The organism is Exiguobacterium sp. S22-S28, assembly GCF_043359615.1.
Taxonomy (GTDB): Bacteria; Bacillota; Bacilli; order Exiguobacteriales; family Exiguobacteriaceae; genus Exiguobacterium_A.
In genome coordinates this window covers 1-57,671 of record NZ_JBHFFC010000029.1, presented here as the reverse complement: position 1 = coordinate 57,671, position 57,671 = coordinate 1, and the positions used below count along the sequence as shown (strand labels likewise).

The following is a 57,671-nucleotide window of genomic DNA, read 5'->3' as shown; positions in this document are numbered from 1 at the left end:
GTTCATCCGTGCTTTCTCGATCGCTGCATCCATGAACAACTTAATTTGTGGGAACAGCTCAAAATAACGATCAATAAAGTCTTGTGCTTCTTTTCGCGAAATATTTAAGTTCTGAGACAGACCGTAATCACTGATTCCGTAAATGATGCCGAAGTTGACGGCCTTCGCTTGACGCCGCATGTTTCCCGTCACGTCGTTCGGTGCGACACCAAAGACACTACTGGCTGTCTGCGTATGAATATCCGCATCATCCAAAAAGGCTTGCACGAGCGTCTTATCTTCTGACATATGAGCCATGACCCGCAACTCAATCTGTGAATAGTCGGCAGCGTACAGTGACCAGCCTTCTTCACTCGGAACAAAAGCTTTTCTTATTTTCCGTCCTTCTTCGATCCGGACCGGAATGTTTTGCAGATTGGGATTGACTGAACTGAGTCGTCCCGTTTGAGCGATCGTTTGAGCAAAACGGGTATGAATCTTTCCGTCTTCTTTGATGACCTTCTGCAACCCTTCAACATATGTCGATTGGAGTTTTTGCAATTCACGGTACAACATGATGTGGTCGATGACCGGGTGCAGCGGTCGCAGTTTTTCCAGTACGTCAGCCGCCGTTGAGTAACCGGTCTTCGTCTTTTTGAAGGCCGGCAGTTCCAACTTTTCAAACAAAATGACACCTAATTGTTTTGGGGAGTTGATGTTAAACGACTCGCCGACTTCACCATAAATCAATTGCTCCAAGTCATGTAATCGCCCTGCCAGATCGGTCTGCATCTCTTGTAAAGTTGCGACGTCCACCCGAATACCTGTCCATTCCATTTCAGCCAGCACACCTGATAATGGACGTTCCAGTGTTTCGTATAACTCAAATTGTTGATTCGCTTTCAGTTCTTCTTCGACTTTCGGGAATAACAGTTCAATCATCCGGGCTTTTTCTGCCAGATACGGGTGCAATACCTCATCTGCCGGTGCGAGACGTTTCGCTCCTTTTCCTAAGACAGCTTCTTCATTAGGAGCCATCAGCATGTAGTGTCCGGCAATCGAGGCGAGGGTCGTCCCGCCGCTTAAGTTCAGCAAATAACCAGCGAGCAGCAAATCGTCAAAAGCGGTTAGTTTTAGATCATGTTTCCGTAAGGCAAAAGCAACTTGTTTCGCATCGAGACAGATCTTTTGATGATCCGACTCGATCCAGGCACGAAATGCCGGATCATTGACAAGTTCCGCTGAAGCGACATAAATCTGATCGGGTGTCGCGATGCCGAATCCAATGATGTCTTCTTCCATATAATCTTCCCGTAACTGTTCGACGACGAGAACTGCGTCGGTTACATCCGCCGGAAGCGAAGTAATCGTTTGAACGTTCAACTGTTCTTTATCCGCTTCCTCGACGACCGGAGCAAATCGATTCGTCAAGGATTTAAAGCCAAGCGACTGGAATAACGAATACGGTACTTGCGTATCCACATCACTAATCTGTAAATCATCAAGCGTGACATCAAGCGGGACGTCGAGCTTAATCGTCGCGAGTTCCTTCGACAAACGGGCCAATTCTTCATTGGCAATGACTTTTTCTTTTTGTTTTCCTTTTAAATCCTCGACATGTTCATACAGTCCTTCGACCGAACCGTAGGCAGAAATCAATTTGATGGCCGTTTTTTCACCGATTCCCGGAACACCTGGAATGTTATCGGATTTATCGCCCATCAATCCTTTCAGATCAATCATCTGCATCGGTTTCAATCCGCCATATGTCTCGGCAAATAATTCTTCCGTCATGCAGAGAACGTCCGTGATCCCACGTTTTGTGATCAGCACTTCAACTTGATCCGTCACGAGTTGAAGTAAATCCTTATCCCCCGTCACGATCCGGATCCGATCCGCCGGCATCGTCTGCGCCAGTGTACCGATCAAATCGTCGGCTTCATACCGGTGAAGTTCCATCATCTGAATCCCGAGCGCCTCACAGATGTCGCGAACGATCGGAAACTGTTCCCGAAGTTCAGACGGTGTTTTTTCCCGGCTGCCTTTGTATTCCTGATAGACGTCATGCCGGAACGTTTCGCTTGAAGCATCAAACGCGACGAGCATGTGAGTTGGCTGTTCCTCTTCGAGCAGTTTCAGCAACATCATCGTAAATCCGTATGCCGCATTCGTATTCCGTCCTTGTGCATCCGTCATTGGCGGTAAAGCAAAAAAAGCACGATACGTAAGCGAGTTTCCATCAATCAATAAAAGTTTATTTTCCATCATCGACGCCCCTTTGAAAGATATTCTGTTCCTATTGTATCACTCTGCACACATTTGTTCGCTAAAAAGACGCCAAAAAAGACGACCGGCCGTAGAGCCAATCGTCTCGGTGTCTCCCGACATGGGAGCTGAACCAGTCGGGACACAGATGATGAAGAAGGTATCTTTACTATACGATTCCTCTGTAAAGCGAGTGTGAACCCTTATCCCTTTTTTGGTAAACGTATCGTAAAGGTCGTCCCTTGATTTTCTTCAGAATCCACCTCAATCGTTCCATGGTGGAGATCGATAATATGTTTGACGATGGCGAGGCCAAGACCTGTTCCACCTGAATTACGACTCCGAGCTTTATCGATCCGGTAAAACCGTTCGAAAATCCGTTGCATTTCTTTTGGATGGATCCCGATTCCATCATCTTTGATACGGAGCATCACAGCTTCTTCTCCATCCTCGAGACTGATCCAGACGTTCCCGCCACTCGGTGTGTAATTTAAAGCATTAGCGACCAAATTGACGACGACTTGCTTTAATCGGTTCAAATCTGCACGGATGAATACTTCTTCCTCTGTCTCCAGATGAATCTGCATCTGTTTTTCTTCTGCTTTTCGTTGTAATAATGTCGCTGTTTCCCGAAGCAAACTCGTGACATCAACAATCGTTGTCTCGAGTTGATAGTTATCTTGTTCAAGACGGGATAATTCAAGTAAGTCTTCGACGAGCGTCTGCATCCGCTCTGATTCATCGTGGATGATATTCAAAAACTGCTCCCGGATTTCCGGTACGTCCTGCGCCCCGTCAAGAAGAGTCTCAGCGAACCCTTTGATGGAGGTCAACGGCGTCTTCAGCTCATGACTCACATTCGCCACAAAGTCTTTGCGCATCTGTTCGAGTTTCTTGATTTCCGTAATATCGTTAAAGACGACAGTCGTCCCTTGAACCCGACCATCTTTACTGAAAATCGGCGCCGCACTGACCATAAAGGTCCGACTGTTTAGTCCGAACCGGACACTCGACTGTTTTCGATTCGGTTTTTCTGTCAAATAGACGTCTTCGATGACTTGGCTCATCTTCTCATTTGGTAAGACACGGTAATACAGCTTCCCGTTTGACTTCTCTTGGATATTAAACATTTCTCGGTACGTTCGATTGACAAGCAACACATATCCTTTTTCGTCAATCAGCATCAGACCGGCACCCATGTATTCAATCAATGACTCAAGCCTCGCCCGTTGCATCGCCTCTCCGGAAGAAGCATTTTCTAAGTTTCGGGCCAGTAGATTGATTGATTTTCCAAGGTCACGCGATTCGTCTGGAGATGTCAATTCATACACGCGAGATTTATAATTCCCGTGAGAGAGTTCATACAACACTTCAGTCGCTTCCGAAATCGGACGGAGAAAACGTTTGGTCGCCCGGTAGACGGAAAAGAAGATGACCGATAAAGACGCGAGTAACGATAAGATGATGACCGTCCAAATTCGTGAATAAATTAAATTCAAATCCTTTGTATACCGGATAAAACTGATATAGACTTCTCCACCATCTGCTGTCGGAACCGGCTTTGTGTACTGAAGACTCGTCTCACCAACTTTTGATTCAAACGTCCCTTCTTTCGGAATCGCTGAAAAGTTGATTGTACGGACATTCAGCTTCGTCACATCAACCGGTGTTCCGGCAATGATTTCACCACGTCCATTAAATAAAATCATGTCGAAACTCGATTCTGCATACAACTTGTCTACATACGCGGCCATTTCCGGAACCGTCCGGTCACGTAAAATCGTCTCAACAAGAACCGTCTCGTCTGTCAGCTTTTCTTTTTCATTATTGACATAAAATTCTTTAAAAGACTGACCCAGCAAAAATCCTAAGGCGACCAAGACCAAACTGATAAAGGACAGCATTTTTAAAATAAATCGTTTGCGGTATCTACTCATTCCGCTTTCGGCTCCTCCATCTTATACCCAAGCCCGCGGATTGTTTTAATGTAAATCGGTTTTTTTGTATTCGGCTCAATCTTTTCGCGGACATGACTGATATGGACATCGACGATACGTGTATCCCCGACAAAGTCATAATTCCAGATGGCAGACAACAATTGATCCCGTGTCAGCACACGTCCCTTATTTTTTGCGAGATACACCAACAATTCAAATTCCTTTGGTGTCAACTCCAGTCGTTCGTCCGCTTTAAACGCCTCATAGTTATCCGGTACGATTTTGACATCTCCGATGAGAATCGTCCCATCCGTCACCTCTTCCGTGACGGTCTGCTGATTCATCCGGCGTAAAATCGCTTTGACACGTGCCACGACTTCACGGGGACTGAACGGCTTTGTCAAATAATCATCCGCACCGAGCTCCAGTCCGAGCACTTTGTCAAACTCATCGTCTTTTGCGGTCAGCATCAAAATCGGTGTATTGATTTTTTGTTGGCGCAATCGTTTACAGACCTCTAGTCCATCAAGTTCCGGCAACATGAGATCCAGTACGATCAATGCTGCATCTTGTTTCTCGGCTAACTTCAAACCTGTCAAACCGTCATGAGCAGTCTCGACGATAAAACCAGCTTGCTCTAAATTAAATTTTAAAAGGGTAGCAATTGAGAGTTCATCATCAACAACGATTATTTTATCTTTCAAGACAGTTGGCCTCCTCAGCGCATTTCATCTTTGAATGAGGAATTCCGTGGAATCCACTTCTTCTGTCTTCATCTTAACGACTTTCACTACTAAACCACAAATCTTTCTGTCGTTTCTTTACATAATCTTTAAGGTCGTACACGTTCTTCCAGTAGTTTCCCGTGTTGAAACAACAAAATTGGGGAAACAGTTACATATCGTCATCATGTGGAGGAATGAATATGGAATGGAACAACCCGCTTTTTGCAGCAATCACCGCTTGGTTCATCGCCCAAGCCGCAAAACTCGTCACCGGTTTAATTAAGACAAAGAAATTTGATCTTGAAATTATGTTTGCCTCAGGCGGCATGCCTAGTTCACATAGTTCGACTGTCGTCGCACTGGCTGTCGTGATTGGTTTTCAAGAAGGCTTCGGCTCATCGCTGTTTGCGCTCGCTACGATTTTCGCCGTCATCATCATGTATGATGCGACCGGAGTCCGTCAGGCCGTTGGTCTTCAAGCCAAACTGCTGAATGATTACTTCAAAGGAATCCGTCATGAAACGCCGTTGCTCAACGAATTGGTGGGACATACCGAGTTCCAGGTCTTTGTTGGTCTGTTACTTGGTCTAGCCGTAGGTTTCCTCTGGCCCGTCTTGTTCTTTTAATCTGTGACGCGTACCGGATAAATCAAATGAGATGTCTTCATACAAAAGACCGCTTCGAATCGGAAGCGGTCTTTTGTGATTTTCATTATGGTTTTAAGATGACTTTGATACATCCATCGGCATGATCGTTAAACGTTTGGTAAGCATGAGCAGCCTGCTCCAAATCAATTTTGTGGGTGATGATATCGGTTGGATCAAATTCCTGATTGATGATTTTCTGGAACAATTCCGGCATCAAATGAACAACCGGTGCTTGCCCCATCTTCAACGTGATGTTTCGGGTGAAGAAATCACCGAGCGGGAATTGATTGTATTTTTTGGCATAGACCCCTGTAAGTTGGACCGTTCCGAATTTCCGGACAGCGTCTTTGGCGATATTGATTGCACTCAATGTTCCGCCTTGTAATCCGATCTTTTGTTCCACTTTTTCAAGCGCCGACATCTTCCCATCAAATCCGACACAATCAATGACGACGTCCGCCCCGCCTTGTGTCAGCTCTTTCAAGTATTGTCCGGTTTCCTGGTGATCTTGTAAGTTAACGGTCTCAACCCGGTTCGTCATCTTCGCATGATTCAGACGATACACTTGTTCATCGACTGCAATGACCCGTTTTGCTCCTTGCATCCAGGCGAATTTCTGTGTCATCAATCCGACAGGTCCTGACCCCAAGACGACGACGGTATCTCCTTTTTTGACCCCTGAATTGATGACGCTCCAGTACGCTGTCGGAATAACATCCGACAAAAACAACAACGCTTCGTCTTCCAGTTCACATGATTCAGGAACGACGAGCGGCATGAAGTTTCCAAACGGGACTTTTAAGTACTCTGCTTGTCCTCCGGGATGCCCGCCGAACTCTTCCGTAAATCCAAAATATCCGCCTGTATCGACATGCGGGTTCCCATTGGAATTGTCACACTGACTCTCCATATCATGATCACAGTAGAAACAATGACCACACGCGACGTTGAATGGTAAGACAACTCGGTCGCCCGGCTTGACCTTCGTCACGTCAGGACCCACTTCTTCGACGATCCCCATCGGTTCATGTCCAATGACATAATCCTTTTTCGCCGGCATGTTTCCTTGATAGATGTGCAAATCTGACCCGCAGATGGCAGTAGACGTAATCTTGACGATGATATCATCATTCTTCTCAATTGACGGATCCTGTACATCCTTCACTTCGACATGTTTTGTACCTTGATAAGTGACAGCGCGCATGGTGATTCCCCCTTTTATTTTTCAAAAATAGCGTACTTTATTCGTTTACCCCAAATAAGCAGCATTTATGTTACATGTTTTTTACAAAAAGAGGAATGTTCATTTGAAACTTTCACTGAATAATCAACGTAAAAATAAAAGGATAGAAGGGGTTGATTGGAAAACACATCATTTAGTAAATAATGAAAAATCAATGTGTTGGATACCGGACTTCTCCGATAAGGAAGTGTCTTCATCACATGCACCGATATGATTTAGATTAGAAAGGAGATCGACATATGGCCCGCTGTACATACTGTAAGCAATCATGGACGGCTCGTAATATTTATAAGTTGTTGCGTTCTCGTCAAGGATCAGGGATCCCGTGTTCGTCTTGCCATCAGATGCAATACATGCATCTCGAACATCAAGGATATCTACTCAGCATCGGTTATCTCAATCGTTTTTTAACCGGTATTCTCCTCTTCATGATTCCGTGGTATACGAAACTATCACATTATGAGACATTTAAAAAATTGTAAATTAAAACTCCAGAAGAACATCTCTTAATAAGCTCTTTTCGTATAAAAACATCGCAGGCACCAAGCACGACTTTTTTTCCGATTTCCTTCACGAGATTTGAATGAATGATTTAACTGAATGAGAACAGGGGTCGGATTTAGAATCCGACCCCTGTTCCGTATAAAAAGCGACTATTCAGTCAATCTTTTTTTATTTTAAATTGTGTCACGTTACATTGTTCAAAGAAGCTCAAGAACAGAACGGACCGTCGAAACGGATTGATCGAGTGCCTGCTTCTCTTCCGGGCTGAGTTCTAGTTCCAATACTTGTTCGATCCCATTCCCACCTAAAATAGTCGGAACACCCAAGTACAAGTCCTCGTACCCATATTCGCCCTCGAGATAGGCAATCGCCGGTAAAATCCGCCGTTGATCCTTCAGGATCGCTTCCACCATCTCGACGATAGCCGCCGCCGGTGCGTAATACGCAGAACCATTTCCGAGCAACTGAACGATTTCACCGCCGCCTTTTCGTGTCCGTTCGACGATGGCAGACAACCGTTCCGGTGTCAACAGTTTCTCCAGCGGAATCCCACCCGCGTAGGAATAACGTAACAACGGAACCATATCGTCCCCATGCCCACCGAGCACGAATCCGGAAATATCCTTGACGGATACATTCAGCTCCATCGCAACAAACGCTCTGAAGCGGGCCGTATCGAGCACACCAGATTGTCCGATGACCCGTTCTTTCGGAAAACCGGACGCTTGAAAGACGGTATACGTCATCGCATCGACAGGGTTTGTCAAAACGATGATGATTGATTCCGGAGCATAGGTCACGATTTCTTTCGTGACCGCTCTCATGACGTTTGCATTCGTACTGACAAGATCTTCACGACTCATACCGGGTTTTCTGGCAATGCCCGCCGTAATGACGACGATGTCAGAACCTTCGATGTCTTGATAATCTGATGTCCCGTTAATCCACGCATCAAATCCTTGGATCGGGGCCGTTTCCTGCATGTCGAGCGCTTTGCCTTTCGTAGCGTTTTCCTGTTGCGGCATATCGACGAGCACGATATCCCCCAGCTCTTTTTGAGCCAGATAAAGTGCTGTCGTGGCTCCAGTAAATCCGCTGCCGATGACCGAAATCTTTTTCCGTCGATTCATTGTCCCGTCCCCCTAGTCAAGATTGAATTACATATTCTTGATGAGTTCATCTGCGAATTCAGAACATTTCACTTCTGTCGCACCATCCATGAGACGTGCGAAGTCATACGTGACGACTTTTTCTTCGATTGATTTTTCCATCGATTGGATGATCAAGTCTGCTGCTTCATTCCAGCCAAGGTGACGGAACATCATTTCTCCTGAAAGAATAACAGAAGATGGGTTTACTTTATCGAGTCCAGCATACTTCGGTGCCGTACCGTGAGTGGCTTCGAAGATGGCATGACCTGTCATGTAGTTGATGTTCGCACCTGGTGCGATTCCGATACCACCGACTTGCGCCGCAAGTGCATCCGAGATGTAATCCCCGTTCAAGTTCATCGTTGCGACGACATCAAATTCTTTTGGACGTGTCAAGATTTGTTGTAAGAAGATATCAGCAATCGAGTCTTTAACAATCAACTTGCCGGCTGCTTCTGCTTCTGATTGTGCTTTGTTCGCTGCTTCAGCACCTTCTTCATCTTTGATGCGGTCGTACTGGTTCCATGTGAAGACGTGTTCTGCATATTCGCGCTCTGCGAGTTCATAACCCCAGTTTTTGAAAGCACCTTCTGTGAACTTCATGATGTTTCCTTTGTGTACAAGCGTCAATGAAGCACGTTTGTTTTCGAGTGCATATTCAATCGCTGCACGGACAAGACGTTCTGTTCCTTCTTTTGAGATCGGTTTGATTCCGAGACCAGACGTTTCAGGGAAGCGGATTTTGTTGACACCCATCTCTGTTTGCAGGAAGTTAAGTAATTTTTGTGCTTCTTCGCTGCCTGACGCATACTCGATCCCAGCGTAGATATCTTCTGTGTTTTCACGGAAGATGACCATGTCTGTATCTTCTGGACGTTTGACTGGTGAAGGAACACCTGTGAAGTAACGGACCGGGCGAAGACATGTATACAAATCAAGTTCTTGACGAAGTGCAACGTTAAGTGAACGGATTCCGCCGCCGACTGGTGTCGTGAGTGGTCCTTTGATGGCGATGATGTGTTCACGAATCAGATCAAGTGTTTCTTCCGGAAGCCAGTTGCCTGTTTTGTTGAAGGCTTTTTCTCCAGCGTAGACTTCTTTCCACTCAATTTTCTTCTCGCCGTTGTATGCTTTTTCGACAGCAGCGTCGAAGACACGGACTGCAGCATTCCAGATATCAGGTCCAGTGCCATCACCGATGATGAAAGGAATGATCGGAGCATTTGGTACGTTAAGTGTTCCGTTTGTTACCGTGATGTTTTCACCTTGAATTGTAGCCATTTGTAAAATCCCCCTTGAATATGATTGATGTCATCAAAAAGCAGGAGAGGATTTCTCCTCTCCGCCTTTTTAACGTTCGTTCATGGACACGTATGTCCGGTGTGTTTCACCAATATAATCGGCGCGTGGACGAATGAGGCGGTTGTCGCTATACTGCTCTAAAATGTGCGCTAACCAACCTGACATACGACTGACGGCAAAGATTGGTGTAAACAATTCCGTATCAAGTCCAAGTGCATGGTACGTCGAAGCCGAATAGAAATCAACGTTCGGTTTCAATCCTTTTTCCGATTGGACGATTTGGTCAATCTTCACTGACATCTCATACCATTTCGGTTCTCCGATTTGCGCCGTCAACTGACGGCTCATCTCTTGGAGATGCTTCGCACGCGGGTCGCCGTCTTTATAGACACGGTGACCGAAGCCCATGATTTTTTCCTTGTTCTTAAGTTTATTATGAACATACTCGTCAACCTTTTCAACTGAATCAATTTCAACCAACATCTTCATGACGGCTTCGTTCGCTCCACCGTGAAGCGGACCTTTCAAAGCACCCATTGCAGCAGTAACGCCGGAATAGACGTCTGATAACGTTGCGACACAGACACGTGCCGTGAACGTTGAAGCGTTCAGCTCATGATCCGCATGCAGGACAAGTGCTTGGTTAAAGGCTTTTTCTGCTACTTCTGTCGGCTCTTCGCCCGTCAGCATGTAGAGGAAGTTTGCCGCATAAGAAAGACCTGTTTTCGGTGCAATCGGTTCTTGTCCTTTTTTAATCCGCGCATATGCTGTGACAAGTGTTGCAATTTGCGCTTGGAGTTTGATGGCTTTAGCGTAATTCGCCTCCGTCGACATATCTTCTGCTGATTCGTCATATAATGCAAGTTGTGACAACGCCGTTCGAATAGCAGACATTGCGTTAGCGGTTTTTGGCGCTACTTTCAATGTCTCAAGGACTGCTGGCGCAACCGTTGCTTCAGAAATCAAAGCTTCTGACAACTGCTTCAGTTCGTCTTCTTTTGGTAAGCGGTCATTCCAAAGTAAAAAGACCACTTCTTCGAATGAGGCGTGCTCCGCCAAATCATCAATTGTATAGCCACCATACGTCAACTGACCATCAATGATCGAACTGATCTTCGATGCTGTCGCGACGATTCCTTCTAAACCTTTTGTTTGTGTCATACAAAAATCCCCCTTTTTTTCCCCCAGAAATTTAAAACGCTTTCATTTCCGTATTGAAAAAAAGACGTCTACGCAAGAGTCGTTCCCCACATTGAACCATTTGCTCTTGGATAGACCATCTTGTTTCTGTTCTTAGTATAAACAAAATTAACAAAAAAGTGAACGAACTTGCATACTATTATCAAAAAATTAATTCACTTCCCCATTGTTACACCACTTAACCGCTGATTAACTTGACGATGACGTCCCACATTCCGATGACAAGCGCCGCAATCCCTGCTCCGATCAATGGTCCAACAGGAACCCCTTGGAACACGCCAACCGCAAGAATCGTCCCGGCAAGCAAGGCCGTCGTGACGAGTGGATCCTCTTTCATCAATCCGACACCGTGTGCGGCGATGATGGCGACGAAAATTCCCGACAAGAAAGAGATGATGCCGATATGTCCCCGAATGCTGTTCAGCAGTTCTTTAAACCCGATATCACCGGTTGCAATCGGAACGAGAATGGCCGCGGTAATTAACGTGACCCCCCACGTGATTCCTTTCGCCTGTAAAGAAGGAAATAATCGACCGTCAAGACCAATCGCTTTTATGATGAGCAAAAAAGCGGCTGCGATGATCAATGACTTGTTTTGTGCGATCACACCTATCAACACAAGACCAATCAAAAAAAGATACGCTTCCATGTAAATCCCCCGATTTGAAAAAACGGACATGGCTTTCGCCACATCCGTTTCATTGATTATGCGTTGTACAATTTACCAGTTAACGGATCAATTGAAATTTTTTGACCATCCGTGAAGATTGTCAAGGCGTTTTCAACACCGACGATGACTGGCTTACCAAGTGAAGGACCAACGATTCCAGCATGGCTTGTCAATCCGCCGTCTACAGTGATCATCGCTGCAGCAAGTTCGATTGCAGGCATCATGTCACGGTCTGTTGAGTTCGTAACAAGAATCATTCCTGGTTTCGCTTTTGCGTTTGCTTCTTCTGCGTTGTGTGCGATGACGACTTCACCGACGACACCACGTTCGCCGATTCCACGACCGTTAGCGATTTCTTTACCGACGATGTGAATTTTCAACATGTTTGTTGTACCTGCTGTAAGAGCCGGAATTCCTGCAGAGATGACGACGAGGTCACCATCTGTGACGAATCCTGCTTCTTTTGCTGTATCAGCTGCAAGTGTCAACATGTCATCCGTATTGTCTGACAGGTGATCGACGACGATTGGATAGACACCCCATACGATGTTCAGCTGACGTGCGACACGCGCGCTTGGTGTGACAGCCACGATGTTTGGTTCTGGACGGTATTTTGAAATCCGTGCCGCTGTATAACCAGACTGTGTTGGTGTCAAGATGGCTTTTGCATCCAAGTTGATTGCCGTATGCGTAACCGCTTGAGCGATTGCATCCGTCACTGTATGCTCGCTGCGTGTTTGACGATCTTTTAAGAGCATCTTGTAATCGAGCATTTTTTCTGTCCGTTTTGCAATCGTATGCATCATTTGAACAGACTCAATCGGGTAATCCCCCGCTGCTGTTTCGCCTGAAAGCATGATCGCATCCGTTCCATCAAGAATCGCATTGGCAACGTCTGATGCTTCTGCGCGTGTTGGACGTGGGAAACGTTGCATCGAGTCCAGCATCTGCGTTGCTGTGATGACAGGTTTACCATAGTCATTACAAATTTTGATGAGGTCTTTTTGTGTTGGTGTAACTTCTTCTGTTGGAATCTCGATTCCAAGATCACCACGTGCGACCATTAAACCATCAGAAATCGCGATGATTTCTTCGATGTTGTCGACACCTTCTTGGTTTTCGATTTTCGGGAAGATTTTAATGTGGCTTGCATTGTGTTTTTCGAGCAATTGACGGATCGCAACGACGTCAGACGCACGACGTACGAATGAAGCCGCAATCAAATCGATGTCGCTTTTGATTCCGAATTCGATATCCGCGATATCTTTATCTGTCAAAGCAGGCAAGTTAACTTTTACGTTCGGTAAGTTAACGCCTTTTTTCGTTTTAATGATTCCTTCGTTTTCAATGTCACAAAGAAGTTCACGGTTCGCAAGTTTTTCTGCGACACGGAGTCCGATCAATCCATCATCTAACATAATCATTGAACCAACTTCGACGTCATCATATAAACCGTCATATGTCACAGAGAATTTATCTGCTGTTCCGACGATTTCATTTGCGTCGCCGCTGACGACGATGACTTGTTTACCGCGTACGAGAAGCGCTTTGCCTTCTTCAAACGTATGCGTCCGGATTTCAGGACCTTTTGTGTCTAAAAGAATCGTGACTAATTTGTTCGCTTCTTCTGCTGCGCGACGGATATCTGTAATCCGAGCACCATGCTCTTCGTAGTCACCGTGTGAGAAGTTCAGACGAGCGACGTTCATACCTGCTTCGATCATTTCTGGAAGACGTTTTTCTGACGCCGGTCCAATCGTACATACAATTTTAGTTCTGCGCATATTCCATAAACCTCCTACAATGTTTGGCTGTTTAATAACCTGCCAACAAGCCGACCCCAATCAACTGAGTACACGAACATCTTAAATTGAAAGTTGTTTTGACAATTCTAAGATATCAAGATCCAGTTCATGTTTGTTTTCATCCAATGCTTCATCGATATCGAGATCGATCATTTTTCCACCGCGGACACCGACGACGCGACCTTGCTTACCTTCCAGTAAGATGTCGATCGCATGTGCGCCCATCCGGCTGGCGAGCACACGGTCGGCAGCTGTCGGTGCACCACCACGCTGAACGTGACCTAGTACGGTAACCCGTGTATCAAGACCTGTTTCTTTGGCGATTTCATCGCCGACGTCTTGAGCACGACCCGCACCTTCCGCTACGATGACGATCGAGTGTTTCTTGCCACGATTGACACCACTTTGGATACGTTCCAATACTTCTTTTAAATCTTCCGGACGTTCTGGAACCAAAATTGATTCCGCACCACCTGCTAGACCTGCGTAGAGTGCGATATCACCCGCGTCGCGTCCCATGACTTCGATGACGTACGTCCGCTCATGCGAAGACGCCGTGTCTCGAATCTTGTCGATCGCTTCGAGCGCTGTATTGAGTGCTGTATCAAAACCGATTGTAAAATCTGTTCCGGGTATATCGTTATCGATTGTTCCCGGGAGACCAATCGTCGGGAAACCAAGCCCCGTCAATTTTTGGGCACCACGATACGACCCGTCACCACCAACGACAACAAGCGCATCAATTTCGAACTTCTTCAAGTTTACGACGGCTTTCGCACGTCCTTCTTCCGTCCGGAATTCCGGACAACGTGCCGAACGTAAAAACGTTCCGCCGCGCTGAATGATATCTCCGACCGAACCTAAGTTCAATTGAACGAGATCTCCATTGATTAAACCTTGATATCCGTTATAGACACCAAATACTTCCAGTCCATGAAAAATCGCCTTTCGTGTAACAGCACGCACTGCGGCATTCATGCCGGGTGCATCACCACCACTTGTTAAAACAGCAATCCGTTTTAAACTCACGTTAATCACCTCTCCATTAATCTTAGTCTAAAATAGCACGTAGTTTTGTTGTTTTACAACAGGGCAGACTGCATAAACTTTCAACAGCAGTTTGTTCATCCACTCACGAAATAAGGACTGCCAATCATGATAGCGATTACATGCAGGTTATGTGCCAATTTGGTGATATTTTTCTGTGCGCTTCTCGATTAATTGTTTTGGTGTCAAACGGGTTAATTGGGCAAGTTTTTGTTCTAGTACAGTTTTCACTTTATCCGCCTGTAATGAAACATCTAAATGCGCCCCCCCAATGACTTCCGAGATGATTCCATCCGCAATTCCAAGGCGCAATAAATCCGGTGCCGTGATTTGCATCGATTCTGCTGCCTTTTCAGCAAGACTGGCATCTTTCCAAAGAAGAGCAGCAGCGCCTTCCGGTGAGATGACCGAATAGGTCGAGTTTTCAAGCATCAGCAATTGGTCACAGACACCGATGCCGAGCGCACCGCCTGAACCTCCTTCGCCGATAACAATCGAGATGATCGGAACCGGCATCCCTGCCATTTCGAACAAGTTTTTTGCGATGGCTTCGCTTTGTCCCCGCTCTTCAGCCGCCCGTCCGGGATAAGCACCTTTCGTATCGATGAACGTGATAATTGGACGATTGAATTTAACGGCTTGTTCCATTAAACGCAAGGCTTTTCGGTATCCTTCCGGATGTGGCATTCCGAAATTCCGGCGGATATTTTCTTTGGTGTCTTTTCCGCGTTGATGACCAATGATCGTCACGGCTTGACCGTTCAGCATGGCAATCCCACCGACGATCGCGGCGTCATCATACCCGTGCCGGTCTCCGTGTAATTCAATGAAGTCGTCGCACATCAGTCGCACATAATCGAGTGTCGTCGGACGTTCTGGATGACGCGCTAACTGGACACGATTCCACGCTTTCATATTCCCATAAATATCAAATTCTAACCGACGAAGCCGTTCTTCCAATAAATTTAATTCTTCTTTGAAATCGAGACCTTGTGTTTCCGCCATATCGTGAAGTTCTAATATTTTTTCGCGTAATGCGATTACTGGTTGATCAAATGGTTGCATGATTGGTTCCCTCCGAATGCATCGTCAGAATACGTGTGTAGTAGGTTTTCAATTCGTGTCGCGATACGACATCATCGAGTTGACCTGCCTGCAATAAGAACTCTGATGTTTGGAAATCTTCCGGTAGTTTTTCCCGAATCGTTTGTTCGATGATCCGGCGACCGGCAAAACCAATCAGGGCTCCTGGTTCTGCGATATTAAAGTCACCGAGCATCGCAAAACTGGCAGATACTCCGCCTGTCGTCGGATGAGTCATGCACGAAATGTACAACAGTCCGGCATCTGAATGTTGTTTTAAGAACAGACTTGATTTGGCCATCTGCATCAAGCTGACCATTCCCTCTTGCATCCGTGCTCCGCCGGATGCCGAAAAAATAGTGACTGGCAATCGTTCTTTTGTCGCGTAGCGAATCGCTTCCGCAATCGCCGCGCCGACTGCTGCACCCATGGATCCCATTCGAAAACGGGCATCCATGACGCAAGCGACCAGCGGATGACCGTTTACTTGTCCGACACCACAAACAATCGCTTCTTCCAATCCTGTCCGCTGTTGATCACCTTGTAACTTTTCCGGATAATCTTGAAAATTGAGCGGATCTGCCTTTACAGCCGGCAGATCAAAATAGGTAATCGTTCCAGTATCAAACAGCTGTTCAAACCGTTCGTTTGCTGTCAACGGATGATGGTAGCCGCACGTACAGACTTTCAGATTGGCTTCAAGTTGTTTCGTATATTGGATGAGTTTGCACTTCGGACATTTTGTCATTAATCCAACCGGTACATCAACCCGTTGTTCTTTTGATGTCAAAGTAACAAATTTTTTAGGTTTTCGAAAAAATGCTTGCACGTTAGTTCCCCCTTGTGGTCCTACGAGCGTGTCAGAAATTCTTCCCGTTCCGCTCGCGTATAGAGCTCCCCTTGACCAAAACTTTGATAAAAAGCGTTCACTTGCCGCCAGATCCGTTCAAACAAATCGTTGTCCACTGTACTGATCAATGCTTCACGAAAAGCAGGGTCAGAATCGATGTGTACTTCAAGAACAGAACGATCCTTCAACTGAACAAAGGCTGATTGTTCAAGCAGCCGGAGTGTCGCGGCCAAGTCCTCAAATTTTGAATCGCCGGTCACTAAAAATTGTGCGATGATTTGAATGTAGGTATGGTCATCCCGGTTCAACAGAAAACTGCCGCCACCGTGCCGCGTCTCGATAATTCCGAGATATGCGAGCGTTCGCAAAGCTTCCCGAACAGACGGACGGCTGATTGACAACCGTTCCGCCAATTCACGCTCTGACGGGATCCGGTCTCCCGGAACAAAACCATCCTGTTCAATCATCGTTTTGATTGCTGAAATATTCATTTCAAAAGCATTCCGCTTCTTTTCCATGTGTACAGCACCACCTTCCTGACGCATGCGTCACTTCCTGATTCCGGCGGTCATTGGTCAGACCAATTACCCCTTATTATAACAAATCTTATTACCTACTACTAGTTCGAACGCGGCACATTTTTGAGAATGATATTCCTCTCACCGAAGCGAATCCGGAGTTGCGCCAACAATTCTTCTTCTTGTTGAATGGCGTATATACCCGGAAGTGATTTTGTTTCGTTCGTGTCCGCATAACGAACGACAACCGGAATGTCTCCTGGCACCGTTTCAAGCATTCGTTCGAGATCAGCTAAATCATTCTTAGAGGGCAATTTGACGAACAGCACATCCTGTCCCAAAGGACGCAACCGTTCCAAAACAAATTGACGTTCATTTTCACGTTCCTGTACCTTCACTTCAATCAACAGTACGTTTCCGACATACAATGATCTTTTAAACGCCGCATACTGTTGGGGGAAGATCACTACCTCTTCTGTCGAATAACCGTCGACAGCTTGAATGACTGCCATTGTCTGTGCACGTTTTGTCTTAAATTCACGAATCTGTTCGATATAACAGACCAAATAATGAGTTTGTTTTCCGTCTACAGAAATCGCTTGAAAATAAGTCGTCTCAACAGAAGGCTTCATCGCTGTCATCAGTGGTGAATACGTCAACCAAAAACCGAGCGACTCCCGCTCGAGACGTGCCCAATCCGTCGCTGTCCGGTTTGTCTTGGCAACCGTCTTTCTCCGCCCAAGGCTCGCCAGCTCGTCAGGCAGCAACGTATTCGACGCCAGTGTGAAATAATCAAGGACTTCCTGTTCCGCAAGCGCCCGGTCTCCATGCGTCGAACGGTCAAAAGCGCCGCTGTACAGTAAAAGTTCGATTTTCGTCCGCTCTTTTTTCCCCCAACCGACCGCTGACAGGACCTGCGTGATCGACTGCGCGGATTTGGCTACTTCTCGTAATCTTTGAAAATCTTTTTCCGTAATGCCGCGGAGTGTATGAATCCCTAAACGGATTCCCTTCCCTTCCAACGTCGAACGGTAATCCGACAGCCAGATATCCGGCGGGAAAACCGGTAATCGTTTTTCCCGCATCGTCCGGACGAGACGCTCCGGCTGATCAATCGATACCAACGAAAAAATCTGTGGATAATGAGCTTTCATGTATCCTAAGGCATAACTGATTTTGGTATAGGCAACGGCATGACTCCGGTTAAATCCATATCCGGCGAACCGTTCAATTTGATCATATAACGTCTCGGCAACCGTCAGATCCAAACCATTTCGCAGTGCCCCTTCAATAAAACGTTTCTTTTCGGCTTCGACGGATTGACTGCTCTTTTTCGAAATCGCCCGCCGCAATAAATCCGCCTGCGCTAACGTGAATCCTGCCACCCGTCTTGTGATTTCCATGATTTGTTCCTGATAAACGATGACGCCGTACGTCGTCTTCAGGATATCTTCTAACATCGGATGAACCATTTGATACGGTTGACCGGCTTTTCGTTTCGCATACAGATCGATGAATTTCATCGGTCCGGGACGAAACAGTGACATGGTTGCGACCAAGTCTTCAAATCGATTCGGTTTGACTTCTCGTAACGTCTGCTTCATGCCCGGTGATTCAAATTGGAAAATCTGATCCGTGTCGCCTTTCGTAAACAGTCGTAACGTCGCTTTGTCTTCTTCCGGAATTTGTTCGACCGAAAAATCAGGATACGTATGTTGAATCAACTGCTCCATCTGCCGAAGACGTGTTAAATTGCGTAATCCCAACAAATCAATCTTCAACAAACCTTGTTGTTCGATTGCCTTCATTAAATATTGCGTAACGAAACGTCCGCTCGCGTTCAGATCAACGGGTGTCGTCTCGATTAATTCATCTGATCCGATAATGACTCCGGCCGCATGAATCGAACGTTGTCTTGGTAATCCCTCAATCGCTTGGGCCAGCTGTAACAGTTGCCGCCGCTTTTCACTACCAGAAAACCAACGATAGATCGATGCCTGTTTTTCAAGTCCTTGTAACGTCGTCACTTTCCCCAGCTGTTTTGCCGCGGCATCCGTTTCATCTTTAGAAAACTCCAATACCCGTGCGACATCACGAAGAGCTGCTTTAGCTCCAAGTGTCGAAAGCGTTCCAATCTGACCGACGTGTTGTTTCCCGTACCGTTCCACCAAATACTCAAGGACTTCTTCCCGTCGTTCGTCTTCGATGTCGATATCAATATCCGGCATTGAAATCCGTTCGGGATTTAAAAAACGTTCAAATAACAGACCATATTTCATCGGATCTACAGTCGTGATTCCGAGTGCATAACTGACCAAAGAACCGGCAGCCGATCCCCGACCGGGACCGACGCGGATCCCTTTCACTTTTGCTTGGCGGACTAGATCCTCGACAATCAGAAAGTAGTCGGCAAATCCTGTTTTTTCAATAATCTCAAGCTCATACTTTAATCGTTCGGTTGCCTGCACATCACTGTGCCCCTGCGCGAGTAAACCGTCATGTGCCATCGTCTGTAACGTACGGTTTGAATCTGTCGTCACTTGCGGCAAAGCCCGTGATTGAAAAGGTAAGTTCAGTTCTTGCTGAGATTCCACCCATTTTTGAGTCACATGAAGCTCACGCTCCGTGAATTGTTCGCGTAATTCTTCGGCCGACTTTAAATAGGCTGTCCGACTGACCCGTTGTTCCGAAAAGGTTGTTCCTTCCTCAATGGCCCGCAAGGCTTGAAAAGCGTCTGCTTCCTCGCGAAGCAGATAACGGACAGGATCCACCGGGATCGTTTCAATGCCTAAAGCCTGCGCTGCTTGCCGGTATTGTTCGCGACTGTCCCGTTCGACAGTCGACCGGACTGCTTTAACCCCGAGAAAAATGGAGGCTTGTTCCGCCAATCCCATCCACTGCGCTACGAGACGGCGAAGTCTTGCCTCATCTTCCGGAGCTTGTCTTTTCGGTTCCAAGACAGCAATCAAATCCGAGTAATCCTCGACAGGCATTTGACTGGCTATCCGGTAAAGTGCCTTTAATCCCCGGCTTGTTTTGGCATACCACAATACCGCCAGTTCCTCTGTTTCGAAATTTTGTTCTAATCCGACGATGGGAATCAGTCCGCGTTGCCTGCACCCTGAAACAAATGCCGGAACACCCGTCAAAGACGTTTCGCAAATCGCGGCTGCTGAAAGACCACGCCGTTTCACCTCATCCAAATAACGATCCATCCGAATCGTGCTTTGCAAAGGACTGTAAGCCGTACGGACATTTAATTGGATCATGTCTCTTCCTCCATCCTTACTTTGTCATCTATCTATCCGAAAAAATCAGAACGTTTTCAGAAGTTTCATAACTACCTGCTTCTGAGTCTCGCCAACCTTCTTCTTTTTCGCTACAATAAAAAGAGAACATCATGACTTGCACGGAAGGAGAGTTTGCCATGATTTTAAATCGTAGCCAAATCGCTCGTGAAAAAGTGGAACAACTAAAACTAGGTGTTACCGCCTTTACCGAGACTGAAGAAATCGCTGAAAAAATTCGTAAGTCCGTCAAAGAACTTGAATTGAACGTCATTGAAGATCATACAGAACGGGGAACTTGGTTCATCCCGCAAGAAGAGGCATCTACTCATTGATGCTGAAAAGGCTGTCCGCCACGTGTCCAAAACCGGATCATGGCGAGCAGCCTTTTTTTATTGGAAGGTAAAGGCTTCTGCCACTTCATTTAGACGTGAGATGACAGCATCCACCTCTGTCAAGTTCTTAATCGTTGCACCAGATGCCATCGGATGTCCACCACCATTAAATTCTTTGGCGACTTCATTGATGATTGGTCCTTTCGAACGCAAGCGGACACGGACTTCCTTGTCTGTCTCAAGGAATAACGCCCAAGCTTTTAAGCCTTTCAAACCGGCAAAACTGTTGACGAGAAGAGATGCTTGCTCCACGGTCGCATCGAATGAGGCCAATGTATCTTGTGTCAATACGACATAACCGACGCCCGCTTTCGTAAACTGAATATGTTGCAACACGTATCCTTGTAACTGTAAAGCGACCAGCTCTGTCTGGTACATGTTTCGATAGAGCCAATCTGTATCAATTCCTGTATCAAGCAGTTGCGCTGCAACAGAAAACGTCCGGCTGGTTGTTCCTCTGAACTGAAAACGGCCTGTATCACCTACAATGCCGGCATAGAACTGAATTGCCGCCGCTTCCGGAATCACGTATCCCCATTCATTTAACAGATGGACCAGCAACTCCGACGTCGAACTGACGGTTGTATCCACAAGCTGAACGTCTGCATATGGATCTTCGTCCGGATGGTGGTCGATTTTAATCGTCTGCCGGCCGCCTAGTGCATCTCCCCCATCGATTCGTGCCTCGTTCGCTGTATCTAAAATGATGACCAATGCGTCCTGATACTCATGTGCTTCGACCGCATCAAGCGTTCCCATGAACGCGAGCGACGTCGCCATCTCACCGACTGCCTTGATATTTTTTTCCGGAAAACGTTGTTGTAAAACGATTTGTAGGCCAAACTGGCTGCCAAGCGCATCTGGATCCGGACGTTCATGCCGATGAATGATAATCGTCTTGGCTTGTTCAATCAATTGTCTGATTTGTTCTTTCACAGTGCACAGCTCCTCTAAAAATTGATATGATACAAACAGATACAGAAAGAAAAGGAGGTCATCCGTATGCAGTTTGTTCTTATTCTGTTAATCGTCGTCTCGCTCGGCGGCTATTTGCTCGCTAAGCGGCGCTCGTTCCATACGAAAAGTACGAACCGGAAATTTTTATTTAATACACAAGCGAGTATTTGGCTCAGCTTGTTCGTCATTCTGTTTGCCGTAAACCAATTCGTGTCTGGTGACGGATTGACGACGACCATCGGAAAAGTGGTGTGTTCGATTCTCATCATCATCGGTGTTGCATCATTCATCGCCGGTTTCATCCGTTACAAAAAAATCTATCCGTATGTCGTCCGGGAAATGGAACAAACGGAACAGTCGTAAAAAAGACGGTCATGACCGTCTTTTTTTATACTCTGAAAACAACTTATCGATCGATTAGTTGTGAAGTCACGAGCGCCTTCGCAACGATTTGTGTGCCTTGGTACATCTCGACATCGACTTTCCCAAATTTCCGACCGACATCAAACACGTTTGCCCGAATCGTAATCGTACTTTCGATTTGAACGGGTTTAATGAAATAGATACTGACATTTTCGATGACCAAGTCACCTTTCTTCATGTGACGCAACATCCGTGTTGCTCCTTCAACAAGTAAAGTTGTCAACACTCCGCTCGAAGCTGTCCCCATAAAATTCGTCATCTGCGGTGATACTTCAAGTGACAAATAAGGCCCTCTCGCATCTTCTCCCGCTTTGATTTGCCCTGTAATCAAATCATCAAACGTTTCACCGACTTGTGGTTGGCGGTTGGCAAGCTGAAGAGCTTTCAACACATCTTGTCGGCTGATGATGCCGAGTAATCGACCATACTGATCAATGACCGGTAACATCTCAATCCCTTCCCACACCATCTGATGGGCGGAATTCGTCACACTCGTCCGAATACCAACTGTGATCGGGTGTCGGGTCATCACTTTTTCAACCGGCCAGTCATGCGGACGGTCAATGATATCCTTCGCCGTCACGACGCCGACGACCTTCATCTGTTCGTCAATGACCGGATAACGATTATGTTTCGTCTGTTCGTTCAGTTCGTGCCATCTCGAAATCGGGTCATTCGTTTGCAGATAAAACGTATCATGCAATGGAATTAAGATGTCGGAAACAAGTAAGATTTCTTTTTTGATCAATCGGTCGTAAATAGCCCGGTTGATCATCGTCGCGACAGTAAACGTATCATACGACGTCGAAATGATAGGTAATTCCATTTCGTCCGCCAAACGTTTCGCATCCTCCGTTGTATCAAAACCACCTGTAATCAGGACTGCTGCTCCAGCATCCAAAACCAGTTCATGTGCTTTTTCCCGGTTCCCGATGATCACAAGACTGTCGACATCGATATACCGCATCATGGCCTCAAGCTTCATTGCTCCGATCACGAATTTCGTCAGTGTTTTGTGAAGTCCGTCTCGTCCTCCAAGCACCTGTCCATCGACGATATTGACGACTTCTGCAAATGTCAGTTTTTCAATATTCTCTTTTTGCTTTTTTTTAATCCGAATCGTTCCGACACGTTCAATGGTCGAGACGAACCCAAGATTCTCTGCTTCTTTAATGGCACGGTATGCCGTACCTTCGGATACCGTTAAATCCTTCGCGATTTGCCGGACGGATATTTTGGCGCCCACATCGAGATCCTCAATGTGCCGGATGATCTGTTCATGTTTCGTAGGCATGCTGTATCCCTTCTTTTCCTTTATTCTACTCTTCTGTCATTATACTGTACTACTCGGATGAATGAAAAGTGTACCAGTCCCGATTTACGAGAAATGTTTTCCAAATCCAACTTTGGTATACTAAAACGTGACAAGAAACGAGAGGTGGTAACGACATGTTAGAACGGACAAATCAAATTAGTCGTGTATTGCAAGAATCAGGAATCGATGTGGCGTTGATTACGTCAAAAGCCGGCGTTTTCTATTTTTCAGGTGTCTACGCTGAACCACACGAACGCGTCATGGCGGTCATCGTCGATGCGAATGGAAAACGTGCCCTTTTCTGCCCGGCACTCGAAGCGAATATCGTTTCAGCCAGCCCTTGGGATGGAGACGTCGTCACGTATGCCGACCACGAAAATCCGTTTGATAAAATCAATCAGCTTCTCGAAACCTTTGCCGTCTCGAATAATCGGATCGGAATCGAAGGGGAGCATATGACATTCAGCCGTTTCAAGGAACTGGAGTCCCGTCAGGAAAATGCGGCAATCCTCGATATCGGTGAGCAACTGCAGGCGTTACGCGTCAAAAAAGATGCCCAAGAAATCGACATCCTTCGCGAAGCAGCCGAATTGGCCGATCAAGCCGTCGAAATCGGGAAACAGGCAATTCGTCCCGGCGTCACGGAAATGGAAGTCATCGCGGAAATCGAGTTTGAAATGAAGAAAAAAGGCGTTCGCGAGATGTCATTTGATACGTTAGTCTTATTTGGCGCAAACAGTGCTGACCCGCACGGCGTCCCTGGTGACCGTGTCATTCAAGAAGGAGACTTCGTCCTGTTTGATCTCGGTGTCGTGTGGAAAGGCTATTGTTCCGATATCACACGGACCTTCGTTTACGGAGAAGCGAGCGAAGAACAGAAAACGATCTACAACACGGTCCTTGAAGCACTTGAAGCAGCAACCGCAGCGAGTCGTGTTGGTGTAACGCTTGGTACACTCGACAAAGCTGCTCGGGACGTCATTGAAACGGCAGGATACGGCGAGTACTTCACACACCGGGTTGGACATGGTCTTGGAATTGACGTCCACGAATTCCCGTCACTCGCCTCAAACAATCTATTGACGGCTGAAGCGGGTATCGTCTATACGCTCGAGCCGGGCATTTACGTTCCTAATGTCGGCGGAGTCCGGATTGAAGATGATATTCATCTTACGGAAAACGGACCGGAAGCGTTAAACCAATCTCCAAAACATCTGCAGTCCCTTCCATCTGTACAGTAAATAACAGGGTCCATTCCGAAAAACGGAATGGACCCTGTTGTCCTATCTTCGAACCTTTCTCCTAAACTCATTGACGCGATTGATGGACCACGTTGACGCCGCCTGTAACATCAAGGATTGCCCCAGTAATCAAACTGGACTCTTCCGCCAGTAAAAACGAGATGGCCCGGGCGATATCTTCGCCGACACCTGTCCGTCCGACCGGCGTCTGATCGTCTGCTGTTGCCTGCTCAATCCGTTTCGACTTATTCTCACCCACGATATTACCTGGATTGACCATGTTCACGGTGATCCCATGCCCCGCCTCCTCAAGAGCTACACTTTTCGTCAAACTGACCATCCCACTTTTAGCGGCTGCGAATGCTGCCCGGTCAATCCATCCAGGTGCTGACGCACTCTCCGGAAAACCGTATGTAACAATCCGTCCGTAGTGTTGCTCGCGCATAATCGGAAGAATCTTTCGTAACAACCAAAAACTAGCCGTCAGATTTCCGGTTACGACTTCATTCCACTCTTGATCCGAATAATCTACGAGCGACTTCCGCTCAAAGATGTACGGTCCCGCATTTAAGATCAAGGCATCGATACGTCCGTGTTTCTCCATTGTTTGCTCTACGGCACTCAGTAATTCGTCTTGTTTCGTCACATCCGCTTCAATCAAATGTAAACGTTCGTGCTCAAAGGTGGGTTTCGAGCGATGAAGTGCCGTCACGTACCATCCTTCTTCGAGCAGACGACGGGTCACCATCTCCCCGAGCCCTTTTGTTCCTGCTGTAATCAATGCGTGCCTCATCGTGGCATCGCCTCCTTTCATCTTCTTCCATCTTACGGGTTCCCTTAAGGAAGAACAATTTTTAAATCTCCTTAAATGTTCGTCATCTTCTATTTGAGGGAATGGTATAATAAGGGTGTAAGAATCAGTTGAATACGAAGGGATGGATACAGAATGGCAATTGTATATCATAACATTTTAGTAGCAGTCGACGGTTCAAAAGAGGCAGAACGTGCTTTTGAAACGGCGATTGACGTCTCACTTCGAAACGATGCCAAGCTTGTCATTGCACATGTCATCGATACACGGACTTTCGCAACTGTCGAGGCTTATGACCGGACAATTACAGAACGCGCTGAGTCGTATGCGAAAGAACTGCTTGACGACTACGTCAAGACAGCACAAGAACGCGGCGTCAAAGATGTCGAAGTCGCAATCGAATACGGTTCTCCTAAAGTAACCATCGCTAAAAAGCTTGCACCCAATCATAACGTCGACCTGATCATTTGTGGTGCGACCGGTTTAAACGCCGTTGAACGATTCTTCATCGGTAGTGTATCTGAAAGTATTACACGTTATGCCAAGTGTGATGTCCTGATTGTCCGTCTTTAACCGCACTCATTACTATTTTTCAACACTTCACCTGCGGGTGGAGTGTTTTTTTGATCAAAAAAAAGATCTATTACACCGATGTGCAATAGATCTGACAAATTATTTAAATTTAACAGTAACGTTACGACGACCCCAGCTAAAAGCTTCGGCACGTGAGTAATACAGGATATCCATTTTCTTACCTTTGATGGCACCACCTGTATCGGCTGCTGTATATGTCCCTTTTAACTTGCCTTTATAATAAACTTTGACCGTTGAACGAAGTGGAATCACGCGCGGATCAACTGCAACGACTTTCTTTTTTGAGCTTTTGATGTTCCAACCGATTGCCGTTAAGTTACCACTGCCTGGATCATACGGTGTATAAGCTGTCGCACTTACGTTCGTGATCGTTTTCCAACCACCTGTTGATTGTTTTTTTGATCCACTTGATGTAACGACTTTTGAATAACGGGCACTGAGATATGCCGTTTTCCCTTTATAACTTACTTTATACCAATTTCCTGTTTTTGCTTTGTAAGGTAATGTTTGATTCTTATATAGAAGACCCAGTTTCTTAGACGCTGTTGTGGCTTTTTGGCGAACAATCAGGCTATCGACCGACGACTTGACATTTTTTTTGGTTGCAGCTTCCGCTTGAAGACCTGCAAACGAACTGAGTGCTAACAAGACTGCTAAAACACTAGCGATTATTCGTTTCATCATCATGTATTCTCTCCTTCATAATTGTTTCTGTTTTGTAACTCACATTAATATACATGACAAAATGGACTAGTGCCGTTACATATAGACCACAAAAAGATGACGCAATTGTTACTTTTATATTACAAAAGACTCATTTCATCCGTTTCAAACCTTTTTTATGACAAAAAGCGGTTTAACTTTCTTTTTTACGTTTTTTATATGACAGACGCTGTAATAAACGGTTTCAGGAAAAATATATGAACTTATTTTTTAGGACTGATGAATGATTTTTGTAATCAAAAAAACGTCTGATCACAACTTTTGTTGTGATCAGACGTTTGGCTTAAAAGAGAAATATTTAATCAAGCGTTTTGTTCAACTAATCCACCGATTCGAACCGTATCGCGGGCAATCATCAATTCTTCGTTTGTTGGAATGATGATGACTTTGACCGGTGAATGCGGATAGTTAATGAACAATTCTTCACCGCGTGCGCCGTTGTTGAGCGATGGATCCCAGTAAACGCCCATGAATTCGAGTCCACGCAGGACACGCTCACGAATCGAATCTGAGTTTTCACCAACACCTGCTGTGAAGATAATCGCATCAACGCCATTCATCTCTGCCGCATATTGTCCGATGTATCCATGGATTCGGTTTGCGAAGATTCGGAGTGCCATCTCTGAACGGTGGTTTCCTTCTGTCGCTGCCGACTCAACATCACGTAAATCACTTGAGAGACCAGAAAGACCGTAAATACCAGACTCTTTGTTCATGACGTTCAAGACATCTTCTGCCGTTTTTCCTGTTTTCTCCATCAAGAACGGAATCAAAGCCGGATCAAGCGAACCAGAACGTGTCCCCATCGTGATTCCTTCAAGTGGTGTGAAGCCCATTGTCGTATCAAGCGATTCGCCGCCTGCAACTGCAGCGATGGAAGCACCGCTACCGAGGTGACATGAGATCAAACGGAGGTCTTGTAACGGGCGACCTAATAATTCAGAAGCACGTTCCGTGACATACTTATGGCTTGTACCGTGGAAACCGTATTTCCGAATGCCGTACTCCGTATAGTAGTCGTACGGAAGGCTGTACAGGAAGTTTTCTTCCGGCATCGTTTGGTGGAAAGCCGTATCGAAGACTGCCACTTGTGGTACATCTGGTAAAATCGCTTGGAATGCACGGATTCCGATCAAGTTTGGTGGAATATGCAATGGACCGAGCTCTGTATATGATTCGATATCTTGCATGACCTCTTCTGTGATGACGACAGAATCAGCATACTTTTCTTTTCCGTGTAACACACGATGTCCGACACCTTTGATTTCGTCGTATGAGGAGATGATGCCAAATTCCATCAATTTCTCAAGTGACAATTCAACGGCTTCTTTATGTGTAGCAAGTGGAAGAACATCCGTAAATTTCTGTCCTTCACCATATTTAATCGTAAAGATTGCGTCGTCTTTTCCGACACGTTCTACTAAACCAACTGCAATCATCGTCTCATTCGGCATCTCAAGTAATTGGAACTTAAGCGACGAACTACCGGCGTTTACTGCCATAATCTTTGCCATGATTTATTTCCCCTTTTCCATTCGAAATCAGTAGACATTCACATCTGTATGAGTCTTGCTCTATTTCTGTTCTACACTAGAATAGTCAAATTAACAACAGATTTCAATCACTTTGCGCATTTCATTTTAATTCTGTGTCAATCCATTCATCAATCTGTTTCACCATTCCACCAAAGGCACGGGCATCGGTAAAGGATGGTAACTCTGCCAGCAACGCTTGTTTCGGCATCGTCACACCCGCGAGGTGATTTCGGACGATCAAATAACTTTTTGCGGCTTGTTCTTGTTTGAACATCGTCAAAGGTAATTGGAGAATACCGATGACATGGGCTTTTGTTTCGAAATACTGTTTCAGTTTTCCTTCTGTATCATGTTGGAACAATCCGTTCGGAATGACGAACACACCGAATCCGCCCGGCTTCACGTAATTCATGGCTTGTTCGATCAACAGAAAATGACTGTAACTCATTCCTTCATCCCGTTTTAAAACATATTCCTTCGCGGCTTCCTCATCCGGATAATAACCGATCGGCAAATCTGCCATCGCCAGATCAACCGGATCGAGTAAGAGCGGACGTAGGGCATCTTGATGCGTATAGTTGACCGGATAATCCAGCAGTTCCGTCACCGACGCCGATAAACGAATTAACGTCTCATCCACCTCGACCGCTTCTGCGACGGTATCTTTCGAAAGCTGACTAAGGACAGCATGCAACATCCCGCCGGTTCCGCTTCCAAGATCAAGCAGACGGACATCGTCCTTCTTGATTAGTTTCCCGATTAAATAACCCGCAAACAAAGCAACGCTGTCCGGCGTCGGCAAGTGATTCGGTTGCGCTTGTTTCATCCCTTCCAGGATCGCGAGTGAGACGGCTTTACGGATTGTTTCCGATTCTACATTTTCGGTGTGCCGCTCGTTTAATCGATCGATGACTTCCGTCAAGGCTTCTAAATACGGCATATCCAGATCACGTTCTAATTTACGTGTTTGTTGTGTCAGTTCTTTATATAACTTTTCTAAAGCTTCCATCTGTATTCCATCCTTTCAAAACGAAACGGCCCCCGCACTTCTTGGGAGCCGTTTTTTCTCATTATCTTCATTGTACCGGTTTTACGCCGTTTGTAAACTATTCTTACTTCGTCGTTTTTGCACGTTTCGCTGCGGCAAGAGCAGATTCGAAATCGACTTCGTTCGTCGACTCTTCAAGGTACTCCGCGTATACCACTTCATTTGCTGCATCGATGACGAACACCGAACGGGCCAATAAACGAAGTTCTTCAATCGCGACACCGTACTGCGTCCCGAATGACAGATCACGGTGATCCGACAACGTCACGACGTTATCCAGTCCGCTTGATGCACACCAACGGCGTTGGGCGAATGGCAAGTCATTCGAAATCGTCAGTACCGTTACGCCTTCGATTCCTGCAGCTTCTTCATTGAATTTACGAGTTTGTGCATCACAGACACCTGTGTCGATAGATGGAACGACGCTGATAATCCGGACGCCTGCGTATGTGTCGCGTGTCACAGGTGAAAGATCATTGGCCAATACCTCGAAATCTGGTGCTTGTTGTCCGATTTCAACCGGTGTCCCGATTAATGTGATGTCATTTCCTTTAAATGTTGCCATGTCAATTCCCCATTTCCCGATAGTTTCTAAGTCCTGTCCTATTCTACTATAAAAACACATGGACGGTAAAACAAGATTTCTTCTCCCGTCCTCAGCTATCAGTACCGATTTATCACAAATACAGGTATAATGAAGGAGTTCATGAAACGCTTTCAAGGGGGAATTGACCATGGCTCGAAACAATGTTTACCTGTATTACCGTAATAAACAAAGACACGAGACACAGGTACGTAAACTGATTGAAGTAGGAAACCGGTATGGATTGAATGTCGTCCAGGACCACAAACAAGCCAACATCATCGTTTCGATCGGCGGAGACGGCGCCTTTCTCCAAGCCGCCCGCTTCACAGGATTCCGCGAAGATGCCATCTACGTCGGATTTGCTGAAGGTCCCAACTCATTTTATTGTGATTTCGACATCAATGATTTGTCTTCTGTCGAAGCCATCTTCAAAGAAACCGGCAACCGTGCTTCTGAAGGGGAAATCGAAGTCCGTCGCTATCCGCTCCTCGAAGCTTCGATCAACGGTGGTCCCGGCATGTTGTGCTTGAATGAATGTTCCGTCAAATCAAGCATCATCAAATCACTGGCAATCGAAGTCTATATCGATGGTTTCCTGTTTGAGACATTCCGCGGTGACGGTATGGTCATCTCGACACCAACCGGCTCAACTGCGTACAACAAATCCTTGTCAGGCGCAATCGTCGATCCATTGATCCATTGTCTGCAAGTCAGCGAGATCGCTTCCGTCAATAATAACCGTTATCGGACGCTCGGGTCGGCATTCCTCTTGAACCGTGGTCGGAAGTTGTCTTTACGTATCATCGAAGACGGCAATGACTATCCGATCATTGGAATGGACAATGAGGCCCTCAGCTTAAAACGGACAGACTCCGTCGACATTCAATTATCGGAAAAAGAACTCAAGACAGTTAAATTAACGAATAATACATTTTGGCATAAAATTCAACGCTCGTTCTTATAAAACAAAAAAACTGCCAATTGGCAGTTTTTTTTAATTTCTAACTGGCGTTGCCTCAAATACGGTTTTTCCCGCTTGAACAGTTTCAATCAATCGATTGCGCAGGATGTCTTCTCCGCGTAACAGATAAAAATCCTGTTCAAAGATGACAAAATCTGCATCATATCCGGGCAATAACATTCCTTTTCGTCCGTGAGTATCCGTCGCGATATGCGGATTTTTCGTGAACAGGAGTAAGGCTTCGTACATCGAGAGGACTTCGTTCGTCTTATTGATGTTGCCGGCTGTTCCAGTCGTCGCTGCATACAGGGCACGCCGAACATCAGGATCAGAAATCGGTGCATCCGATCCGCCGCACAGAAGAGCGCCCGTTTCTGCCAGTGATTTCAGACGATACGCCCAGTCCAGCCGATTCAACCCAAGACGGTCTTGCGCAAAGTCGGCATCGTCGAGCAGGAAGACCGGTTGAACATCAATCAAAACAGGCAGCTTACGGATCCGCGCCAACAGTTCCGGACGTACGACCGTTGCATGGATGATTCGGTCACGTGTCCCTTTTGGAGCCGGATACTTCTCAAGGACATCTACGAAACGTTCAATCGCCAAGTCACCGATGACGTGTGCCGCAACCGTAAAGCCATAGCTCCGGGCTCGTTTTACGAGTTGTTCCAGTTGTTCCGGGGAATGGACTTCGATGCCGCGTGTCGTCGCGTCATCTGAATACCCTCTGCCAAGTAACGCCGTCCGTCCCCCTAAGGATCCATCGACAAACAGTTTCATCGCACCAACCGACAAGGTCGGCGGTAATTCAGGATTCGTTTGGATGAACTGATCGACGACCAAATGATGAACGAGCAGGTGCGCATGGAATCCTGTTTCTTCCGTCACTTCCCGATAAGCTTCTAATACTTCCGACAATTCGCCGTGGTACGCCAAATCTTCTGTATGAGCAGCAACAATACCATTTCGGTGCAACGCCTTGATGGCTGCACGCAAAGAGGCTTTGTTCCGTTCAATTGATCCCGACTGCAAGGCATAGAGCGGCTCAATGGCTGCATCATACAAAAACCCGTCCGCTTCTCCCGATTCAAGGAGACCGATTTTCCCACCTTCTACGACAGTCGATGCTTTGTATCCCAACTGACGGAATAAAACGTCGTTCACAAGAACCGTATGGCGGTCCGTTCGTTTCAATAGAGCAGGTTCCGTCGGGAAGAGTTGGTTTAACCATGCTTTTGTCGGTGCACGATCTAATTTTGATTCATCGTATCCTTCCGCCACATGTAATCCATTGATGGCTTCCGCCTCAACGAATGCGTTCCCCAACTCTTCAAGCGTTGTATAGCGCGATGCATCGATTCGACCAATGGCCTCTCCATATCCGATTAAATGAATATGAGCATCCGTGAAAGCCGGATACACGGCTTTTCCGTTCAAGTCAATGATTGCTGAAATCCGCTTCCCGAATCGCCGGCGTAATTTGGCTTCTTCTCCCATCGCCACAATCCGTTTCCCTTCAATAAACATCGTTGAATGGATGTCTTCTTCATGCGTCATCGTTCGAATAATCCCGTTTACGTATAGTTTCCCCATCTCAATCGCTCCCTTTTTTACACAAACAGGGTGACCGGAACGGCCACCCTGAGTTGTCAGTGATGATTATGCATGTAACGTTTCCGGTTGACCACATGCTTTTCGAATCCGTTCGATTGAGCTTGGTTCGAATCGTTCTAGCACTTGTTCACCTAATGTGATCGTCCGTTCGTAGTCTCCCGCAAGGAACTTCGTCTCAGCAATCGTCAGCGACATATGTATCTCATTGTCATGTCGCCGGAACCGATTCGCATATTGGACAAGTCGTTCTGCATACGTGACTTCGAATACTAATTTATCTATCCGTTCTTGTAGAATTTTAAACGTTCCATTGACATCTTCACTTTGGGAAACGATGTAATGGACATTAAACGGCAATTCTTCCAAACGTGACTCCAATGTCTGCAAAGAACGGCTCGATGCTTGTACCGCCTCTTCGACATCCTTTGGAATTTTCGGAAGACCCAGTCGTTTTAAACGTAAACGAATAGTCGACAAAAGTTGTTTCCATTCGATGACACGTTGGCGGACTTCTGTTTCTTCCTTGCGTAATGCCTGCAATTCTACAGAGAAGCGCTCGTATTGAATCATCAACTGTTCTTCCAAACGGACGGCATCACGCATTTGATCTTCGAGCATGCTGAAGGGAATGATTCGGCTCGCAATAGACTCATCGAGATCCTTTGCTGCCCCGAACAACATTTCTTCATCCCGTTGAATGGATTCGTAATACTCCCCTAAGTCCGCTGAAATTTCATAATTTTCACGAAGCATGCTGAACTCTTGCGCCAATTGATGGATCTTTTCACGCATTCGTAATGCTTTTTGTTTCAATGATTGGTTTTCTTTTTTCACATGGTGCCTTGCGTCGACTTCACGACGGAACGTATCGTACATTTGGTCGATATCCGAAGCAAGTTGTTGTACCTGCTCTTCAAGTCCTGTAATTTCAAGAAATTCGAGTTTTTTGACGAGACTCAAACGTTGTTCTTCAAAACGTTTGATATCAGACTGCATTCCAAGGGGTTCGAGTGGATAACCATCAAGCGTCATTTCTTTATATCCAGCACTCAACTGATCAATACGTTGTCTCAATTCATGGGCCAACGTCTTCCATTGTTGCGGAATGACTTCGACGAGTTGACGGGTCTGCTCTACTTTCGCTTCAAGCAACAAACTCGTTTCGTAAGCTTTCGTCACTTCTCCTGCGTCTTCAAAGGCAGTCATCTCGGTCCGTAACCGATCGATGTCTTCTGCCTGCTCTTCAAGCTTCGGTAAAGCCGGTCCGAACGATGTGGCTTGTAACAGCAGTGATTTGCGGACTTGACCCGAGTTCGTTTCACCTTGGACTTTCAGTTCTGCCAAGATGGATTGGTTATTTTTGAACGTTGACATTTCTGTCAACATTTCATCAATCAATCCCTCAAGTTCAGCAATCAGTTGCTCCGTCACTTCTAAATCATTTTTAACGGCGACGAACCGATAACGATCCAATTCTTCTTCCGCCCGATATAATGTTTCATCGATTTGCGCGACGTGGACTGTCACTAATTCCTCCCATGCTTGATGCCAGGAAGTGAATTTCGTCTCCGTCTCACCCGCCATTGGGAGTTCCTTCAGTTCCTGCAACTCCTTCGGAATCGATGCGCTGATGATTCTTTGTTTCCGCAGATCAAGTTCATCGATTTTCGTATAATATTTTTTACGACTGACCATGCTGAATAACATGACGAGTAATACGATGACGATGACACCAATCACCCATGCCCACATTTGTTACGACCTCCACCCTATCAAGCGATATTATATTTTAAGAAATTCGCTTTAATCTTATCCTTATAATAGTATAGCGCAACCGATTTGCATAGATTTACTGCGGTTTTTCCTAATTTCTTCCGAACTTTTAAGATGCGTTTCGTAAAATCAATTATTTGTCAGTGACACAAAAACCCGATAAGATGAATAAAATATGATTTTTCAGGAGGAATGCTACATGTTTGAGACAACGACTTATGATGGTGACCGCACGAAACAATACGAAATGCTGAACAAACAACTCGATGCTTTACTTACCGGGGAAACCAATCAAATCGCTAATCTTGCCAATGCTAGCGCATTGCTTGGTCAATTCCTTGACCGCACGAACTGGGTTGGTTTTTACTTGACTGATTCTGAGCAAAACGAATTGGTCCTCGGTCCATTCCAAGGTCTGCCGGCTTGTGTCCGTATTCCATTCGGACGTGGTGTCTGCGGAACAGCAGCACAAGATCAAACGACACAACTCGTTTTGGATGTACATGCGTTTCCGGGACATATCGCTTGTGACGCGGCAACCAATTCAGAAATCGTCGTGCCATTGATCAAGGACGGAAAAACGATTGGTGTCCTCGACATCGATAGTCCTGAACTCAATCGGTTCGACGAGACAGACCAAGCTGGTCTAGAAGCGTTCAGCGAAATTCTTCTTCGTCATATTTGATTGACATCAGGAATATGCAGACGTATACTTGTAAAAGTGCAGAAATGATAACGATAGCGGTCAAATCGCTTACGTATCACATTTCATGACTCGGCTTTGCCGGAGGGGCATCGTGTAACTTTGCTATCAAGCGAGGGTGCCACATCATGAAATGGGCGTAACGTGGGTTTGATGGCGTTATTATTTTTATGCAAATAATAACGAACACTAAGGAGGAGTCTTATTATGGCTCGCTATACAGGTCCAGCTTGGAAACTTTCACGTCGTCTCGGTATCTCTCTTACTGAAACAGGAAAAGAAATCGCAAAACGTCCGTACGCTCCAGGACAACACGGTAACAGCCGTCGTAAAATGTCTGAGTACGGTCTTCAACTTCAAGCGAAGCAAACGCTTCGTCACATGTACGGAGTAAACGAACGTCAATTCAACCGTATCTTCAACGATGCTGGCAAAATGCCTGGTATCCACGGTGAGAACTTCATGTTCTTACTTGAAGCACGTCTTGACAACGTCGTTTACCGTATGGGTATGGCTCGTACACGTCGTGCTGCTCGTCAGCTCGTCAACCACGGTCACATCCAAGTTGAAGGCGCTCGCGTCGACATCCCGTCGTTCCGCGTGAAACCAGGTCAAACGATCTCAGTTCGCGAAAAATCGAAGAACTTTGTCGTTATCAAAGAAGCACTCGAAGTTGCTCCAGCAACTAAAGACTTCGTTACTTTCGATGCTGAGAAGCTCGAAGGAACGTTCGTCCGTCTTCCAGAGCGTTCTGAATTGAACGATCAAATCCAAGAACAACTCGTCGTTGAGTACTACTCACGTTAATCAGTTGTTTCAAGCATCCACTTCGGTGGGTGCTTTTTTTATGTTTCCCTTTCCTACGTTATGTGTTAACCTTTTATTTATATTGGTTAACACATAATGAAGAGGACGTGTCATGTTATGAAAACAAAAGATCTTACATTTATCGCTTTAGGTGCTGCCATCATTTCTGCGGTCAGTCTGCTGCCGCAACTTCAACTCGTCGGACCCGTTCCGATCACCCTTCAAATGCTTGCCATCATGACGGTCAGTGCCATCCTCGGCGCAAAACGTGGTGGTCTTGCGGTCTTAGTCTTTTTATTACTGGCTGCTGCCGGTCTCCCCTTACTCGGTGGAAAAGGAGGACTTGCGCCATTCGTCGGACCGACGGTCGGCTATTTGATTGCTTTCCCGATTGCCGGTTTCTTTATTGGTCTGGTCGCTGAAAAGACACGTCGTTTCCTGCCACTGTTTATCGGCATGATCGTGTTCGGACTCGGGCTTGTTTATCTGCTTGGTACATTTGGTTTGATGGCTGTCTTACAGCTATCTTTCATTGATGCCCTCGCCATCAATATTCCGTTTATTCTCGGTGATGCCCTAAAAGCGTTGCTTGCAACGACGATTGCCGTGCGTTTGCTCCCGCTCCGCTTATTCCGGGTCGCGTAATAGAAAAACAACGCTGACGAATTCCGTCAGCGTTGTTTTTTAACGTGTTTAAGCGTGCTCGAGCACAAAGTATTTCTTTTTCCCACGACGAATGATCGTAAAATCACCAATCGCATCTTGTTTTGTAATCTCTTTCGTCAATTCTTGTTCCCGATCTCCGTTGATGTAGATCGCTCCGTTCGTCACATCTTCACGCGCTTGACGTTTGGACGGACTGATATTTGCTTCAACGAGGACATCGACCAAGTTCGTTGCTTCACCGAGCGTAAATCGCGGCATGCCTTTGAAGGCATCGGCAATGTCTTCTGCTTTCAATGATTTGATTTCACCGCTGAAAAGTGCTTTCGTAATCCGTTCCGACTGTTCAAGTGCCTCTGCGCCATGAACGAGAACTGTCATCTCTTCTGCCAACCGGCGCTGGGCGATTCGTTTCTCAGGTGCCGTTTCAACTTCCTGCTGAAGCACGTTAATTTCTTCATGTGTCAGGAATGTAAAGTATTTTAAGAACTTGATGACGTCGAGATCATCAACATTGAACCAAAACTGGTAAAACTCATATGGTGTCGTTTTATCGGCATCCAGCCAAACTGCACCGCCGGCTGTTTTCCCGAATTTTTGACCATCCGATTTTGTGACGAGTGGTACCGTCATCCCAAACGCTTTTTGATCATGACCAACACGGCGGATCAATTCCATGCCTGCTGTGATATTCCCCCACTGATCGCTTCCCCCGACCTGCAGGCGGCATCCTTCGTTTTCGTATAATTTCAAGAAATCAAATGATTGCAGCAACATGTAAGAGAACTCGGTGAATGATATCCCGTTTTGAAGGCGTGAGTCGACGGAGTCTTTTGCCAACATGTAGCTGATTGGGAAATGTTTTCCGATGTCACGTAAGAAATCGATAATCGTTAAATCTTTTGTCCAATCGAGATTATTTGCAATCGTCACGGGATTTTCACCTTCAAGCGGCAAAAAGCGGGACAATTGCCCTTTGATCCGGTTCGCGAATTCTTCAACGATATCTGATGTGTTTAATGAACGTTCCGTCGAACGACCACTCGGATCACCGATCATTCCTGTTGCACCACCGACTAAACCGATGACATGATGGCCTGCCTGTTGGAATCGTTTTAAAACAAGAATCGGCAATAAATGTCCGATGTGCAGTGAATCTGCTGTCGGATCAAATCCTGTGTACAACGTCGTCGGACTGGCCAACAATTCCTTAATGCCTTCTTCATCTGTCAATTGGTTGATTAAACCGCGAAACTCTAAATCTTCAAGTAACGTCATCTGTCTTCCCCCTAAAAATAATCTAAAAAAAAACCGTCCCCTCGTGTGAACGAAGGGACGGAATATTCCGTGGTACCACCCTAATTGCATGAAATTCATGCCACTTAGATTGCCGGTAACGGGGCAGACCGCTTGATTTCTCAAGAAGCTCCTGAAAGCGTAATTCATGAAATCACTATGTCCTAGTTCGCAGCACCACTAGGTCTCTGATACAGGGAGTGTCCCATTACTTATTTCCAATCACAGCTGTTTTTTTATATACTTTTTAATTAAGATGTCTTCATGATACGTCGAAGCAGAATCGACTGTCAAGTCACTTTCTGTCTATTCGATTATGGTATAATACGTCTATCTGTGATTTAATGTTAATTTACACCCAAGTTTAAGATGTAAAGGAGATCATTTATGCGCGAGAACTGGTTCAAGTTTTGGAATCATCCCCGGACGAAAGCCGTTCGGCACTGGTCAAATATCACATACGACGTATCTTGGAATATCATTTTATTCCTCATCATAGGGGTTTTACTCGTCGGAAGTTTTTCTGTCGGGGCAGCAGGCGGCTACTTTGCGTCACTCGTCAAAGATACAAAAGCACCAAAACTGGCGGAGATGAAGCAACAAGTAAACAGTTATGCCGTCACGAGTGAAATTTATTGGGGAAGTGGCGAAAAGTTGACGAATATTACAACAGATGAAGAACGTCAACCCGTTACTATCAAAGAAATTTCCCCTTATTTACTCGATGCCGTATTATCGACAGAGGACGTTGATTTTTATGAACACGATGGTGTTGTTCCAAAAGCAACGTTACGCGCCGTTCTTCAAGAGTTGACGAACTCTGCGTCACGTACAGGCGGAAGCACCTTGACGCAACAGTTGATTAAAAACCAAATCCTGACGAATGAAGTCTCGTTTGAACGAAAAGCAAAAGAAATCATCTTAGCTCTGCGTCTTGAAAATGCGATGACCAAAGATGAAATTCTTCAAGCTTATCTGAACGTCGTGTCGTTCGGACGAAACTCACTAGGTCGAAATATCGCTGGTATTGAAGCTGCGTCCCGTGGGGTGTTTAATAAATCCGCTCAAAAACTGACGTTGCCTCAAGCCGCTTTCTTGGCCGGTATTCCAAAAAATCCGTATTATTATACGCCTTACCTGCAAGGCGGCGTCGTCAAAAAAGATTTGACGCCAAGTACAAATCGAATGAAAACCGTCTTAAAACGGATGTATGTCGCAAAAAGCATCACAAAAGAACAATATGAGAAAGCTGTAAAATACGATATTACAAAAGACTTTGCCAAAACATCGAAACGGTCACGGGATACGTACCCTTACGTTTATGATTTAGCTGAAAAAGAAGCGCTCAAAATCATGACAAGCTACTTTATGAAGCAGGATGACATTAAAGAAGATGAAGTCAAACCTTCAGAATTAGCTGAAGTTAAAGCTAATTACCGCGATCAAGCTTTAGTCGCCATACGACAAGGCGGATATAAAATTCATTTAACACTCGATAAAAAAATCCATGAAGCGATGCAAACTCCTGCTAAAAATGCATCGAACTTCCCAAGCGCTCTTCAGTACAAGCAAGTGGTCAATTCCAAAACGAAAAAGACCGTTACGAAAAAAGATCCGGAAGAAACGGCTGCTGTCATGGTTCAAAATGAAACAGGCCGGATTCTCGGTTTTGTTGGTGGACGCTATACGGATGGAACAGCGGATGACTTCAACCGCGCCTTCCAGGCAAAACGTCAAATCGGTTCGACCGCGAAACCAATCCTTGTTTACTCGAACGGAATCGAAAATGGCTTGATTACACCGGCATCGACCATTAATGATGAAGAATATTATTATCAAACTGTCCCCCGTCAACCCGGTGATAATCCGATTAACAATGAGGGTGGACGTTACCGCGGAAACGTTACAGTACGCGAAGCACTCGAACTGTCGCTAAACGTTCCTGCCGTTAAGACGTATGAAAAAATGAACATGTCAAACTCTATTCAAAAATTGGTCGACATGGGAATTGAAATTCCGGATAACATTCGTTATGCGCCGTCCGCCGCTCTCGGAACGATGGAAATCACACCGGTTGAACTCGCCGGAGCTTATGCAACACTTGCGAACTATGGCGAATACGTCAAACCATATGTCATTTCCAAGATTACAAAAGACGGAAAAAATATCTACAAAGCAAAATCGAAGAAAAAACGAATTTACGAAACCCGTACTGCTTATTTGACGCTCGATATGATGCGTGGTGTTTTTGATAAAGGGACTGCACAATACGCGAACTCCTTACTCAAAGCACCTGGAGACTGGGCAGGTAAAACAGGAACAACAAATGAAATCAAAGACTCGTACCTTGTTGGTTCGACCCCCGGCGTAACGCTTGCTGTTTGGACCGGTCATGACCAAAACAACTCCTTGCTCGGTGCGACGACGTACTACCAACGCACACAAAACCTATGGGCTCAGATGGCGAATCTGACGTACAATGCGAACAGCAGCTATTTCAAATCAGGTGCCCGCTTTAATCAACCTGCTTCAGTCAGTGCCAACGACTTCAAGAATACTGGTCGCTTCAAAGAAGAAGATCAAAAGAAAAAAGAAGCAGAAGCAAGAAAGAAAGCTGCAGCCGAAAAGAAAAAACAGCAAGAAGAAGCACAAAAGAAAGCGGATGACGCTAAAGCCGAAGCCGATGCTAAGCAGAAAGCAGATGACGCCAAAGCCGATGCTGATGCTAAGCAGAAAGCAGATGACGCCAAAGCTGATGCTGATGCTGATGCTAAGAAGAAAGCGGATGACGCTAAAGCCAAAGCCGATGCCGATGCTAAGAAGAAAGCAGATGACGCTAAAGCCGACGCTGATGCCAAAAAGAACACTGAGGAAGATCAGAAAAAGTCTGAGTAATCCCGTTACCGTTTATTCATTCACCGACTCGCTTCGAGTCGGTGTTTTTTAATGCTTTTCATTGATTTAAAAAGACAAGCCCCGTTTTTCCTGATTCCTTCAGGAAAAACGGGGCTTGTTTGATCATCCTATTGTTCTTAATCTTCCATTGTCGAGAGATCACCGGTCTCAAGATTTAGTTCCCAGGCCTTCAAGACACGTCGCATGATTTTACCGCTTCGTGTTTTCGGCAGTTTATCACGGAAATCGATTTCTCGCGGTGCAGCATGAGCCGCTAAACCTTCTTTGACAAACGCTTGAATCTCCTGCTTCAGTTCTTCCGTCGGCTCGTAACCATCACGTAAAGAAATGAACGCTTTGATGATTTCCCCGCGAACTGGGTCCGGTTTTCCGATGACGCCTGCTTCTGCGACAGCCGGATGCTCCACGAGTCGACTTTCCACTTCGAACGGTCCGACTCGTTCTCCTGCGGTCATGATGACATCATCGACACGACCCTGGAACCAAAAGTACCCTTCGTCATCCATATAGGCTGAGTCCCCTGACACATACCACCCTTTGAAGAAATAAGACTCGTACTTTTGTGGATTGTTCCAAATTTGGCGCATCATCGACGGCCACGGGGTTTTTAATGCTAAATTCCCCATTCGGAAAGGAGGCAACTCATTTCCCTGATCATCGACGATTGCTGCTTTTGTGCCTGGAATCGGTTTACCCATCGAACCCGGCTTGATGTCCATTGATTTGTAATTACAAATCATCATGGCACCCGTTTCTGTCATCCACCATGTATCATGAATTCTTTGATCAAAAGCTTCTTTTCCCCATCGAATGACTTCCGGATTGAGTGGTTCCCCGACTGAAAGCACATGGCGCAACGACGACAAATCGTGTTTGTTTGCAATGTCTGCTCCAGCTCCCATCAGCATCCGAAACGCCGTAGGCGCACTATACCAAACCGTTACTTTATACTTTTCGATGACACTGTACCAGAAATCTGGATTAAACCGTCCTCCGACGACGACATTCGTCGCTCCATTCAAAAAAGGTGCAAAAATACCATAACTCGTTCCAGTTACCCATCCCGGATCAGCTGTGCACCAATAAACATCTTCTTCTTGCAAATCCAGCACCCATCGTCCTGTCATCATATGTTGAATCATCGCATTCTGAACATGGAGGACACCTTTCGGTTTCCCGGTCGAACCCGATGTATAGTGCAAGATCAATCCATCTTCTCGGTCCAACCAAACCGGTTCAAAATCTTCGGATGCTTGATCAAAGGCGTGACGGAAATCCTTGATCTTGTCGCTTTCCTCCACCTCGTCATCGACCAATACAATCTGTTCGAGAGATGCAAGTTCATCAACAGGAACACGCGGCAGTAAAGCTTTTGTCGTAATCAGCATCTTCGCTTCCGAATCCAGTAAGCGGTCTCGAACAGCCTGTTCCATAAACGCTTCAAACAACGGACCGACAATGGCTCCAACCTTCAATGCGCCAAGTAGTGCAAAATATAGTTCGGGCGAACGGGGCATGAAGATGAAAATTCGATCTCCTGCTTTGATTCCTGCATCTGTCAGGATATTCGCCGCTTTATTGGTCATACGTTTCATATCTGTATACGTGAAGGTTTGTTCTTTCGTTCCGTCGAAATAAATCAATGCTGTTTTATTCGCACGTTCGCCTTCTGCATGACGATCGATTGCTTCGTGGGCCATATTGACTTTCCCCGTCGTCGCCCAAGAAAAATATTGTTCTGCTTCTTGCCAATCATATGAATCTGAACCGTCATACTCAGATAACCAATGCTTCCCCGGAAGCGCTTTCAAAACTTTCATGTCTCGTTCCTCCCCTTCGCTGTTGTCTCCTATATTATAAGCTAGTTCCGGTGTAGTTCAATCCATTTGCCGTCAATTTGTTAAAAAATCCCTCTCTTTCCCCGTTCGCTTTCGTCTATAATAAATGAGAAGGTGGTGACGCTTACATGTTTGAAAAAAAATTCAATCATCGTACTCATGAAACATCGCTTGGCTCAGTTGAAATTGAAGGACCGGTCCCAAGCCAGCTCCTTACTACGTATACACTTGACGCAGGACTTACAGCCTTTCGTCCACCCGTCGAACAACATCAAGCTCTTGTCGAAATCGCCGGCTTGGATGAAGGACGAATCATCATTGCACGGCAGGGAAACGAAATTATCGGATATGTAACTTTTTTATATCCCGATCCTTATGAAACGTGGAGTGAAGGAAATAATCCTTACATTTTAGAACTGGGTGCCATTGAAGTATCCGCTCGTTTCCGAGGCCAACAAATCGGAAAAAAACTACTCGAAGTGTCCATGCTCGATCCGGCGATGGAACATTATTTGATTTTAACGACCGAATATTATTGGCACTGGGATTTAAAGGGCAGTGGTTTATCCGTATGGGACTATCGCAAAATCATGGAAAAAATGATGAATCACGGTGGTTTAGTCTTTTTCCCGACGGACGATCCGGAAATCGCCTCACATCCTGCCAATTGTTTGATGGCACGAATCGGAAAACATGTCGCACCTGAAGTCGTAGCGCATTTTGACGCACTCCGGCTCCGTCGTCGCTTCATGTACGATTAAGGAGGGATCGTATGTTAATCGAACAAATCATGAAAACGCACTGTATCACGCTTCAACCGACCCATTCGATCACCCATGCAGCTGATTTGATGCGCCGTCATCATATCCGTCACCTGCCCGTCATCAATGCACGTCATGAGTTGGTCGGACTGGTCGGACTAACGGAAATGCAAAGTGCAAGCAGCGTTTTTCATCCAGATACCTTTTTGTCAGATCAACAAAATCCGGTTTCAAGCATTATGCAACGCACACCAATGACTGCTCATCCGCTCGATTTTATTGAAGATGCCGCTGTCCTGTTTTATGAATACCGGTTGTCGTGCCTTCCAATTGTCCGTGGACGCCGACTCGTCGGATTGATTACCGAAACAGATTTACTGCGGACATTCGTCCAATTGACAGGCGCTCTTGAACCCAGCTCACAAATTGAAGTACGGGTTGAAAACACGGCAGGTACACTAGCTAAAATTTCAACCCTTCTTGCAAAAACAAATGTGAATATTTTAAATGTGTTGGTCTATCCGACATCTGATCCCTACGTTCGTATCGTCGCTTTTCGTGTCCAGACGATGAATCCGATTCGCGTCATCGAAAAATTACGGAAAGAAGGATTTGATGTGCTCGGTCCGGATGTCAGTCGATGAAAGAGTTTGCTTATATCTACAGTCCGGAAGAAGCCGCTTATCGTTTCTCCGACAGCCATCCGTTTAATCCGATTCGACTGGAGCTCACCTTATCTTTGCTTGAAACGACAGGCGCTCTTGATCAGGTCGATTGTATTTCTCCGCGGGCAGCAACAGATTCGGAACTGTTGCTCATCCACGATCCGGATTACATAGAAGCAGTGAAACTCGCAGGACACGGCGAGCTATCTCCAATGAAAGCCCAAATGTACGGTTTAGGAACAGAAGATACTCCTCTTTTTAAAAATATGCATGAAAGTGCAGCTTTATTGGTCGGTGGAACAATCGAAGCCTGTGAGTTGGTGCTGTCTGGTCAATACCGCCGGACGTTCCATATCGGCGGCGGTTTGCACCACGGCTTTCGCGGACGTGCTTCTGGATTTTGTATCTACAATGATACAGCTGTCGCAATGGCTGCCATGGTTCAAAAATATGACTGCAAGATCTTGTATGTCGATACGGATGCTCATCATGGAGACGGTGTTCAGTGGGCCTTTTACAACCGGGCAGATGTCATGACATTGTCGTTGCATGAGACGGGACGGTATTTGTTCCCAGGAACCGGAATGGTCACGGAACGTGGAAACGAGGCAGGATACGGGTGGAGCTGGAATATTCCATTTGATGCTTTTACAGAAGACGCTTCCTTTCTGCAAGCCTACCGGACGGTTCTGTTTGAAGCCTGCGAGCTGTTTCAGCCTGACCTCATCATTACCCAAAACGGAGCGGATGCCCATGCACTGGATCCGTTGACTCATTTGTCTTTGACGATGAACAGTTACGAACAAATTCCACAAATCGCAGTCGAGGCGGCAAACCGGTATACCAACGGACGAATCGTTGCTTTAGGAGGCGGCGGTTATGACTGGTACCGTGTCGTCCCCCGTGCTTGGAGCCAAGTTTTTGCTGCTTTGACGAACCAATCACCTTTTCAGGGAAAGTTGCCGGAGACTTGGATTCACCAATGGCAAAAAGTGAGTCCGAATGTTCCTACGACATGGTCTGACCCGATTCCTCTTTATCCGTCAATTCCACGACGTCCGGAGATTGAGGAAAAGAACTGGGAAACTGTTAAACGATTACTTTGGCCGTTCATTGATGATTCAAAAAAAGAAACTTTATCCGCTGCATCCCCCTATTCCGAGTAAAATGTCTTGTTTTTTTCACAATTACTTCGCCAGGGCTTCACAAGTTATTGATATACTAAATGAGCTGTCATTCCTTTATTTAGTAAACAAAACTGGGGGGATTTACAATGAATAATAAAATACTGGGCTTTTCGGGAATATTTCTTGCAACCGGGCTGTTGCTTGCAGGTTGTGGAAATGAGAAACAAGCCATGGATCATGAGACGATGCAAGGTTCCGGAAAACCGACGGTCGATGTAAAAGTTGATATTCCGGCCAAAACGATGGAAAATCAAAAAGTCGTGTTTAAAGCAACGGCGGTCGAAAATCAAAAAGCCGTTAACTTGGAAGATGTCACTTTCGAAGTCTGGAAAGCAGACGAAAAAGAAGCTGACCATCAAAAGTTTAAAGCTGCTTTAAAAAAGACAGGTACTTATCAAGCAGAAGCTAAACTGGCTGAAGGCGAATACGAAGGACTCTACCATATCAATGATAAAAAGGGACTCCATCATATGGATAAAATCTCGTTCGTCGTCATGGATCATTCCCATGAAGCATCTTCTGAGAAAAAAACATCGACTCACGAACATGCACATGATACGGTTGACGGATTATCCGTGCATTATATGGGTGCGAAAAAAATGACGGCCGGAGCAAAACTTCCACTCTCTTTTCATGTCTTTCTAAATGAAAAACCGCTTCAAGCAGATGTCCAAGTTGAAGTGATTGAACCGGGTGTTGAGAAACATACGTATGTACCACTTACAAAAAAGGCGGATCAATACGTGGGTGAAGTCTCGTTGACCCGTCCCGGCAATACCACTATTCGACTGCACGTTGAAAATGACCAATTGCATCATCATCAAGACCAAACAGTTCTTGTCCAAAAATAAAAAAACGACTCTTTTTCGATTTGAAAAAGAGTCGTTTTTTTGCGTTAAGACCGCGTCGAATCACGTTGCTCAATTCGGTGGGGTAACGTCACATCATTTGTTTCAATTTCTTCTTTGTTAAGGATTTTTGTCAGTAACCGCATCGAAACAGCTCCAATATCATACATCGGCTGTACGACTGTCGTCAGCTTCGGACGAATCATTGTGGCAAGACGTGTATTATCGTGACCAATGACTTCGAAGTCTTCCGGAACTTGATGACCGGCATCCTGAAGAGCATGAATGACACCAAGCGCCATTTCATCGGTTCCGGCGAAAATCGCGCGTGGGCATGCATCTCCTAATTCAAGCAACTGATTCATCGCCTTCATACCGGAATCATACGTATAATTTCCAAGAACGACGTTTTGCTCGTCAAATGGTAAGTTTGCTTCTTCCAACGCACTGCGGTAACCGGCAAATTTCTTTTCTCCATTGATTTGTTGCTCCAGTGGACCTGTAATGAATCCAATCCGCTTGTGACCATTTTTAATCAATGATTTCACTGCATCATGTGCTGCACTTTCATAATCGATGTTAACTGCCGGCAAATCATAATCTTGATTTAAAGTTGCCGCTAAGACGATTGGCACTGGAGACGTTTTAAACTCGCGGACTAAGTCTTCATGAAGACGTCCACCCATGAAGATGATCCCGTCCACTTGCTTGCCGAGTAATGTATTCAAAAGATGGATCTCTTTTTCCGGATTTTGATCCGAGTTACACAGGATGATATTGTATTTATACATCGTCGCGACATCTTCGATTCCACGGGCTAAATCGGCAAAAAAGATATTCGAAATATCCGGTACAATGACACCGACTGTCGTTGTTTTTTTACTGGCGAGACCTCGTGCTACTGCATTCGGACGGTATCCGAGCTGATCAATGGCATCCTGTACTTTTTTCCGCGTCGATGGTTTAACGTTCGGATTTCCATTCACTACTCGCGAGACGGTCGCCATTGATACGGCGGCTTCCCGGGCGACATCATAAATCGTTATATTACTGTTCAAAACAAATTCCTCCTTATTTTAGACAATGCTTTTGTTTTCATTTCTATTTTCATTTTTAGGCAACACGAAAGGAAGACAGGAAAAGATATCTTTCTTTTCCCATTCTTCCCTCATTGTAAAACGTTTTCATTCGCTAAAGAACAGCCTTTTTAGAAAATCATTGAACGTTTAGTGCCGGAAAAGTAGAAGTCAGATTCTCGATGAACGAATCGAACTCGTTGAAATCTAATTGTTGGTTCGCATCAGATAGTGCAAGGGCAGGAAACGGATGGACTTCAACCATGACCGCGTCAGCCCCAATCGCGTAAGCCGCTTTTGCCGTCGGAAGCAGTAAATCTTTGCGCCCTGTCGAGTGTGTCACGTCGACCATCACTGGAAGATGTGTCTCTTGTTTGAGAATCGGGACGGCAGAAATATCAAGTGTATTGCGCGTCGCCCGTTCATATGTTCGGATACCGCGTTCGCACAAGATGACCTGTTCATTTCCACTCGCCATGATGTATTCAGCAGCGTACATGAATTCTTCAAGTGTAGCTGACAAACCACGTTTTAAGAGGACCGGTTTATCCGTGCGACCGACTTCTTTCAACAAATCGAAGTTTTGCATATTGCGGGCACCGACTTGAATGATGTCCACGTATGGTAAAGCCGACTCAACTGCACTCGGCGTCATGATTTCCGTGATGACATGAAGACCATGGGCATCCGCCGCCTTTTTCAGCATCTTCAATCCTTCGAGTCCGAGACCCTGGAAATCGTATGGTGATGTCCGTGGTTTATAAGCTCCACCACGCATGAAGCGTACGCCATGCTTCGCGAGTTGCTCTGCGACCTCAAAGACTTGTTCTTCGCTTTCGACGGCACAAGGACCTGCAATCAATTGCTGAGAACCGTCGCCAATGACATCGTCCCCGATGCGAATGATCGTATTGGTCGGCTTTTGTTTTCGGGACACCAACAATTTCCGTGTCCGGTCCTCTCCTTGAAGTTCAAGAGAGGCTTTGAAAATTTCTTTAAATACGTGCTGTAGGCGTCCTGTTTCAAATGGACCATGATTGCTTGCTGCAATCGATTCAAGCATTTGGCGTTCACGGACCGGATCATATCGATCGATTCCCTGGGCACGTTTTACTTTACCGATTTCAACCGCTATTTCCCCTCGTTTATTAATTAACGCCAATAACTCAGCGTTCACTAAATCAAGTTCATCCCGTAAACGTTTTAATTCTGCATGTTGATCCATTCTTCCACCACTCCCTAATCAGCATATAGCTCGTAATAGCAACTAATTATAGCGAACTCTTTTGTAATTGTATATAAAGAAAGCGTACTCTCCTTTAAAAGTCAGGGAGTACGCGTCTGAACCGATTACTTCTTAGGTTTTTTTTCGTGCGTTAGCTTGGATTGCGGATCATTCTCTTCCGTATCTTCCGCATCCTCTGACTGCTCTTCTGCCAGCTCTTCACGGAATTCAGACAATTCAGCGACTGTTTCTGTATCCAGTTGCTCGGCAACGGATGCACCGTCTACTTCGTCTCCGATTTCACGTTCGATGTCACGAACCAGTTGTTCCGCTTCTGCTAAAGCCGCATCAATGCTCGATTGGTCTTTTTCAAAACCGGCATATTGAGCTGCTTCTTGGACCGTCGGATTTTTCTTTGCTTTTTCAATGACAGGTGCTGCTTTATCTTTTGCTAATTGAATCCATTCTCCGACGAGTGGCTCTGCTTTTTCGCGAACGACTTGCGTCTGTTCGTTTAATCGTTGGCGTGCAGGCGCTGTACGTTCGTCAAGCATTCCACGCATTTCACGTCCTGATTTTGGACTGGACAACAGAGCTGCTGCTGCACCAAGTAATCCCCCGACGATGATGCCGGCGAGGAATCCGCCCCCTTTTGAAGTATCCTGTGTTTGGTACGGGTGTTGTTTTGCCATTATGAACGATCTCCCTTCAACTCATCTGGAATGCTTTCGACATCGGGTACAGAAACGACTTCCGGCGTCACTGGTGTTTCTGCTTGTTTACGGAAACGACGGCGTGGTTTCTTTTCGACAGTCGTTGTCGCTGTCGTCGTAGAAGAAACGGTTTGTCCGGCTTCCGGTTTGTTTTTCTTGAACAGTTCAACTGCAACTGATCCCCAACGGACAGCTTGTGCGATTTGTTCTTTATTCGTATCGGCAGCACTTGCGACCGTATCAGATACAGTTCGAACTGAATCTGTTACTTTATTGAGCGACGTTCCCAATTCTTCGATTGAGTTTGCAACCGGCGCCAACAACTCTGTTTTTTCTTCAATCGTATCGACCAGACGATTCGTTTTATGTAACAACGCTGTCGTCTCCATCATGATGCCATCCAGTTGTCGTTCCAGTCCTGCTGTCGTATCCGCTACGTTGTTAAGTGTCTTGCTTGCTGCACCCAACACACGTGCGAGGAAGATGACAAGTACTACGAAAGCAATCGCAGCAACTAATCCGGCGATTCCGCCTAATGTGATTTCCATGGTTCGTGCCTCCAATTTCTTTTGCTAGTGTCTAGTTGGTAGTTCGACGTCGATGCAGTTGTTCCTGCTACTCCAAATGGTTTATTTCCGTTACAATGATAAATGAAACCTACATACATCATTTGAGGAGGAACTTTTTCATGCGTGATCCACGTCTAACACAACTCGCAACGAATCTTATTAATTATTCAGTAGCACTTGCTCCTGGTGAAAAAGTCTTGATTGAAAATTTCGGGATTGAACGAGAACTCGTCGAAGCCCTTGTTGATGCCGCTTATGAAGCCGGTGGTCTTCCTTTCGTCCTCTTGAAAGATAACCGTATTTTACGGAAATTATACCGCAATGCGTCGGAAGAACAACTTCAACTCATGGCAGATATCGAACAAAAACAAATGCAGGCAATGGATGCGTACATCGGTCTGCGTGCAGGAGACAACATCAACGAACTATCTGATGTGCCGTCTGACAAAATGAAGCTTTATGGTAAAACAGTAGGCAAGATGCATACGGAAGATCGCGTCAAAGGTACGAAATGGGTTGTTTTACGCTTCCCAACTAGTTCAATGGCACAACTTTCAAATCAATCCACCGAAGCTTTCGAAGATTTTTATTTCGATGTGTGTACACTGGATTATGCCAAGATGGGCGAAGCGATGACACCACTCGTCGATTTGATGAACAAGACCGATCGTGTGCGTCTTGTCGGACCCGGAACAGATCTTGCTTTTTCCATCAAAGACATTCCTGCCATCAAGTGTGCTGGTAATGCCAACATTCCGGACGGGGAAGTCTTCACCGCACCGGTCAAAGATTCAATCAACGGGACAATTTCGTACAATACACCTTCACCATACCAAGGGTTCACCTTCGAGAACGTCAAACTGACGTTTAAAGACGGTCAAATCGTCGAAGCGACGGCCAATGATACGGAACGCATCAATGAAGTGTTTGATACAGATGCCGGAGCACGATTTGTTGGTGAATTCGCGATTGGTGTCAATCCATTTATTCAACATCCGATGAAGGATATTTTGTTTGATGAGAAGATTGACGGCAGTTTCCACTTCACACCCGGTCAAGCTTACGCTGAAGCCTATAACGGAAATGATTCTTCAGTTCACTGGGACTTGGTCAATATTCAGCGTCCGGACTATGGCGGCGGTGAAATTTGGTTTGATGATGTCTTGATCCGTAAAGACGGTCGTTTCGTTTTACCGGAACTGGATGTCTTGAATCCTGAAAACTTAAAATGATATGGAAAAACGGACGGCTCATTCCTGTTAGGATGCAGCCATCCGTTTTTTGCTTATTTCTTTAATGTCGCACGCAACATCCAAATTTGTTTTTCGATTTCTTTAGCCTGAGCCAAAAGATCATCTTCCACTGTAACATCCTGCGTTTCAAGATGTTCAATGGCATCAAGCATCTCTTTACGGACTTGTTGGAAATCACTAATGACCGATTCGACCATTTCATCCGCCGACAGACCCGGTTTCGCCTCTTCAAGCGTTGTTTGTTCCAAGTACTCTTTTAACGTTGCCGAAGGAGTACCATTGTTCATCAATAAACGTTCTGCCACGACATCATATTGTTCGGAAACCCACGTGTATAGTTCTTCAAGCTTCACATGAAGCGTCAAGAAGTCTGGACCTTTAATATACCAATGGTAGTTATGGAGTTTGACAAACAGGACACCATAGTTTGCTACTTGTTGATTCAAAGCCGTCTTTGCATGATTACTAATCATCGTAAAATTCCCCTCTCATAAAACTGTGTTTTGTTCTACTTCATCTTTATCCTTAAATAACAAAACTTAAACATGATTAGGAGATTCTTCTTTGACTTTTCAATTGCCATACTGTCCATTCTTATTAGAGACGTTTCAAGCCTTTTAACATATAACCGCCTTTAAAATCAACGGAATCAAATGCGACCAAAAATGCCTTCGGTTCATACTCTTCCACGAGATTCCGCAACACCTTCATCCGTGTCCGAGCGGCAAGTACGTCCAGCCGGTAACGAATACCGTCCCGTCCCTGTCCTTGATAGTGGGTGACACCGAATCCGTTATCCCGGATTACTTGAATCAACTCAGCCGGAAATTCCTGCGTGTGGACTTGAATCATGTTATAGCCGATCGCAAGTTTTCGTTCAATGAATCCTCCGATCAAAATACCAAGTCCAAAACCGATTGCATAGACAACCATGCCGAGAGTCGTCAAATCGCGGAAAACGACACCAAGTGCAAAAATATAAATCAATGTTTCCACTGTTCCTAATGCACCTGCGATGACGGTTCTTCCTTTAACGAGCATGATGGTGCGTAACGTCAAAACAGGTACGTACACCAGTTGCAATGATAAAATGAGTAAAATCTGTCCCATGACCTCTTCCCTTTCTAAATAACATATCCCCACTATTCCAAAAATCAATTCAAGATGCAATGATAACTTGATGACTTTTCCATCCAATAATCCGTCCTGTTTTAACGGTTCACGAAACCGACAAAAAAAGGCGCCGACTCGTTTCGTCAGCGCCCTGCTTATTCAATTATTTTGTACCTTCATACTGTTGTTGATACGTTTGAATGTCTCCAGCACCCATGAAGAGCAGAACGGCATTTTCATGTTTACTCAAAATGGATACGTTATCCCGCGTCAAAATGTTTGATCCCGGTACTTTTTCTTGAAGATCTTCGACCCGAACTTGTCCTTCTTGTTCGCGTGCTGATCCAAAGATTTCGCAGAGATAACTGGCATCCGCTTCCCGTAAGGATGTAGCAAAATCATCCATGAATGATTTTAAGCGCGTATACGTATGCGGTTGGAAAATCGCGATGACTTCCCGATCCGGATATTTTTTACGTGCGGATTCAATCGTCGCACTGATTTCTTTCGGATGGTGAGCATAGTCATCAACGAGAATCTGTGATCCGAAGCTTGATTCACTGAAACGACGTTTTACTCCACCGAACGAAGCTAGACGTATTGCGACATCTTCTTTGTTTAATCCTTCGTATTGACAGATTGCAATAACAGACAACGCATTTAAAACATGGTGCTGTCCAAATCCAGGAATCAGGAAAGTACCGTAGAAGTCATCCCGGAGATACACATCAAACGATGTTCCATCCGGCGTCGATACGGCGTTTTCCGCACGAAAATCATTGTTTTCACCAAAACCGTAATACAAGACCGGTACATTCGCTTGAATGTTTTGAAGATGTTCATCGTCACCGCAAGCAACGATGGCTTGCTTGACTTGTAGTGCCATCTCTTGGAATGCCGAAACGACATCATCAATACCCGTGAAGTAATCCGAATGGTCAAAGTCAATGTTCGTCATAATCGCATAGTCTGGTTTGTAGTAAAGGAAATGACGCTTGTATTCACATGCTTCAAATACAAAAGCCTTTGCCTCTTCAACACCGGCTCCTGTTCCGTCACCAATCAAAAATGCCGTCGGCGTGATTCCACTCAACACATGCGACAACAGACCCGTCGTCGATGTTTTGCCGTGTGAACCCGTGATGGCAACCGAACGGTATTCGTTCGCCAGATACCCTAAAAAATCATAATAGTGATAAATCGTTAAATCCAGTTCTTTTGCCCGAGCAATCTCTGGATGATCATCCCCAAAAGCGTTCCCTTGAATGATGACCTGACCGTCTTTAATGTTGTTTGCATCAAACGGGAAAAATGGAATTCCTTTTGCCCGTAAAGCGTCTTCAGTAAAAATATGCTTCTCAATATCAGAACCTTGTACTTGATGATTCATCTCATGCAGTACTTGGGCGAGCGCACTCATCCCAGTCCCTTTAATCCCAACAAAATGATAGTTTGTCATATATGAGCCCTCCAATTCACGTTCCGGTCCGTACCATCGGGCTTGGGTACAAAACCTGTACCATTATAGCAAACCGACTTATTTTTTACCATGCAAATTATTTTCTTCACGTCGTGCACGATACATCGCCATTAAATCTTTAGTCGTCATCACGACATTGACGGGTGGACCGACCGGCTTTTTGATTGATACCGGCTTCGCTTGAGGCATACTGATTTCTTCCGGTGAATCGATCGATGTTTCCGGGACGATCAAGGATTCTGCTTGTTCTTCTGTTGCAGACATAATCGCATCCGTCTCATGATTGGTTTCGACCGGTTTCGTTTCGGCATCCGTTGCTGTCCGCTCCACTAATTCCGGCATATCCGGTTCAGGCGACACCGTCATCTGTACGTCCTCGTCTACTGAATTTGTAGTCACATCCGCCGTTTCTTCTAGCACGTCTTCTTGCGTATCCGGTATCGTTTCTTCAAAGCGTTCTTCCGGCGCTCGTTCAATGGTTGGTTCAGGAACAAGTAGATCTGAATCAGTCGTCGGAACTAGACCAGCCTCTGCCTCAGTCAAGTCCGTCTGTTCCATCGTCTCGATCACTGATGTCTCATTCGTATCATCCGCAGCCTGTACAAGCGACTCTTTCATTTTTTCCTCTTCAAGCTCACTTGAAACATCGACTTCCGATTCGTTTGAATTTTCCTCTTCTTGGATCGACCGTTGCTTTTTAGGCCGTTGGAATCCGTAAATAGGCGATGGAACATCCGTCAACACGAAGCGGTCTTCCCGTTCTTCTTTTTTAGGACGCTCAACAGGCTTCGTTTCTTTTTCGCCTGCAAGTTCTCGTCGGATTCGTGCTGCCTGTTCCTTCAACGACTGCTCATAACGATTGCTCATTCCTTCACCCCTCCATCTTGTTAAAAAATCGGTCGAATCATCGACCGATTAAAAATGCGTCTCCCGTTTGTGCTGAATCATCTAATACCAAAATTCCTTTAACTTGTGGTGCATCTGCGAGACCAAGCTCACGCGCCGAACAAAGCATACCGCTTGAAGCCACTCCCCGCAGGGCAGACGGACGGATAATCAGCCCAGAAGGCATGACTGCTCCCGGCTTCGCTACGACCACTTTTTGTCCGGCCGCAACGTTCGGTGCTCCACAGACGATTTGCAACGTGTTTCCGTCGACATCAACTTGACAGACCGATAATTTATCAGCGTCCGGATGTTTTTCAGCAGAAGCAACGAATCCAACGACGAACTTCGGTGAATAATCGATGTCATCCGCAACGAATGTAATGCCTTCTTCTGCCAAGACCCCTTGGATCGTTTGAACGAGTTCCGGTGTCAGATCAACCGGTCCAACACTGCTCAGGTCAAACTTTTCCGAAGCCTCAAAAATATTGTAACCAATGACGTCTGTACCATGGAAAATCGTCGCGACACGTCCTTTTCGTTCAGCTGTAATTTCAGCACGCGGAGCGTCTGCCAAGATGACCATCAAGACGTCACCGACACCTTCTTTATTATAAAAAACATTCATTCAATCCATGACTCCCTTCAAACTTTCTCACAATGCCTATTGTAGCAGATTATTCAGCTTTTCGGATGCTTGTTTTTTGCAAGGACAAAGACCGGTTCAAGATCTCCTTCTTCATAGATAAACGGAAGCGCTGTGACCGGCACACGTCCATTCGTAAAGAAATCAAACATCAACTGTTGCAAGACATCATACCCGGCATCATTTCGGATATCCGCAAAAATCAGGACATCTTGATGGGGGATACCGACAGCAAACTCTCCGGTCATCCGTTCCGCATAATCACTCAGCAACTGTTTGTTTAGTACACGACTGGCTTCATATCCGTCACCCGTACTTAAAAAATAAAAGACATTTCCAGCGACTTCATCCGTTTTAAACGGTGCCTGTAACGTCTTCAGGTTAAAACGTGCCGCTTCAGACAGATGTTCTGCCGTCCATCCGGCTTGTGCCAATAACTCTTCGTCAATCAAACGATACGTCGCACCGAGATCAAGGGCATACATGATTTTTGTTTCCCCTGTGTGCAGTGTACTGATGATTTTCTTTCCGTCTTTTGTCTCATCGGCAAATGACTTTGCCCGGATGACAGGGAAAACCTGCTGTTCGTGTCCAATTAATGAGACCGATTCTGTTTGTTCCAAGACTGCTTGAATGTATTCAATCGTTTCTTCGACCGCAACCACGCCACGGCGTTTCGCTTTTGCGACCAATGGATTCAGACCTAAATCAACACCTGTCCGGTCCTGTTTCCGTTCGATGCGCAATACCGATTTTTCCCGATCAAAATACGTGGTATAACGTGTTGTATCAAATGCTTCCGTCACCATTCGGCGGATTTGTTGTAATTCCATGACTCGATTCATCCTCTCCTAATTAAAAAAAAAGCGAGACAGCGCTCGCTTTCATGTCAAACTGTTTCTAAAAACGAAGTGACCTGTTCCGGTGTTTTTCGTTCTTTCCCGACATAACGACCTGTTTCCGCATTATCGCGGTAAGCCACGAAACTAGGGATACCGAAGATGTCCATTTCCTGGGCAATTTCAATGTGCTCGTCCCGATCGACGTAATAAAAATCAAACTCGTTGAACGTGCTTTCCATTTCCGGCATAAACGGATCTAAAAACCGGCAATCCGGACACCAGTCGGCTGAAAATAAAAAGACGGCTTTTCCTTTTTTGACTTCCTCGAATTGTTGTTTTGACTCTAACTTTTTCATCTGTTCCACTCCTTTGATACATGCTGTTTTCATTGGCTTTATCATAGCATATCCGAATGTTTCTGTGCGTTTTCGCGCTTTGTTTGCTATACTGCAACTAGAAAATATCTCGAAAGGAAATGATTATGACTGATCAATCTGTTAAACATCCCTTCGAACGGTTTGTTGGTTTTGTCGGTATGACCAGTTGTCTCCGATACGGGTATTCATTTATTGACTCGGAACGAAATTTACCGCAAATCCTCATTCTTCTCGTTGTTGGATTCGGCCTTATCATGTTGCTTGAAGCTGTCGGAAAACGACTTGCCCGAAAATTGCCGATTGTCCGAATGCGTTACTTGCTCCCTCTCTATTTGGTGTACCTGTATGTCTTTTTCACCAGTTTTTATTCTAGTTCGTTCGGATTCTCTCTTTAAACCAAACAAAACCAGACAGTCGTATTATTCCGCTGTCTGGTTTTATTTGGTTTCGCAAGTACTTTTAACGTATCAGCACTGCGATTGGTTTAATATTCAATCTTTAAATCTCCGTCTTTAATTCGTCCCATGCGATGAAGTAAACGATAGACGATGTAACTCAGCAGAGCAGGCGCTACAAAACAAAGAACAAAGACAGCTAAATAATATTCCGCTTCAAATCCCATCGTTTTTAACATCATCAACGGGCCGACCAGTCCGCTTGTCCCCATACCCGATCCTTCAGGATTACTTTCGAGTGTCAGCAAGACAGTCGCGAATGGTGCGAGTAAAGCTCCTGCAACGGTCGGCGGAACGATCGTCCATGGATTTCGAATGATATTACCGACTTGCAGCATCGACGTACCGATTCCCTGGGCAATAAATCCACCAATCCCATTATCCCGGTAACTGATGACCCCGAACCCGATCATTTGTGCCGCACAGCCAATTGTCGCAGCACCGGCAGCTAATCCATCCAGCCCTAGCATGATGCCGAGAGCAGCACTCGAAATCGGAGCTGTTAAAGCAAGACCCATAACGGTCGCGACAAAAATCCCCATGATCAGCGGTTCCCGTTCGGTCCCCCACCGGATGACTTCTCCTAAGTCCGTCATGAATGTACCAATCCAGGCTCCGACATATTTCCCACTCACAAAACCTACGAGCAACGTGACAAACGGCGTCAAAATAATATCGAGCCGTGTTGTTTTCGAAATCAATTTTCCGATTTCAGTGGCGATGACTGTTGCTACGTAACTGCCGGCTGGACCTCCGGCTTCATATCCAAAGGCACCAACAGCAACCGCCGAAAATAGGACGAGTGGTGGTGCTTCTAATGCAAACGCCACTGCGACGCCAATCGCCGGTCCGGTCAACGCAATGGCTTGTTCTCCGACGGTAACTAAAAACGATGCGTTGATTCCGTTTGTCATCAGCCCTTCACCTATCGTTTTTAAAATTAACCCCATGATCAATGAACTGAAGAGTCCTAACGCCATATAGCTCAAAACCGTGATGAAGTATATTTTCGGGCTGAGTAAGATATTTTTCTGTTTTAACAAAATGCCACTTCCTTCTGAATTAAAATCAAATTCATTATAACAAACCATCTAGAAAAAAGATCATACAACTGTTCATCACTTGACAAGACAATTAAAAGGCCAACAAAAAAACCGAAGAGGA

Annotated in this window: 54 protein-coding genes and 1 other annotated feature (1 of these 55 running past the window's edge); of the genes, 17 read left to right on the top strand and 37 right to left on the bottom strand. The window is 45.6% G+C overall.

Annotated features, from left to right (window positions below; all coding sequences use genetic code 11):
• The 3 genes from polA to ACHA8N_RS12030 all read right to left on the bottom strand — a co-directional run.
• On the bottom strand, positions 1 to 2,247 hold the 5' portion of the coding sequence (polA, locus tag ACHA8N_RS12040; RefSeq protein ID WP_393965883.1) for a DNA polymerase I. 351 nt of this gene lie to the left of the window's left edge; 2,247 of the gene's 2,598 nt are visible here — the first part of the coding sequence; its start codon is at positions 2,245 to 2,247; its stop codon lies off the left edge, out of view.
• Between the two features lie 200 nt (positions 2,248 to 2,447).
• Positions 2,448 to 4,181, bottom strand: coding sequence for a two-component system histidine kinase PnpS (pnpS, locus tag ACHA8N_RS12035; protein ID WP_147510622.1), 1,734 nt, complete (start codon positions 4,179 to 4,181; stop codon positions 2,448 to 2,450).
• Positions 4,178 to 4,885: a response regulator gene (locus ACHA8N_RS12030; protein ID WP_147510621.1), complete on the bottom strand. Its 708-nt coding sequence runs from the start codon at positions 4,883 to 4,885 to the stop codon at positions 4,178 to 4,180. The genes pnpS and ACHA8N_RS12030 overlap by 4 nt, the downstream gene beginning before the upstream one ends.
• A gap of 215 nt (positions 4,886 to 5,100) precedes the next feature.
• Here ACHA8N_RS12030 and ACHA8N_RS12025 point away from each other — a divergent pair, with 215 nt between their 5' ends.
• Positions 5,101 to 5,532, top strand: coding sequence for a divergent PAP2 family protein (locus tag ACHA8N_RS12025; protein ID WP_369877521.1), 432 nt, complete (start codon positions 5,101 to 5,103; stop codon positions 5,530 to 5,532).
• A gap of 85 nt (positions 5,533 to 5,617) precedes the next feature.
• Here ACHA8N_RS12025 and ACHA8N_RS12020 read toward each other — a convergent pair whose 3' ends face one another.
• Positions 5,618 to 6,757, bottom strand: coding sequence for a zinc-dependent alcohol dehydrogenase (locus tag ACHA8N_RS12020; RefSeq protein ID WP_147510620.1), 1,140 nt, complete (start codon positions 6,755 to 6,757; stop codon positions 5,618 to 5,620).
• A gap of 278 nt (positions 6,758 to 7,035) precedes the next feature.
• Here ACHA8N_RS12020 and ACHA8N_RS12015 point away from each other — a divergent pair, with 278 nt between their 5' ends.
• Complete coding sequence (locus ACHA8N_RS12015; RefSeq protein WP_147510619.1) at positions 7,036 to 7,278, top strand: hypothetical protein; 243 nt, start codon at positions 7,036 to 7,038, stop codon at positions 7,276 to 7,278.
• A 219-nt stretch (positions 7,279 to 7,497) separates the two neighbouring features.
• Here the strand turns inward: ACHA8N_RS12015 and mdh are convergent, their stop codons facing one another.
• From mdh to dnaE, 10 genes are all read right to left on the bottom strand, one after another.
• Positions 7,498 to 8,430 carry a malate dehydrogenase gene (gene mdh, locus ACHA8N_RS12010; protein WP_147510618.1) on the bottom strand — a complete coding sequence of 311 codons (933 nt, stop codon included), beginning with the start codon at positions 8,428 to 8,430 and terminating at the stop codon, positions 7,498 to 7,500.
• 27 nt (positions 8,431 to 8,457) lie between these two features.
• Positions 8,458 to 9,732: an NADP-dependent isocitrate dehydrogenase gene (gene icd / locus ACHA8N_RS12005; protein ID WP_393965882.1), complete on the bottom strand. Its 1,275-nt coding sequence runs from the start codon at positions 9,730 to 9,732 to the stop codon at positions 8,458 to 8,460.
• 69 nt (positions 9,733 to 9,801) lie between these two features.
• Entirely contained in the window at positions 9,802 to 10,914 is a 1,113-nt protein-coding gene (gene citZ, locus ACHA8N_RS12000) for a citrate synthase (protein WP_147510616.1), read from the bottom strand.
• Positions 10,915 to 11,131: 217 nt separating this feature from the next.
• Complete coding sequence (locus tag ACHA8N_RS11995; protein ID WP_393965953.1) at positions 11,132 to 11,608, bottom strand: DUF441 domain-containing protein; 477 nt, start codon at positions 11,606 to 11,608, stop codon at positions 11,132 to 11,134.
• 50 nt (positions 11,609 to 11,658) lie between these two features.
• Positions 11,659 to 13,407 (bottom strand): pyruvate kinase, encoded by a 1,749-nt coding sequence (gene pyk, locus ACHA8N_RS11990; RefSeq protein WP_393965881.1) that lies wholly within the window; start codon positions 13,405 to 13,407, stop codon positions 11,659 to 11,661.
• A gap of 81 nt (positions 13,408 to 13,488) precedes the next feature.
• Entirely contained in the window at positions 13,489 to 14,457 is a 969-nt protein-coding gene (pfkA, locus tag ACHA8N_RS11985; RefSeq protein ID WP_147510613.1) for a 6-phosphofructokinase, read from the bottom strand.
• Between the two features lie 147 nt (positions 14,458 to 14,604).
• Positions 14,605 to 15,540, bottom strand: a complete 936-nt coding sequence (locus ACHA8N_RS11980) for an acetyl-CoA carboxylase carboxyltransferase subunit alpha (protein ID WP_393965880.1) — start codon at positions 15,538 to 15,540, stop codon at positions 14,605 to 14,607.
• Positions 15,527 to 16,387 carry an acetyl-CoA carboxylase, carboxyltransferase subunit beta gene (gene accD / locus ACHA8N_RS11975; RefSeq protein ID WP_147510611.1) on the bottom strand — a complete coding sequence of 287 codons (861 nt, stop codon included), beginning with the start codon at positions 16,385 to 16,387 and terminating at the stop codon, positions 15,527 to 15,529. Before accD ends, ACHA8N_RS11980 begins: the two co-directional genes overlap by 14 nt.
• Before the next feature lie 20 nt (positions 16,388 to 16,407).
• Positions 16,408 to 16,899, bottom strand: coding sequence for a FadR/GntR family transcriptional regulator (locus ACHA8N_RS11970; protein ID WP_393965879.1), 492 nt, complete (start codon positions 16,897 to 16,899; stop codon positions 16,408 to 16,410).
• Positions 16,900 to 17,027: 128 nt separating this feature from the next.
• Complete coding sequence (dnaE, locus tag ACHA8N_RS11965; protein ID WP_393965878.1) at positions 17,028 to 20,195, bottom strand: DNA polymerase III subunit alpha; 3,168 nt, start codon at positions 20,193 to 20,195, stop codon at positions 17,028 to 17,030.
• 158 nt (positions 20,196 to 20,353) lie between these two features.
• Here dnaE and ACHA8N_RS11960 point away from each other — a divergent pair, with 158 nt between their 5' ends.
• Positions 20,354 to 20,548, top strand: coding sequence for a YtzJ family protein (locus ACHA8N_RS11960; protein ID WP_114595250.1), 195 nt, complete (start codon positions 20,354 to 20,356; stop codon positions 20,546 to 20,548).
• Between the two features lie 57 nt (positions 20,549 to 20,605).
• Here the strand turns inward: ACHA8N_RS11960 and ACHA8N_RS11955 are convergent, their stop codons facing one another.
• Entirely contained in the window at positions 20,606 to 21,544 is a 939-nt protein-coding gene (locus tag ACHA8N_RS11955) for a DHH family phosphoesterase (protein ID WP_147510609.1), read from the bottom strand.
• Positions 21,545 to 21,610: 66 nt separating this feature from the next.
• On the opposite strand from ACHA8N_RS11955, the gene ACHA8N_RS11950 reads away from it, so the two are divergent.
• Positions 21,611 to 21,928: a YtpI family protein gene (locus ACHA8N_RS11950; RefSeq protein WP_147510608.1), complete on the top strand. Its 318-nt coding sequence runs from the start codon at positions 21,611 to 21,613 to the stop codon at positions 21,926 to 21,928.
• A 43-nt stretch (positions 21,929 to 21,971) separates the two neighbouring features.
• On the opposite strand, the gene ACHA8N_RS11945 is transcribed toward ACHA8N_RS11950, so the two are convergent.
• Positions 21,972 to 23,282, bottom strand: coding sequence for a DRTGG domain-containing protein (locus ACHA8N_RS11945; protein ID WP_393965877.1), 1,311 nt, complete (start codon positions 23,280 to 23,282; stop codon positions 21,972 to 21,974).
• A gap of 155 nt (positions 23,283 to 23,437) precedes the next feature.
• On the opposite strand from ACHA8N_RS11945, the gene ACHA8N_RS11940 reads away from it, so the two are divergent.
• The gene (locus ACHA8N_RS11940) at positions 23,438 to 24,544 is read left to right on the top strand and encodes an aminopeptidase P family protein (RefSeq protein WP_393965876.1); all 1,107 of its coding nucleotides are present in this window, start codon (positions 23,438 to 23,440) and stop codon (positions 24,542 to 24,544) included.
• A gap of 67 nt (positions 24,545 to 24,611) precedes the next feature.
• Here ACHA8N_RS11940 and ACHA8N_RS11935 read toward each other — a convergent pair whose 3' ends face one another.
• Positions 24,612 to 25,337 carry an SDR family oxidoreductase gene (locus ACHA8N_RS11935; RefSeq protein WP_393965875.1) on the bottom strand — a complete coding sequence of 242 codons (726 nt, stop codon included), beginning with the start codon at positions 25,335 to 25,337 and terminating at the stop codon, positions 24,612 to 24,614.
• Between the two features lie 153 nt (positions 25,338 to 25,490).
• On the opposite strand from ACHA8N_RS11935, the gene ACHA8N_RS11930 reads away from it, so the two are divergent.
• Complete coding sequence (locus ACHA8N_RS11930) at positions 25,491 to 25,928, top strand: universal stress protein (protein ID WP_026832327.1); 438 nt, start codon at positions 25,491 to 25,493, stop codon at positions 25,926 to 25,928.
• Positions 25,929 to 26,027: 99 nt separating this feature from the next.
• On the opposite strand, the gene ACHA8N_RS11925 is transcribed toward ACHA8N_RS11930, so the two are convergent.
• The 4 genes from ACHA8N_RS11925 to tpx all read right to left on the bottom strand — a co-directional run bounded on the left by ACHA8N_RS11925 (position 26,028) and on the right by tpx (position 29,826).
• A complete protein-coding gene (locus tag ACHA8N_RS11925) occupies positions 26,028 to 26,633 on the bottom strand; it encodes a 3D domain-containing protein (protein WP_393965874.1) in 606 nt (201 codons plus the stop codon).
• 341 nt (positions 26,634 to 26,974) lie between these two features.
• Entirely contained in the window at positions 26,975 to 28,186 is a 1,212-nt protein-coding gene (locus tag ACHA8N_RS11920; protein ID WP_028105868.1) for an acetate kinase, read from the bottom strand.
• Positions 28,187 to 28,307: 121 nt separating this feature from the next.
• The gene (locus ACHA8N_RS11915; RefSeq protein WP_147510603.1) at positions 28,308 to 29,216 is read right to left on the bottom strand and encodes a class I SAM-dependent methyltransferase; all 909 of its coding nucleotides are present in this window, start codon (positions 29,214 to 29,216) and stop codon (positions 28,308 to 28,310) included.
• A gap of 103 nt (positions 29,217 to 29,319) precedes the next feature.
• Positions 29,320 to 29,826 (bottom strand): thiol peroxidase, encoded by a 507-nt coding sequence (gene tpx / locus ACHA8N_RS11910; RefSeq protein WP_152539603.1) that lies wholly within the window; start codon positions 29,824 to 29,826, stop codon positions 29,320 to 29,322.
• Positions 29,827 to 29,989: 163 nt separating this feature from the next.
• On the opposite strand from tpx, the gene ACHA8N_RS11905 reads away from it, so the two are divergent.
• On the top strand, positions 29,990 to 30,805 hold the full coding sequence (locus ACHA8N_RS11905; protein ID WP_147510602.1) for an NAD kinase: 816 nt from the start codon (positions 29,990 to 29,992) through the stop codon (positions 30,803 to 30,805).
• A 30-nt stretch (positions 30,806 to 30,835) separates the two neighbouring features.
• On the opposite strand, the gene ACHA8N_RS11900 is transcribed toward ACHA8N_RS11905, so the two are convergent.
• Both ACHA8N_RS11900 and ezrA read right to left on the bottom strand, forming a co-directional pair.
• The gene (locus tag ACHA8N_RS11900; RefSeq protein WP_393965873.1) at positions 30,836 to 32,395 is read right to left on the bottom strand and encodes an amidohydrolase; all 1,560 of its coding nucleotides are present in this window, start codon (positions 32,393 to 32,395) and stop codon (positions 30,836 to 30,838) included.
• 66 nt (positions 32,396 to 32,461) lie between these two features.
• Positions 32,462 to 34,168 (bottom strand): septation ring formation regulator EzrA, encoded by a 1,707-nt coding sequence (gene ezrA / locus ACHA8N_RS11895; RefSeq protein ID WP_393965872.1) that lies wholly within the window; start codon positions 34,166 to 34,168, stop codon positions 32,462 to 32,464.
• Positions 34,169 to 34,388: 220 nt separating this feature from the next.
• On the opposite strand from ezrA, the gene ACHA8N_RS11890 reads away from it, so the two are divergent.
• The 3 genes from ACHA8N_RS11890 (at position 34,389) to ACHA8N_RS11880 (ending at position 36,344) form a co-directional block, all read left to right on the top strand.
• On the top strand, positions 34,389 to 34,874 hold the full coding sequence (locus tag ACHA8N_RS11890; protein WP_147510599.1) for a GAF domain-containing protein: 486 nt from the start codon (positions 34,389 to 34,391) through the stop codon (positions 34,872 to 34,874).
• Positions 34,875 to 35,099: 225 nt separating this feature from the next.
• Positions 35,100 to 35,699 (top strand): 30S ribosomal protein S4, encoded by a 600-nt coding sequence (gene rpsD, locus ACHA8N_RS11885; protein ID WP_026827721.1) that lies wholly within the window; start codon positions 35,100 to 35,102, stop codon positions 35,697 to 35,699.
• A 117-nt stretch (positions 35,700 to 35,816) separates the two neighbouring features.
• The gene (locus ACHA8N_RS11880; protein WP_393965871.1) at positions 35,817 to 36,344 is read left to right on the top strand and encodes a biotin transporter BioY; all 528 of its coding nucleotides are present in this window, start codon (positions 35,817 to 35,819) and stop codon (positions 36,342 to 36,344) included.
• Between the two features lie 48 nt (positions 36,345 to 36,392).
• On the opposite strand, the gene tyrS is transcribed toward ACHA8N_RS11880, so the two are convergent.
• Entirely contained in the window at positions 36,393 to 37,640 is a 1,248-nt protein-coding gene (gene tyrS / locus ACHA8N_RS11875; protein WP_147510597.1) for a tyrosine--tRNA ligase, read from the bottom strand.
• Positions 37,641 to 37,690: 50 nt separating this feature from the next.
• Positions 37,691 to 37,893 (bottom strand) — a binding site (T-box leader).
• A 152-nt stretch (positions 37,894 to 38,045) separates the two neighbouring features.
• Between tyrS and ACHA8N_RS11870 the strand changes: the two genes are divergently transcribed.
• Positions 38,046 to 40,553 (top strand): transglycosylase domain-containing protein, encoded by a 2,508-nt coding sequence (locus tag ACHA8N_RS11870; RefSeq protein WP_393965870.1) that lies wholly within the window; start codon positions 38,046 to 38,048, stop codon positions 40,551 to 40,553.
• A gap of 137 nt (positions 40,554 to 40,690) precedes the next feature.
• On the opposite strand, the gene acsA is transcribed toward ACHA8N_RS11870, so the two are convergent.
• Entirely contained in the window at positions 40,691 to 42,394 is a 1,704-nt protein-coding gene (gene acsA / locus ACHA8N_RS11865) for an acetate--CoA ligase (RefSeq protein ID WP_393965869.1), read from the bottom strand.
• A gap of 146 nt (positions 42,395 to 42,540) precedes the next feature.
• Here acsA and ACHA8N_RS11860 point away from each other — a divergent pair, with 146 nt between their 5' ends.
• From ACHA8N_RS11860 to ACHA8N_RS11845, 4 genes are all read left to right on the top strand, one after another.
• Complete coding sequence (locus ACHA8N_RS11860; RefSeq protein ID WP_147510594.1) at positions 42,541 to 43,173, top strand: GNAT family N-acetyltransferase; 633 nt, start codon at positions 42,541 to 42,543, stop codon at positions 43,171 to 43,173.
• 11 nt (positions 43,174 to 43,184) lie between these two features.
• Complete coding sequence (locus ACHA8N_RS11855; protein WP_147510593.1) at positions 43,185 to 43,817, top strand: acetoin utilization AcuB family protein; 633 nt, start codon at positions 43,185 to 43,187, stop codon at positions 43,815 to 43,817.
• Entirely contained in the window at positions 43,814 to 45,004 is a 1,191-nt protein-coding gene (locus ACHA8N_RS11850; RefSeq protein ID WP_147510592.1) for an acetoin utilization protein AcuC, read from the top strand. The genes ACHA8N_RS11855 and ACHA8N_RS11850 overlap by 4 nt, the downstream gene beginning before the upstream one ends.
• Positions 45,005 to 45,111: 107 nt before the next feature.
• The gene (locus ACHA8N_RS11845) at positions 45,112 to 45,876 is read left to right on the top strand and encodes a FixH family protein (RefSeq protein ID WP_393965868.1); all 765 of its coding nucleotides are present in this window, start codon (positions 45,112 to 45,114) and stop codon (positions 45,874 to 45,876) included.
• A gap of 44 nt (positions 45,877 to 45,920) precedes the next feature.
• On the opposite strand, the gene ccpA is transcribed toward ACHA8N_RS11845, so the two are convergent.
• From ccpA to ACHA8N_RS11825, 4 genes are all read right to left on the bottom strand, one after another.
• Positions 45,921 to 46,931, bottom strand: a complete 1,011-nt coding sequence (gene ccpA / locus ACHA8N_RS11840; protein ID WP_147510590.1) for a catabolite control protein A — start codon at positions 46,929 to 46,931, stop codon at positions 45,921 to 45,923.
• A 157-nt stretch (positions 46,932 to 47,088) separates the two neighbouring features.
• On the bottom strand, positions 47,089 to 48,174 hold the full coding sequence (locus tag ACHA8N_RS11835) for a bifunctional 3-deoxy-7-phosphoheptulonate synthase/chorismate mutase (protein ID WP_014971028.1): 1,086 nt from the start codon (positions 48,172 to 48,174) through the stop codon (positions 47,089 to 47,091).
• Between the two features lie 125 nt (positions 48,175 to 48,299).
• Positions 48,300 to 48,866, bottom strand: a complete 567-nt coding sequence (locus tag ACHA8N_RS11830) for a YtxH domain-containing protein (RefSeq protein ID WP_147510589.1) — start codon at positions 48,864 to 48,866, stop codon at positions 48,300 to 48,302.
• Complete coding sequence (locus tag ACHA8N_RS11825) at positions 48,866 to 49,435, bottom strand: DUF948 domain-containing protein (RefSeq protein WP_393965867.1); 570 nt, start codon at positions 49,433 to 49,435, stop codon at positions 48,866 to 48,868. Before ACHA8N_RS11825 ends, ACHA8N_RS11830 begins: the two co-directional genes overlap by 1 nt.
• A 140-nt stretch (positions 49,436 to 49,575) precedes the next feature.
• Here ACHA8N_RS11825 and ACHA8N_RS11820 point away from each other — a divergent pair, with 140 nt between their 5' ends.
• The gene (locus ACHA8N_RS11820; RefSeq protein ID WP_147510587.1) at positions 49,576 to 50,688 is read left to right on the top strand and encodes an aminopeptidase; all 1,113 of its coding nucleotides are present in this window, start codon (positions 49,576 to 49,578) and stop codon (positions 50,686 to 50,688) included.
• 53 nt (positions 50,689 to 50,741) lie between these two features.
• Here ACHA8N_RS11820 and ACHA8N_RS11815 read toward each other — a convergent pair whose 3' ends face one another.
• The 7 genes from ACHA8N_RS11815 to ACHA8N_RS11785 form a co-directional block, all read right to left on the bottom strand.
• Positions 50,742 to 51,182, bottom strand: coding sequence for a Dps family protein (locus tag ACHA8N_RS11815; protein ID WP_147510586.1), 441 nt, complete (start codon positions 51,180 to 51,182; stop codon positions 50,742 to 50,744).
• Between the two features lie 124 nt (positions 51,183 to 51,306).
• Complete coding sequence (locus tag ACHA8N_RS11810; protein ID WP_147510585.1) at positions 51,307 to 51,819, bottom strand: DUF5698 domain-containing protein; 513 nt, start codon at positions 51,817 to 51,819, stop codon at positions 51,307 to 51,309.
• 166 nt (positions 51,820 to 51,985) lie between these two features.
• Positions 51,986 to 53,281 (bottom strand): UDP-N-acetylmuramate--L-alanine ligase, encoded by a 1,296-nt coding sequence (gene murC, locus ACHA8N_RS11805; protein ID WP_393965866.1) that lies wholly within the window; start codon positions 53,279 to 53,281, stop codon positions 51,986 to 51,988.
• Positions 53,282 to 53,359: 78 nt separating this feature from the next.
• Positions 53,360 to 54,169, bottom strand: a complete 810-nt coding sequence (locus ACHA8N_RS11800) for a hypothetical protein (RefSeq protein ID WP_393965865.1) — start codon at positions 54,167 to 54,169, stop codon at positions 53,360 to 53,362.
• A gap of 37 nt (positions 54,170 to 54,206) precedes the next feature.
• Positions 54,207 to 54,815, bottom strand: a complete 609-nt coding sequence (ytpR, locus tag ACHA8N_RS11795; protein WP_147510582.1) for a YtpR family tRNA-binding protein — start codon at positions 54,813 to 54,815, stop codon at positions 54,207 to 54,209.
• 53 nt (positions 54,816 to 54,868) lie between these two features.
• Positions 54,869 to 55,666: a DUF1444 domain-containing protein gene (locus ACHA8N_RS11790; protein WP_393965864.1), complete on the bottom strand. Its 798-nt coding sequence runs from the start codon at positions 55,664 to 55,666 to the stop codon at positions 54,869 to 54,871.
• A gap of 56 nt (positions 55,667 to 55,722) precedes the next feature.
• Positions 55,723 to 56,031, bottom strand: coding sequence for a thioredoxin family protein (locus ACHA8N_RS11785; protein ID WP_147510580.1), 309 nt, complete (start codon positions 56,029 to 56,031; stop codon positions 55,723 to 55,725).
• Between the two features lie 125 nt (positions 56,032 to 56,156).
• On the opposite strand from ACHA8N_RS11785, the gene ACHA8N_RS11780 reads away from it, so the two are divergent.
• Entirely contained in the window at positions 56,157 to 56,447 is a 291-nt protein-coding gene (locus ACHA8N_RS11780) for a hypothetical protein (protein ID WP_147510579.1), read from the top strand.
• Between the two features lie 89 nt (positions 56,448 to 56,536).
• On the opposite strand, the gene ACHA8N_RS11775 is transcribed toward ACHA8N_RS11780, so the two are convergent.
• Positions 56,537 to 57,550 (bottom strand): PTS sugar transporter subunit IIC, encoded by a 1,014-nt coding sequence (locus tag ACHA8N_RS11775; RefSeq protein WP_393965863.1) that lies wholly within the window; start codon positions 57,548 to 57,550, stop codon positions 56,537 to 56,539.
• Positions 57,551 to 57,671: the final 121 nt, after the last annotated feature.

Bases quoted from the DNA above. Each gene is read 5' to 3' on its own strand.
- pnpS (WP_147510622.1), bottom strand. From the start codon at position 4,181: ATGAGTAGATACCGCAAACGATTTATTTTAAAAATGCTGTCCTTTATC.
- ACHA8N_RS12025 (WP_369877521.1), top strand. From the start codon at position 5,101: ATGAATATGGAATGGAACAACCCGCTTTTTGCAGCAATCACCGCTTGG.
- ACHA8N_RS12020 (WP_147510620.1), bottom strand. From the start codon at position 6,757: ATGCGCGCTGTCACTTATCAAGGTACAAAACATGTCGAAGTGAAGGAT.
- ACHA8N_RS12015 (WP_147510619.1), top strand. From the start codon at position 7,036: ATGGCCCGCTGTACATACTGTAAGCAATCATGGACGGCTCGTAATATT.
- mdh (WP_147510618.1), bottom strand. From the start codon at position 8,430: ATGAATCGACGGAAAAAGATTTCGGTCATCGGCAGCGGATTTACTGGA.
- icd (WP_393965882.1), bottom strand. From the start codon at position 9,732: ATGGCTACAATTCAAGGTGAAAACATCACGGTAACAAACGGAACACTT.
- citZ (WP_147510616.1), bottom strand. From the start codon at position 10,914: ATGACACAAACAAAAGGTTTAGAAGGAATCGTCGCGACAGCATCGAAG.
- pyk (WP_393965881.1), bottom strand. From the start codon at position 13,407: ATGCGCAGAACTAAAATTGTATGTACGATTGGACCGGCGTCAGAAAAA.
- ACHA8N_RS11980 (WP_393965880.1), bottom strand. From the start codon at position 15,540: ATGCAACCATTTGATCAACCAGTAATCGCATTACGCGAAAAAATATTA.
- ACHA8N_RS11970 (WP_393965879.1), bottom strand. From the start codon at position 16,899: ATGAATATTTCAGCAATCAAAACGATGATTGAACAGGATGGTTTTGTT.
- dnaE (WP_393965878.1), bottom strand. From the start codon at position 20,195: ATGATCCAATTAAATGTCCGTACGGCTTACAGTCCTTTGCAAAGCACG.
- ACHA8N_RS11960 (WP_114595250.1), top strand. From the start codon at position 20,354: ATGATTTTAAATCGTAGCCAAATCGCTCGTGAAAAAGTGGAACAACTA.
- ACHA8N_RS11950 (WP_147510608.1), top strand. From the start codon at position 21,611: ATGCAGTTTGTTCTTATTCTGTTAATCGTCGTCTCGCTCGGCGGCTAT.
- ACHA8N_RS11945 (WP_393965877.1), bottom strand. From the start codon at position 23,282: ATGCCTACGAAACATGAACAGATCATCCGGCACATTGAGGATCTCGAT.
- ACHA8N_RS11940 (WP_393965876.1), top strand. From the start codon at position 23,438: ATGTTAGAACGGACAAATCAAATTAGTCGTGTATTGCAAGAATCAGGA.
- ACHA8N_RS11935 (WP_393965875.1), bottom strand. From the start codon at position 25,337: ATGAGGCACGCATTGATTACAGCAGGAACAAAAGGGCTCGGGGAGATG.
- ACHA8N_RS11930 (WP_026832327.1), top strand. From the start codon at position 25,491: ATGGCAATTGTATATCATAACATTTTAGTAGCAGTCGACGGTTCAAAA.
- ACHA8N_RS11925 (WP_393965874.1), bottom strand. From the start codon at position 26,633: ATGATGAAACGAATAATCGCTAGTGTTTTAGCAGTCTTGTTAGCACTC.
- ACHA8N_RS11920 (WP_028105868.1), bottom strand. From the start codon at position 28,186: ATGGCAAAGATTATGGCAGTAAACGCCGGTAGTTCGTCGCTTAAGTTC.
- ACHA8N_RS11915 (WP_147510603.1), bottom strand. From the start codon at position 29,216: ATGGAAGCTTTAGAAAAGTTATATAAAGAACTGACACAACAAACACGT.
- ACHA8N_RS11905 (WP_147510602.1), top strand. From the start codon at position 29,990: ATGGCTCGAAACAATGTTTACCTGTATTACCGTAATAAACAAAGACAC.
- ACHA8N_RS11900 (WP_393965873.1), bottom strand. From the start codon at position 32,395: ATGGGGAAACTATACGTAAACGGGATTATTCGAACGATGACGCATGAA.
- ezrA (WP_393965872.1), bottom strand. From the start codon at position 34,168: ATGTGGGCATGGGTGATTGGTGTCATCGTCATCGTATTACTCGTCATG.
- ACHA8N_RS11890 (WP_147510599.1), top strand. From the start codon at position 34,389: ATGTTTGAGACAACGACTTATGATGGTGACCGCACGAAACAATACGAA.
- rpsD (WP_026827721.1), top strand. From the start codon at position 35,100: ATGGCTCGCTATACAGGTCCAGCTTGGAAACTTTCACGTCGTCTCGGT.
- ACHA8N_RS11880 (WP_393965871.1), top strand. From the start codon at position 35,817: ATGAAAACAAAAGATCTTACATTTATCGCTTTAGGTGCTGCCATCATT.
- tyrS (WP_147510597.1), bottom strand. From the start codon at position 37,640: ATGACGTTACTTGAAGATTTAGAGTTTCGCGGTTTAATCAACCAATTG.
- ACHA8N_RS11870 (WP_393965870.1), top strand. From the start codon at position 38,046: ATGCGCGAGAACTGGTTCAAGTTTTGGAATCATCCCCGGACGAAAGCC.
- acsA (WP_393965869.1), bottom strand. From the start codon at position 42,394: ATGAAAGTTTTGAAAGCGCTTCCGGGGAAGCATTGGTTATCTGAGTAT.
- ACHA8N_RS11860 (WP_147510594.1), top strand. From the start codon at position 42,541: ATGTTTGAAAAAAAATTCAATCATCGTACTCATGAAACATCGCTTGGC.
- ACHA8N_RS11855 (WP_147510593.1), top strand. From the start codon at position 43,185: ATGTTAATCGAACAAATCATGAAAACGCACTGTATCACGCTTCAACCG.
- ACHA8N_RS11850 (WP_147510592.1), top strand. From the start codon at position 43,814: ATGAAAGAGTTTGCTTATATCTACAGTCCGGAAGAAGCCGCTTATCGT.
- ACHA8N_RS11845 (WP_393965868.1), top strand. From the start codon at position 45,112: ATGAATAATAAAATACTGGGCTTTTCGGGAATATTTCTTGCAACCGGG.
- ACHA8N_RS11835 (WP_014971028.1), bottom strand. From the start codon at position 48,174: ATGGATCAACATGCAGAATTAAAACGTTTACGGGATGAACTTGATTTA.
- ACHA8N_RS11830 (WP_147510589.1), bottom strand. From the start codon at position 48,866: ATGGCAAAACAACACCCGTACCAAACACAGGATACTTCAAAAGGGGGC.
- ACHA8N_RS11825 (WP_393965867.1), bottom strand. From the start codon at position 49,435: ATGGAAATCACATTAGGCGGAATCGCCGGATTAGTTGCTGCGATTGCT.
- ACHA8N_RS11820 (WP_147510587.1), top strand. From the start codon at position 49,576: ATGCGTGATCCACGTCTAACACAACTCGCAACGAATCTTATTAATTAT.
- ACHA8N_RS11815 (WP_147510586.1), bottom strand. From the start codon at position 51,182: ATGATTAGTAATCATGCAAAGACGGCTTTGAATCAACAAGTAGCAAAC.
- ACHA8N_RS11810 (WP_147510585.1), bottom strand. From the start codon at position 51,819: ATGGGACAGATTTTACTCATTTTATCATTGCAACTGGTGTACGTACCT.
- murC (WP_393965866.1), bottom strand. From the start codon at position 53,281: ATGACAAACTATCATTTTGTTGGGATTAAAGGGACTGGGATGAGTGCG.
- ACHA8N_RS11800 (WP_393965865.1), bottom strand. From the start codon at position 54,169: ATGAGCAATCGTTATGAGCAGTCGTTGAAGGAACAGGCAGCACGAATC.
- ytpR (WP_147510582.1), bottom strand. From the start codon at position 54,815: ATGAATGTTTTTTATAATAAAGAAGGTGTCGGTGACGTCTTGATGGTC.
- ACHA8N_RS11790 (WP_393965864.1), bottom strand. From the start codon at position 55,666: ATGGAATTACAACAAATCCGCCGAATGGTGACGGAAGCATTTGATACA.
- ACHA8N_RS11785 (WP_147510580.1), bottom strand. From the start codon at position 56,031: ATGAAAAAGTTAGAGTCAAAACAACAATTCGAGGAAGTCAAAAAAGGA.
- ACHA8N_RS11780 (WP_147510579.1), top strand. From the start codon at position 56,157: ATGACTGATCAATCTGTTAAACATCCCTTCGAACGGTTTGTTGGTTTT.